40 protein-coding genes are annotated in these 40,664 nt (G+C 61.9%); 24 read left to right on the top strand and 16 right to left on the bottom strand.

Translation table 11 applies throughout. The features are described 5' to 3' along the window. Window positions 1-314 (top strand): YkvA family protein (locus AAHB17_RS19740; protein ID WP_342132563.1); only part of this gene is annotated, 314 nt, incomplete at its 5' end. Window positions 315-558: 244 nt separating this feature from the next. Here the strand turns inward: AAHB17_RS19740 and AAHB17_RS19735 are convergent. Continuing rightward, window positions 559-2,280: an amidohydrolase gene (locus AAHB17_RS19735; RefSeq protein ID WP_342132562.1), complete on the bottom strand. Its 1,722-nt coding sequence runs from the start codon at window positions 2,278-2,280 to the stop codon at window positions 559-561. A gap of 671 nt (window positions 2,281-2,951) precedes the next feature. On the opposite strand from AAHB17_RS19735, the gene AAHB17_RS19730 reads away from it, so the two are divergent. Further along, window positions 2,952-3,272, top strand: a complete 321-nt coding sequence (locus AAHB17_RS19730) for a hypothetical protein (RefSeq protein WP_342132560.1) — start codon at window positions 2,952-2,954, stop codon at window positions 3,270-3,272. 202 nt (window positions 3,273-3,474) lie between these two features. Here the strand turns inward: AAHB17_RS19730 and AAHB17_RS19725 are convergent, their stop codons facing one another. Further along, window positions 3,475-4,611 carry an ABC transporter substrate-binding protein gene (locus AAHB17_RS19725; RefSeq protein ID WP_342132559.1) on the bottom strand — a complete coding sequence of 379 codons (1,137 nt, stop codon included), beginning with the start codon at window positions 4,609-4,611 and terminating at the stop codon, window positions 3,475-3,477. 267 nt (window positions 4,612-4,878) lie between these two features. On the opposite strand from AAHB17_RS19725, the gene AAHB17_RS19720 reads away from it, so the two are divergent. Further along, window positions 4,879-5,667, top strand: coding sequence for an enoyl-CoA hydratase-related protein (locus AAHB17_RS19720; protein ID WP_342132558.1), 789 nt, complete (start codon window positions 4,879-4,881; stop codon window positions 5,665-5,667). A gap of 34 nt (window positions 5,668-5,701) precedes the next feature. On the opposite strand, the gene AAHB17_RS19715 is transcribed toward AAHB17_RS19720, so the two are convergent. Next, window positions 5,702-6,607 (bottom strand): LysR family transcriptional regulator, encoded by a 906-nt coding sequence (locus AAHB17_RS19715; RefSeq protein WP_342132556.1) that lies wholly within the window; start codon window positions 6,605-6,607, stop codon window positions 5,702-5,704. A gap of 137 nt (window positions 6,608-6,744) precedes the next feature. Between AAHB17_RS19715 and AAHB17_RS19710 the strand changes: the two genes are divergently transcribed. The 5 genes from AAHB17_RS19710 to aroE are packed head-to-tail and all read left to right on the top strand — an operon-like array spanning window position 6,745 to window position 10,622. Further along, window positions 6,745-7,668: a ketopantoate reductase family protein gene (locus AAHB17_RS19710; RefSeq protein WP_342132555.1), complete on the top strand. Its 924-nt coding sequence runs from the start codon at window positions 6,745-6,747 to the stop codon at window positions 7,666-7,668. Next, a complete protein-coding gene (locus AAHB17_RS19705; protein ID WP_342132554.1) occupies window positions 7,665-8,075 on the top strand; it encodes a VOC family protein in 411 nt (136 codons plus the stop codon). Before AAHB17_RS19710 ends, AAHB17_RS19705 begins: the two co-directional genes overlap by 4 nt. Before the next feature lie 12 nt (window positions 8,076-8,087). Then, window positions 8,088-8,573 carry a MaoC family dehydratase gene (locus AAHB17_RS19700; protein WP_342132553.1) on the top strand — a complete coding sequence of 162 codons (486 nt, stop codon included), beginning with the start codon at window positions 8,088-8,090 and terminating at the stop codon, window positions 8,571-8,573. Next, window positions 8,573-9,790, top strand: a complete 1,218-nt coding sequence (locus AAHB17_RS19695) for a CaiB/BaiF CoA transferase family protein (RefSeq protein WP_342132552.1) — start codon at window positions 8,573-8,575, stop codon at window positions 9,788-9,790. The genes AAHB17_RS19700 and AAHB17_RS19695 overlap by 1 nt, the downstream gene beginning before the upstream one ends. Before the next feature lie 10 nt (window positions 9,791-9,800). After that, window positions 9,801-10,622, top strand: a complete 822-nt coding sequence (aroE, locus tag AAHB17_RS19690) for a shikimate dehydrogenase (RefSeq protein WP_342132551.1) — start codon at window positions 9,801-9,803, stop codon at window positions 10,620-10,622. A gap of 73 nt (window positions 10,623-10,695) precedes the next feature. Here the strand turns inward: aroE and AAHB17_RS19685 are convergent, their stop codons facing one another. Beyond that, window positions 10,696-11,283 (bottom strand): flavin reductase family protein, encoded by a 588-nt coding sequence (locus AAHB17_RS19685; RefSeq protein WP_342132550.1) that lies wholly within the window; start codon window positions 11,281-11,283, stop codon window positions 10,696-10,698. Window positions 11,284-11,602: 319 nt separating this feature from the next. Here AAHB17_RS19685 and AAHB17_RS19680 point away from each other — a divergent pair, with 319 nt between their 5' ends. From AAHB17_RS19680 to AAHB17_RS19635, 10 genes are read left to right on the top strand one after another with little or no spacing between them, the layout of a single operon-like run. Then, window positions 11,603-11,857, top strand: coding sequence for a hypothetical protein (locus tag AAHB17_RS19680; protein ID WP_342132549.1), 255 nt, complete (start codon window positions 11,603-11,605; stop codon window positions 11,855-11,857). After that, window positions 11,781-13,103: an aromatic ring-hydroxylating oxygenase subunit alpha gene (locus AAHB17_RS19675; protein ID WP_342132548.1), complete on the top strand. Its 1,323-nt coding sequence runs from the start codon at window positions 11,781-11,783 to the stop codon at window positions 13,101-13,103. Before AAHB17_RS19680 ends, AAHB17_RS19675 begins: the two co-directional genes overlap by 77 nt. Window position 13,104: 1 nt before the next feature. Beyond that, the gene (locus AAHB17_RS19670) at window positions 13,105-13,587 is read left to right on the top strand and encodes an aromatic-ring-hydroxylating dioxygenase subunit beta (RefSeq protein ID WP_342132547.1); all 483 of its coding nucleotides are present in this window, start codon (window positions 13,105-13,107) and stop codon (window positions 13,585-13,587) included. Next, window positions 13,584-14,111, top strand: a complete 528-nt coding sequence (locus AAHB17_RS19665; RefSeq protein WP_342132546.1) for a 4-vinyl reductase — start codon at window positions 13,584-13,586, stop codon at window positions 14,109-14,111. The genes AAHB17_RS19670 and AAHB17_RS19665 overlap by 4 nt, the downstream gene beginning before the upstream one ends. A 15-nt stretch (window positions 14,112-14,126) precedes the next feature. Further along, the gene (locus AAHB17_RS19660; protein WP_342132544.1) at window positions 14,127-15,746 is read left to right on the top strand and encodes an AMP-binding protein; all 1,620 of its coding nucleotides are present in this window, start codon (window positions 14,127-14,129) and stop codon (window positions 15,744-15,746) included. 2 nt (window positions 15,747-15,748) lie between these two features. After that, entirely contained in the window at window positions 15,749-16,915 is a 1,167-nt protein-coding gene (locus AAHB17_RS19655; protein WP_342132543.1) for a thiolase family protein, read from the top strand. After that, window positions 16,912-18,180 carry an SDR family NAD(P)-dependent oxidoreductase gene (locus AAHB17_RS19650; RefSeq protein WP_342132542.1) on the top strand — a complete coding sequence of 423 codons (1,269 nt, stop codon included), beginning with the start codon at window positions 16,912-16,914 and terminating at the stop codon, window positions 18,178-18,180. Before AAHB17_RS19655 ends, AAHB17_RS19650 begins: the two co-directional genes overlap by 4 nt. A 1-nt stretch (window position 18,181) precedes the next feature. Continuing rightward, window positions 18,182-18,964 carry a cyclase family protein gene (locus AAHB17_RS19645; protein ID WP_342132541.1) on the top strand — a complete coding sequence of 261 codons (783 nt, stop codon included), beginning with the start codon at window positions 18,182-18,184 and terminating at the stop codon, window positions 18,962-18,964. A gap of 46 nt (window positions 18,965-19,010) precedes the next feature. Then, window positions 19,011-19,826 (top strand): cyclase family protein, encoded by an 816-nt coding sequence (locus AAHB17_RS19640; protein WP_342132540.1) that lies wholly within the window; start codon window positions 19,011-19,013, stop codon window positions 19,824-19,826. A gap of 2 nt (window positions 19,827-19,828) precedes the next feature. Continuing rightward, window positions 19,829-20,521, top strand: coding sequence for a GntR family transcriptional regulator (locus AAHB17_RS19635; protein WP_342132539.1), 693 nt, complete (start codon window positions 19,829-19,831; stop codon window positions 20,519-20,521). Window positions 20,522-20,576: 55 nt separating this feature from the next. Here AAHB17_RS19635 and AAHB17_RS19630 read toward each other — a convergent pair whose 3' ends face one another. The 5 genes from AAHB17_RS19630 to AAHB17_RS19610 all read right to left on the bottom strand — a co-directional run bounded on the left by AAHB17_RS19630 (window position 20,577) and on the right by AAHB17_RS19610 (window position 26,893). Further along, a complete protein-coding gene (locus AAHB17_RS19630; RefSeq protein ID WP_342132537.1) occupies window positions 20,577-21,563 on the bottom strand; it encodes a PDR/VanB family oxidoreductase in 987 nt (328 codons plus the stop codon). 32 nt (window positions 21,564-21,595) lie between these two features. Further along, window positions 21,596-22,603 carry a Bug family tripartite tricarboxylate transporter substrate binding protein gene (locus tag AAHB17_RS19625; protein ID WP_342132535.1) on the bottom strand — a complete coding sequence of 336 codons (1,008 nt, stop codon included), beginning with the start codon at window positions 22,601-22,603 and terminating at the stop codon, window positions 21,596-21,598. 81 nt (window positions 22,604-22,684) lie between these two features. Beyond that, window positions 22,685-23,170, bottom strand: coding sequence for an acyl-CoA thioesterase (locus AAHB17_RS19620; protein ID WP_342132534.1), 486 nt, complete (start codon window positions 23,168-23,170; stop codon window positions 22,685-22,687). Then, window positions 23,167-24,708 (bottom strand): indolepyruvate oxidoreductase subunit beta family protein, encoded by a 1,542-nt coding sequence (locus AAHB17_RS19615; RefSeq protein WP_342132533.1) that lies wholly within the window; start codon window positions 24,706-24,708, stop codon window positions 23,167-23,169. Before AAHB17_RS19615 ends, AAHB17_RS19620 begins: the two co-directional genes overlap by 4 nt. Next, a complete protein-coding gene (locus tag AAHB17_RS19610) occupies window positions 24,698-26,893 on the bottom strand; it encodes an indolepyruvate ferredoxin oxidoreductase subunit alpha (protein ID WP_342132532.1) in 2,196 nt (731 codons plus the stop codon). The genes AAHB17_RS19615 and AAHB17_RS19610 overlap by 11 nt, the downstream gene beginning before the upstream one ends. Before the next feature lie 98 nt (window positions 26,894-26,991). Between AAHB17_RS19610 and AAHB17_RS19605 the strand changes: the two genes are divergently transcribed. The 3 genes from AAHB17_RS19605 to AAHB17_RS19595 all read left to right on the top strand — a co-directional run bounded on the left by AAHB17_RS19605 (window position 26,992) and on the right by AAHB17_RS19595 (window position 30,355). Then, entirely contained in the window at window positions 26,992-27,975 is a 984-nt protein-coding gene (locus AAHB17_RS19605) for a LysR family transcriptional regulator (RefSeq protein ID WP_342132530.1), read from the top strand. Window positions 27,976-28,250: 275 nt separating this feature from the next. Next, window positions 28,251-29,309, top strand: a complete 1,059-nt coding sequence (locus AAHB17_RS19600; RefSeq protein WP_342132564.1) for a 3-keto-5-aminohexanoate cleavage protein — start codon at window positions 28,251-28,253, stop codon at window positions 29,307-29,309. A 101-nt stretch (window positions 29,310-29,410) separates the two neighbouring features. Next, on the top strand, window positions 29,411-30,355 hold the full coding sequence (locus AAHB17_RS19595; protein WP_342132529.1) for a Bug family tripartite tricarboxylate transporter substrate binding protein: 945 nt from the start codon (window positions 29,411-29,413) through the stop codon (window positions 30,353-30,355). Between the two features lie 117 nt (window positions 30,356-30,472). Here AAHB17_RS19595 and AAHB17_RS19590 read toward each other — a convergent pair whose 3' ends face one another. The 5 genes from AAHB17_RS19590 to AAHB17_RS19570 are packed head-to-tail and all read right to left on the bottom strand — an operon-like array spanning window position 30,473 to window position 35,866. Continuing rightward, on the bottom strand, window positions 30,473-31,636 hold the full coding sequence (locus AAHB17_RS19590) for an acyl-CoA dehydrogenase family protein (protein ID WP_342132528.1): 1,164 nt from the start codon (window positions 31,634-31,636) through the stop codon (window positions 30,473-30,475). Between the two features lie 31 nt (window positions 31,637-31,667). After that, window positions 31,668-32,867, bottom strand: coding sequence for a CaiB/BaiF CoA transferase family protein (locus AAHB17_RS19585; RefSeq protein ID WP_446719626.1), 1,200 nt, complete (start codon window positions 32,865-32,867; stop codon window positions 31,668-31,670). A gap of 8 nt (window positions 32,868-32,875) precedes the next feature. Continuing rightward, window positions 32,876-33,934 (bottom strand): 3-keto-5-aminohexanoate cleavage protein, encoded by a 1,059-nt coding sequence (locus tag AAHB17_RS19580; RefSeq protein WP_342132525.1) that lies wholly within the window; start codon window positions 33,932-33,934, stop codon window positions 32,876-32,878. Between the two features lie 46 nt (window positions 33,935-33,980). Further along, window positions 33,981-34,823 carry a TauD/TfdA dioxygenase family protein gene (locus AAHB17_RS19575; protein WP_342132524.1) on the bottom strand — a complete coding sequence of 281 codons (843 nt, stop codon included), beginning with the start codon at window positions 34,821-34,823 and terminating at the stop codon, window positions 33,981-33,983. 32 nt (window positions 34,824-34,855) lie between these two features. Next, entirely contained in the window at window positions 34,856-35,866 is a 1,011-nt protein-coding gene (locus AAHB17_RS19570) for a quinone oxidoreductase family protein (protein ID WP_446719625.1), read from the bottom strand. 138 nt (window positions 35,867-36,004) lie between these two features. Here AAHB17_RS19570 and AAHB17_RS19565 point away from each other — a divergent pair, with 138 nt between their 5' ends. Together AAHB17_RS19565 and AAHB17_RS19560 are read left to right on the top strand one after the other, a co-directional pair. Then, window positions 36,005-37,018 (top strand): AraC family transcriptional regulator, encoded by a 1,014-nt coding sequence (locus tag AAHB17_RS19565; RefSeq protein ID WP_342132522.1) that lies wholly within the window; start codon window positions 36,005-36,007, stop codon window positions 37,016-37,018. A 36-nt stretch (window positions 37,019-37,054) separates the two neighbouring features. Further along, a complete protein-coding gene (locus AAHB17_RS19560) occupies window positions 37,055-38,188 on the top strand; it encodes a YeiH family protein (protein WP_342132521.1) in 1,134 nt (377 codons plus the stop codon). Window positions 38,189-38,491: 303 nt separating this feature from the next. On the opposite strand, the gene AAHB17_RS19555 is transcribed toward AAHB17_RS19560, so the two are convergent. Together AAHB17_RS19555 and AAHB17_RS19550 are read right to left on the bottom strand one after the other, a co-directional pair. Then, window positions 38,492-39,049 (bottom strand): DedA family protein, encoded by a 558-nt coding sequence (locus tag AAHB17_RS19555; protein ID WP_342132519.1) that lies wholly within the window; start codon window positions 39,047-39,049, stop codon window positions 38,492-38,494. Between the two features lie 9 nt (window positions 39,050-39,058). Further along, window positions 39,059-40,114 carry a zinc-binding dehydrogenase gene (locus AAHB17_RS19550; protein ID WP_342132518.1) on the bottom strand — a complete coding sequence of 352 codons (1,056 nt, stop codon included), beginning with the start codon at window positions 40,112-40,114 and terminating at the stop codon, window positions 39,059-39,061. 36 nt (window positions 40,115-40,150) lie between these two features. On the opposite strand from AAHB17_RS19550, the gene AAHB17_RS19545 reads away from it, so the two are divergent. Next, the coding region (locus AAHB17_RS19545; protein WP_342132516.1) for a MarR family winged helix-turn-helix transcriptional regulator at window positions 40,151-40,664 on the top strand (514 nt) is incomplete at its 3' end.

The following is a 40,664-nucleotide window of genomic DNA, read 5'->3' as shown; positions in this document are numbered from 1 at the left end:
AGGTGGCCGTATCCATCGCGGCCGTCAAGGCCTTGTGCGCCTTTGTCGTGGCCTACGCCCTGAGCCCCATCGACCTCATTCCAGATTTCATCCCGGTGCTGGGCTACGTCGATGACGCGCTGCTGTTGCCCGCGTTGATCTGGCTGGCCGTGAAACTGCTGCCGCCCGTGGTGATCGAGGACAGCCGAGAGAAAGCGGACGACTGGATGTTGTCCCATGGGCGCAAGCCCGTCAGCAAGCTTGGCGTCGTGCTCATCGTCGCCTTGTGGATTGCAGCGCTGATCGGCGCCTGGGTGTGGTGGACGCGGCGCTGACGCTCAGGCCATGCCCAGCAGTTGCCTCTGCTCGTCCCAGTCCATCGGCAGCGGCACCATCCGGCTGAGCCTGGTGGCGGACAGTTCCACCGGACAGTCAGCCGAAGGGCTTCTTCCGATTCCTCGACCGGGGTCACGTAGTGCCGCTCCCCCAGTCGAGAATCATCCAAGCGCGCAGATCAGTTGGGCGCCCGAGGCGCGCCCATGATGCACGTGCAAACGGGGCGACGCAGCCTGCATGTCATCACTGCATTGGAACTGACGAGGCCATGTCCCGGTACACCTGTCGGCCGCCCACGTATGTGGCCTCGGCGCGCAGGTCTTCAATGGCTGTTTCAGGCACCGTGAGGTAATCGCCCGAAATCACAACAAAATCCGCCAGCTTGCCGACCTCGATAGATCCCTTTGTATTTGCTTCGGCATTCAGCTCGGCATTGTTGATGGTGAACATACGCAACACTTCCTGGCGCGTCGCGCGTTCGCTTGCACCGTAGACACCGTCGCTTATGGTGTCGCGTGTGATGAAGTGGTACATCGCCCAGAACGGGTTGACGGGCATGTTGCCTGAATCTGTTCCTCCTGCAAGCTTGAATCCCTTGTTCAGGAATGTCCGTACTGGAGTCACATGTTCGGCTCGGTCATGCCCCCAGTAGTTCGACAGTACAGGCGCTGCCACATACAAGTGCGCTTGCACCGACAGCGAAACGCCCAGCGCCTTGATGCGGTCGAGTTGCTCCGCACGGACAACGAACGCATGTTCGATGGTCCACCCGTTCACAGCGCCCGGCTTTTCCGCATCCATCTTCTCCCATACATTGAGCACCTGGTCGAGCGCTGCATCGCCTACGACGTGCACCGCAACGCGGTAGCCGTTTTTGGCCCACTCGCGAGATACCGCCTCATATGCCTGTGCAGAGACTAGGGGAAGACCAAAGAAAGTGCCGTCTTTTCCGTATGGCTCGTTGTATGGCTGGGACATGTAGCCGCCTTCAAAACCGCCATCTACCGAGGTTTTCACGCCCCAAATTCGGACCCACTCATCCCCAGTGCCTTGAGCAAGCTTGGCGTTGGTCAAGATGCCCTGCACTTGTTCGACCGTACTCACTGGTGCCATGGAATTGAGCAGCATTTGGTAGCGCACCGTCAACTTGCCTTGCCGCTGAAGTTCACGGATCAGCGGATAGGCGGCGGGCACGGTGGTCCCTGTAAACATGCCTGGTATCCGTACGGAAGTGATACCAAGCGAGTTCAGCATGCTTTGCATTTGCAGCAAGGCCTCGGAGCCAAACGTAGCTGGCGGAGGCAGTGTCATCAATGATCGGGCATTGTTGATCAGAAGGCCGTTAAGCTGGCCTGCTGCGTCTTTGCCGATCAATCCCCCGGGGGGCGAAACGGTGCTCGCAGTGATGTTCCACTTTGCCAACGCAGCGGTATTGAGCATGGCAGTCAATCCTCCACGATGCAGTACGAGCGGGTTGTTTGGAGCGACAGAGTCCAGTTCGGCAATGGTTGGCATCCGCACTTCTTTGAGCTGTGCCTCATGCCAATCGGAATTGCTTTGGAGGACGTCTCCCGGCGAGGCCCTGCTTACTGCTGCCGAAATTTGGACCAATACCTCTGCGATTGTCCTTGTCTTCGAGAGATTGATGCCTGGCCCGCCTCCTACGCCGTGCAAGTGCCCATCGTTTAAGCCGGGAATAACGGTACGACCACCCAGGTCAACCGTCTTTGTGTCCGCGGTAACCCGCTTTTCTATTTCGGCGCGTGTACCCACCGCAAGAAACTTTCCGTCTTTCACGGCAAAGGCTTCTGCAACAGAATCCTTTGCGTTCACGGTAAGCACCTTGGCGTTGACATAAATCGTGTCTGCGGTAGGCTCTGAAGAGCCCCCACAGGCGATCATTCCGACCGCTAGCGCGGCCGATACGCCCAGTATCAGGGCATGCTTTCTTTGAGCTTTTTGCATTTGTTCCTCTGCTTTTTCCACGAGTGAAGTGGCGGCGCTGATGGCGGCCCACCTCGGGAGACGGATGTGCAGCTGCTGGCACGAACGACCACAGTTTGTTCTTGCACAAACGGCCAATGAAATACTCGGCGCAGCGTGATGCGGCGCGCCATTCGCTCACCTTGAGAGTGAGCGTCACAACCAGAACAGTGCGCCGCTGATTTGATTTGGTCGCGATTCTGTGCAGTGCTATTTACTTTAGGTGTTAACGAACTATGCGTCAAACATTTATGCATGCACTAACATGGGACTTTCCCGTATTGACTGGTTGTGGCACCTCTTCCATCCGCTGTCCAGGTGATCACCGAGATCCAAACGCTGAGGTCGAGCACCGCCTGAGTGCTGGGGACCTCCAAGACGCCGATTGAACTGATCTGACGCCGTACGCCACAGCGTCACGCTCACCGACCACGTTGTTCGGGGTTCTTTACCCTTTGAATGGCGCCCAAGCGCCTCCCCTTCCCTGCGCATGGCCAAGGTTGCTGGCGAGGATTGCGCCATGGCCGACGACCAGGATCACGCCGAACTGGCGTCACGCCTGTACCGTCCGGCGGTGCCACGGGTGAGCCTCCAACTGGCCCCCGACTTTCGACCCGACCCACCAGGAACTCAAGCGCCCCGGCGTCACGCTGATGCCGCCCTGGGAATCGCACGCCAGCTCTTGCGTCACACACAGCGAGTTCGCCAAGACCCAGGCACGCTCGATGCGGCAGGTCCACATCGCCTGGGAGAACCTGTTCGTCGACTACGACGGCTCCACCGTTCCCATCATCGATGCAAGCACGGGCGAAATCACGCAGGCCCAGATCTTCGTGGCCACACTGGGTGCGTCGAACTGCACCTGCACCACACCGTGCCAGACCACCGCCGACTGGATCGGTGCCCAGGTCCAGGCACCCCAATCCTTCGGCGGGGTTCCAGACCGATGGAGCCTGACCAGACCCGTGCGCTGATCAGGCGTCCCGACCGCTACGAACCCGAGAATCGCAGCCACGAGGAGTTCGCAAAGCACCACAGCTGCGCCAGCCCGGGCGCTTGGCCCCCGCATCCGCGTGACAAACCCCAGGCCGAGGGCCCGGTGCTGCTGGTGCAGCGCTGGATCCTGGCGCTGCTGTCTGAACAATCTGCCGACACATACCTGGCCCGCGCTGATGTTTACTTGACCGGTTTGAGCGTGTCGATCACTTGCGTTTTCCCGTTCACAACCTTGACGAAAAAGCTCTCGCGGTCGAGATCCCCTTTGTCGTCGTAGGTCACATCAAACAAGACTCCCGGGTATTTGGACGCAGCGATGCTGAGGCCAGGCATCGCTTTGGCAAAGGCTTTTGAGTCGATTTTTCCCACCTTGTCAAAGCCTGCACGCGCCACGTGCATGCCGATGTAGCCTTTCATCGCGTTGTGGTCGGCCTTGTACTTGTACTCGGCCATGTAGCGTTGAGCAAAAGCCTGCACCGTGGAGTTTGGCGCATCGGCAGTGAGGCCTACGTGAGCAATCACGCCATTGGCAGCGTCTCCAGCGAGTTCAATGACCTTGTCGTTGGCCAAGGTGGTTTCTCCCACGACCGGTTTGTCGAAACCCTGCTTGCGCAAGTCCTTCAGCAGGCGGGCGGACTCTTCTTCGTTGGTGTAAACGAACAATGCGTCTGCGTTGGCTTGCTTGGCCTTCAGAATGGCACTGGAGAAATCGACCTGTCCTTGATCAGTGGAGATGTCCACGGCGATCTTGATGCCCCGGGCCTCGGCAGCTTTCGTGATCATGTCGCGACCACCCTTGCCAAAGTCGTTGTTCACGTAGATGACGGCCAAGGACTTGACTTTCATGTTGTCGCTCAGATACCGGGCGACCTTGGGCATCGCAGCCGCCTGCGTGAAAGAGGCACGGTACACGTACGGGTTGCCTTGCTGCGTGATCGCGGCGGCCTCTCCCCCAATGATGTTGGGAATCTCCGCCCGACGCGTTTCGCCCATCGAGACCAGAATCGACCCGGAGAACACCGGGCCGATCACCAGCGGCGCGCCCTGGTCAATCGCCTTGGCTGCCAGCGCCTTGGCCACACCGGGCTGGGTTTGCGTGTCCCACGATGTGTAGTCCACTTTGCGACCCAGAATGCCGCCACTGGCGTTGATTTCCTTCACCGCCAACTTCACACCGTTGTCGAAATTCACGCCTGCGGTGGTGCCTGGACCTGAGAGCTCCACCAGCCCAAAAATAGGCACGGATTGAGCTTGCGCGACGACCGACAAGCCGGCGATGGTCGTGATCGTGGCGGTTTTTTTGAGCAATTGTTTCATGGTGTCTCCAATGGAATGTGTGACTCTTGACAAGCCGGCGCCGACTCTATGTGTCGCCATAAAATTTGAAAATAAAACAAAAACCATACATAACATTGGAAATTTCAATAAATCCAGCAAATGACCGCACTTTGGCGTGCCGCTGGCTGCCGAGCATGGCTCTAGCCAAAGGGGGGGGGTATTCGCCCACACCCATGACCGACCGGCACCCGCTCGTCCTAACATGCGACCCGCAGGCCCCGCTGTACGGGGTCAACGCCATCCACTATGTCAACAGCCCCCTACCGCTACTGCAGCTACGACATCGAGGGCCCCTTGTTGGTCCTCACCTTGAACCGGCCAGAGGTGCTCAATGCGCTTCACCCGGCAGCGCACCAAGAGCTGGCCGACGCCTTTGATCGTTATGCGGCCGATCCATCGTTGCGGGTTGCTATCGTCACCGGCGCAGGCGAGCGGGCGTTCTGCGTCGGCACGGACCTGAAAACGCTGGCCGCCGACGGAGACCACAGCAAACCGACGACGGGCTTTGCCGGCATCACCCACAGGTTCGACTTGTGGAAACCGCTGATTGCGGCGGTCAATGGGCTCTGTCTCGGCGGCGGCGTCGAAATTCTGGCGGCCTGTGACATCGCCGTTGCGGCAGATCACGCAGAGTTTGGCTTGCCCGAACCCCGCGTGGGGCTGGCCGCCCTGGGCGGCGGCCTGCTGCAGCGCCTGCCTCGGCAGATTGGCATGAAAGACGCCATGCGACTCGTGCTCACAGGCAGCCGGATATCCGCGGCGGAGGCGCAGCGTATTGGACTGCTCAATGAAGTGGTGCCCAAAGCGGAGGTGATGAAACGCGCACGCGAGCTGGCGGCCGACATCCTGGCCTGCGCTCCATTGGCCGTTCAGGCGTCAAAACAAGTGATGCTTCAAAGTCTGGCGGACGCCGATCTGTCCAACACGATGCATTCCAATTACCCATTGGCGCGACAGATGCTGGCCAGCCTCGATGCCATTGAAGGACCTCGGGCATTCGCCGAAAAACGCCAGCCCAACTGGCTGGGCACATAACACAGACCCTGTGGCTGCAACCGAGGGATTCAGGCTATCGATTGGAGCGCAGGAACAACTCGGCGCACACACTGCGCAGCCAGCGGTTGGCCGGATCGTGGTGGTAGCGCCCGTGCCAGTGCTGCTTCACGGTGAAGGACGGAATCTCAAAAGGGCATGGCAACACCCGCAGACCTGCAGCGCGGGCCAGTGTTTCGCCTATGTGTTGTGGCAGCGTGGCCACCAGATCGGTGCTCAGCAAAATGGCCGACAAGCCAAGAAAACCGGGCAGTTTCAAAGCCACCTTGCGCTCGACGCCCAGCTCTTTGAGCGTGGCCTCCAGCAAGGTCTGACCCGTTCCCGCCACGATACCCACATGGTTGGCGTTGACGTAGTCCGCCAATGAAATGGCGCTCTTGAGGCGAGGGTGCCTCGGGTTGGTCAGACATATCCATGTTTGATCAAACAGCACCTGTTGATAGAAACCCGCGTCCAGCCCCGGAATCAAGCCCAGTGCGAGGTCACCCTCGCCCGACTGCAACTCGGCCACCATCTGTGGTCCGATGGAAGCCGCCTCCAATTTCACGTTGGGCGCCAGCGCCCTGACGTGGGTGAACAACTTGGGCAACAAGGTGACGTGGCTTGCGTCGGTCATGAAGATCCTGAACGTGCGATCCGATTGTTTGGGGTCGAAGACCTGTTCCGCTTCGGACAGGCGCCGCATCCCGTCCAGCACCTCGCGCACGGTGGCGATCAACGCGTCCGCCCTGGGTGTGGGCTGCATGGATTGCGCCGTACGAACGAACAGGGGGTCATTGAATTCCCGACGCAGTCGCCCCAAGCCAATGCTCACGGTCGGCTGGCTGTACCCCAGCGCCTCAGCGGTGCGGGTCACGCTACCGGTCGTGTAAAGCAACTCAAATAAACGCAGGTTCTTGATGTCGAGATTGCTGGCATCCATCGCACGGGCAGGTTGTGGTGACAACCGGTTGTGTTGTCATGAAAATTAAAAAACACAATGCTTATTATTCTATTGATTGCATAGACTGAATACCACTGCGACATCAGAATCCGCCCTCATCGAACGAGGAGACGGTTTTGAGAATTGCAGTTCTCGGCGCGGGCGCACTGGGTTGTGCCATCGGCGGCACGCTGGCGAAGGCTGGCAACGAGGTGGTGCTGATCAACCGCAACCGCGCCCACGTAGAGGCGATCAATCGTCACGGTCTCGTCATGCGCACGCCCGAGGGCGAACACGTGGTGCGAACGGCGGCCGCGACCACCGCCCAGGGTTTGGCCGCAGTGGACCTGGTGATCGTGCTGGTCAAGTCGTTTCACACCCATGAGGCGGTTTCGAACGCCGTGGCTCTGGTGGGGCCGGACACCATGGTCTTGTCGCTCCAGAATGGTCTGGGCCACGAAGACATCCTGGCTGAACTGGTGGGACGTGAACATGTGCTCGCGGGCAAGACCTACGTGGGCGGGGTGCTGCTGGCGCCGGGCCGGATCATCAGCGGCGTGAAGGGCAAAGAGACCCTGATCGGCGAGCTGGATGGTCACGTCAGCGAACGTGCACGTCGCATCGCCACCACCTTCAACCGTGCGGGCCTGGTCACCACGGTGAGCGACAACATCATGGGCACCATGTGGGACAAGCTGCTCATCAACGTCTCCACCGGCGCGCTCAGCGGCATCACGCGCCTGCCCTATGGTCCGCTCTACCGCATTCCCGAAATCGCCACCACGGCCATCGCCGCGGTGCAGGAAGCCATGGACGTGGCCGCTGCCTCTGGCGTGAGACTCAGCTACAGCGACCCGCGCGATGCCTGGCTCAAGGCCAGCGCCGGCCTGCCCGACGACTTCAAGACCTCCATGCTGCAGAGTCTGGAGAAAGGCTCCATCACCGAGATCGACTTCATCAACGGGGCCGTGGTTCGCTGGGGTCAGCGCTGCGGCGTACCCACCCCCGTCAACCAGACCCTGGTCGCCTGCATCAAAGGCATTGAAAGGACTTTGGCATGAACACCACCTTCACGCCGCCCACCCGGGCCTACGTTGAACACGTGGCGGTGCGCGTCAGCGACATCCACTGGCACATCCGGTTTTTCCATGAAGTGCTGGGTATGGACGTGCGCGAGATCGACGGCCCGACCGACGACCCACGCCAATACTGGACCGTCGGGGGCATGCAGTTGATGGCCACGCCCGGGTTTTCAGCGGCACCGAGCGTCGAGGCCGGCTGGCTGGCCCACCTGGGAGTGATGGTCGATGACCTGGAGGCGGCCATCGCAGCGGCACAGCCCTTCGGCGTGAAAGCGCTCCCACAAGGCCGCAACTGGCTGCAGTTGCCCGACGGCCTGGCCGTCGAACTCATCCAGGCCGCGCCCGGCAGCGTCGCGCAGGCCCTGGCCGTGAAACCCCGCGCTTGAAGCACACCGACCATGAAAATCACCCCCCCCGTCATTCAATTCAAAACGCCCGAGAAATATTGGGACGATGCCACCGAAGGTGATGTCTGCATCAGCCCCACCTACGAGGTGACCGAGGACCGCATCAATGCCTACGCGGTGCTCACGGGCGACCACACACCCGTGCACATCGATGAAGACTACGCCAGAACGACGCCCTTCGGCACCCGCGTGGCGCACGGCCTGTTCGGCCTGTCTATCGCTGACGGCCTGAAGACACAGAGCGAGTACCGCTTCCTGCCCGGCATGTCGCTGGGCTGGACATGGGACTTTCTGCTGCCCATCAAGATCAACGACACGCTGCACGTGAAGTTCAGCGTCACCGGCCTGCGCGCCAGCAAGAGCCGTCCCGGCTGGGGCATCGTGATCCTGCCTTCCGAACTCATCAACCAGCACGGCGACGTGGTGCACAAGGGCGAACACCGCCTCATGATTCCGCGCCGCCCGGGAGCCTTCTGATGCAAGCCCTCCCCCTCCAAGGCATCCGTGTCATCGACTACAGCCACTTTCTGGCCGGCCCCTATGTGGGCCGCTGCCTGGCCGCGCTGGGCGCCGAAGTCATCAAGGTCGAGCGCCCTGGCACCGGTGACGCGGGTCGCCAGCACGCCCACGTCATCGATGAGCAACAAAGCGGCTACTTCCTACAACTCAACATGGGCAAACAGGGCGTCAGCGTCGACATGAAGGACCCGCGCGGCAAAGACTTCATGTTGAAACTCTGCGACAGCGCTGACGTGTTCATCGAGAACTATCGCCCCGGTGCGCTGGACAAGCTGGGCTTGGGCTATGCCGAGTTGTCCAAGCGAAACCCCAGACTGGTGTATTGCTCCATCTCTGCCTACGGCCACACCGGACCGGACGCCCACCGCGCCGGCTTTGGCCTGATCGCCGAGGCCAAGAGCGGCATCATGCAGATGGTGGGCAATCCAGGCGAAGCGCCTCCCCTGCTGCGCATTTCGCTGGGTGACATGTACACCGGCATCCATGCGGTGGCCGCCATCAACGCGGCCTTGCTCGGCCGCGTCAACAGCGGCAAGGGCCAGCACATCGACATGGCGCTGTACGACACGCTGGTGTCCATGCACGAGTACGCGGTGCAGTGCTACACCTTGTCGGGTGGCACCGTGCTGCCGCAGCAGACCGGCCACGACATGCCGACGTCGACCCTGTACGGCGTGTTCCGCGCCAACGACGGTGACCTCGTGATCGCCGCTCAGGTGGACGACGCTTGGAAGCGTTTCGCCACGTTGCTGGAACAGCATGGTGGTCCCGCCGGGTTCGGCGCCGACACACGCTTTCACAGCCTCAATGGCCGCAATGCACACCGCGTGGAAATCCTGACTGCCGTCAAAGCCTGGGTCGCTGCCCGTTCTGTGGCCACGGTGCTGGACCTGCTCGACGGCATCGACGTACCGGCCGCCAAGGTCCAACGCATCGACGAGGTCATCCAGGACCCGCAGATTCAAGCGCGGGGCATGGTGATGGAACAGGAGCACCCGCGCTACGGCAAACTGCGCCTGCCCAACCTGCCTTTCCGCTTCTCCGACTGCGACACCACCATCCGTCAGGTGGCACCCGATCTGGGCCAGCACAACGCCGAGGTGGCGGCCACACTGGGCTTCAGCCCAGCCGAGATCACGGCGATGGTGGCCGATGGCGTCTTGTTTTCGAAGTGAGGACCACCCCATGAGCGACCACTACGCCGTGATCGGCAACCCCATAGGCCACACCAAATCGCCCCTCATCCACGGCATGTTTGCCGAAATGACCCGGCAAAACCTCGTCTACACCGCCATCGAAGGCAGCTTGGGAGGGTTCGCCACCGATGTCGACCGCTTCCGCCAGGCAGGTGGACGCGGCATGAACGTGACGGCACCATTCAAACTGGACGCCTTCGCATACGCCACCGAACACTCGGATCGGGCTCGCCTGGCCGGCGCGGTGAATGCTCTCAAGTTCGATGGTGATCGGGTGTTGGCTGAGAACTTCGATGGTATCGGTCTGACCCGCGACGTGGTGCACAACCTCGGCTGTCCGCTCAAGGACAAACGGGTGCTGCTGCTGGGCGCGGGCGGCGCGGCGCGTGGGGCCTTGTTGCCCTTCCTGGCGCAAGGCCCGACCGTGCTCGACATCGCCAACCGCACCCTGGAGGAAGCACAGGCGCTTGCCCAGGAAGTGGCCGACCTCGGCACGGTGCGTGCACTTCGTTATGCCCATTTGGAAACGGAACAATACGACCTGGTGTTCAACGCCACCTCGGCCAGCCTGCGCGGGGAACTGCCACCGGTGCCTGCCACCGTGTTTGCGCCCGGCGCGTTGGCCTACGAACTGGCCTACGGCAAAGGGCTCACGCCTTTTCTGCGCTTGGCACAAGGGGCCGGCGTTCAGCAACTGGCTGACGGGGTGGGCATGCTGGTGGAACAGGCCGCCGAGGCCTTCGCGTGGTGGCGCGGCGTGCGCCCGCAGACGCAGGATGTGATCGATCAGCTCAAGATCCCGCTCGTTTGACAGGAGCGATCTTCTCAAGCGTTGGAGTCTCCTCAAAATCCGGGGCGGTTCACGGCAGCGGGATTTGCGTCTCCTACGTGATCGTCACGACTTTGCCGAGCGTCGCGTAGTTGGGGCCTCCCAATCGCGAGATCGGGTCGAGATCTGCTGCCGTGATCTTGTTGTCGATGGCGAGGCCATCACGAACGTGAAAACGCAGCACCTCCCCCACGATCAAACGGCTTGGCTCTCGGCCCAACTCCAGGCATTGATGCAATCGACATTCCAGTGCGGCCGGTGCCTGCGCGATGCGCGGCGTCTGAATGTGATGACTGGGATGGACTGCGAGACCCAGCGCGTCGACTTCACTCACGTCGGGCGGGTATTCGAAGGAGCTCTGATGTACAGCGCCAAGCAATGCGTGATTGGCCACGTTCACCACGAACTCCTTGCGTGCGAGGATGTTGCGCGCCGTGTCCTTGAGGTCGCCGTTGCGCATGCCTACGCTGATCGCGATCATCGGGGGAGCGTGTGAGACGAAGGTAAAGGCCGAGAAGGGCGCGAGGTTGATTTTTCCCTCCGCGTTGAGCGTGCTCACCCACGCAATGGGGCGCGGCACCACAACACCCGTCATGAGTTTGTACGCCTGCTGCAACGTCAGGTCGGATGCATCGAAATCCATAACAGCTCCTGTGTGTATCTATCAAACCAGACACCCTCTTGGACATGGTCCGAGGGGCTCTGAAATCTCGGATGACTGCCCCGCGGGCGAGCCCATCAAGGCACCCGGCACCACGAAGGACAGTCCGGTCTGCTGACCTCCAAAAGCCTCCGCCGCCCTTGAACCCAAGGCATCAAGACGAAGCCGAAGATCCACACGGCGCTGAAAACCGGTGCACTCACACCGCGACCCCCAGCCCAGCAGCGCCTCCACGCCGCGCGTGGTCAGTCCCCACTCGGACTGAGTGCTTAGCCAAACAACCCCTATGAAGCTTCCACCCATGATTCAGTATACCTTTGAATATAATTTTTATCTCATTTTTACCACTGTTATCCATATAACCAAATTTATCGAAGTGAATTTCGAAATTTGCCCGCGTAAATCGCTCGGATTTTCAATGAAAACCGGTGCTCGTTCTTATTTTGGTATACTTTTAACACCGCATTATGGAATAGAAGATGAGACACAGCAAAAAACTGGGACACATGCAGCATCTGGTGAAAGAGGACTGCGTTCATCGGGACGTGTACCTTGACGAGGCACTGTTTGCTCAGGAGCAGCAAGAGCTGTTCGCCAACGCATGGACCTACCTGGGCCACGACAGCCAAATTCCGGCAACCGGCGACTTCTTTACCTTGGACGTCGCGGGGCAACCCTTCGTGGCGCTGCGAGACCAAGAAGGTCAGGTTCGGGTGTTTCACAACCGCTGCCCCCACCGTGGCGCCAAACTGTTTGCGGCTGAATCGGGCCGCCTGGACGGTCGCTTCATCCGCTGCGCCTACCACTCATGGTCATTTCGTCTGAACGGTGCGCCGATTTCGATGCCCCTGAAGGAGGGATACGAGGGAACGAACATGGCGTGCAGTCCGGCCGGCGAAGGGATGAAGCCCATAGGGGCGCTTCAGGTCTACCGTGGCTTCATCTTCGGTCGGGTCAACCCGCAGGGGATGGATTTCCGAGACTACTTTGGTGACGTGTTGTCCTCGATCGACCTCATGGTGGATCGATCGCCCAAAGGTGAGCTCCAGATTGAGGGGGGGGTGCTTCGCAACACGATTGCCTGCAACTGGAAGCTGTACCTGGAAAACATCAATGATTCAGTGCACCCCGTATCCACACACGAGTCAGCGGTGCGCGCGGCCCAGTCGGTGGCGGACGACTGGAATCTGGGCACCAACGTACCCATGGCGTTTGAGCAGATCCTGCCCTTTGGACAGCGCTACGACTTTTTCAAAGAGATGGGCGGGCAAGTGTTCCCGCACGGCCACAGCATCTCGGGCACCAAATTCAGTATCCACTCCGGCTACGGCGTCATGCCGGAGTACGTCTCCGCATTGCAAGCCGCTCATGGCGAGGCGCGCACCAAGGAAATACTGGAGCGCTCACCACAAAATACCGTGCTGTACCCCAGTCTGGCACTCAAGGGATCCCCACAGACGATCCGCGTGATTCGCCCTGTCGCTGTCAACCGCACCGTGATCGAATCGTGGAATTTCCGAACGGTGGATGGCCCCGAGCTGCTGCTCGATCGCGCCCTGACCTACAGCCGACTGGTCTATTCCCCCATGTCGGTGGTCGCACACGATGACGTGCACTTGTTTGAAATGCAACAACAAGGGTTGCGCTCGAACGCCAACGAATGGATCAGCTTGCACCGCGAATACGAGGCAAGCGAAACGGCGGAACCGACCCGCATGTGCAGCGGCACCAGCGAGTTGCTGCTGCGGAACTTCCACCGTGCCTGGGTGACATTCATGACGTCAGAAAGCCAGGAGGCGTGACATGACCATCAACCATCAAGCCCTGATCGATCTGATCTACCTCGACGCGCTGCTGCTGGACGAGGAACGCTACGACGAATGGCTGGCGCTCTTCGCTGAGGACGGCCGCTACTGGGTGCCCCTCAAAGGACGGCTGCAGACAGAAAACGAAAAATACAACGCCATCGCCGACGAAGACCGGCTGTTGCTCGCGTTGCGCATCGAACGTCTGAAAACTGGCCGGGCGCACTCGCAGCAACCCAACAGCACTGGGCAACATGTGCTGCAGAAGCCGATGCTGATGGAAAGCGATGAAAACGCCGGTGTCTTTGTGATGCGTACCCCTTTCAGCTATGCCGAAAGCCGGGGAGAAGACCTGGTGACGCTGCATGGCCACTATATCCACCGCATCGTCCATGTCGACGGGCAGCTTCGCATCGCGCTCAAGCGGGTGAACCTGGTCAACGCAAATGCGCGTCTGCCCATGATCCAGCTGTTCCCATGAGCGGCAGCGCCACCCTGCAGGATCGTCTGCTGTTTGACACCGAGCGTGGTCAAGTGCTGGATCAGGACCGGCGCTACATTCTCATGCGCGCCGACGTGCTCATGGGCATGTTCTCCGAACTGCCCGAACACAGCCGCGCCGATGTGCTGCAAGCCTTTGCACGATCCGTATTCCGTCACGGCGGAAAGAGCGTAAGCGCCTACGCGCTGGGCGTGGGCAACGCACCCGAGGCGCTGTTCAACACAGCAGGCGCCGGTGCCGCCTCCCTGGGCTGGGGCGTATGGACCTTTGAACACCGGCCCCGCGAATGCATCCTGCGGGTGAAGAACAGTCCTTTTGCCCGTGCGGCCGGTCCGAGCCAGCGCCCCGTGTGCGCACCCATTCTGGGGATGTTCCAGGCCGTTTGCAGCCACGCCTGGCAACGACCCGTCGCGGTCCTGGAGACCCGATGCTGCGCTTGCGCTAACGACCACCCACCCCACACTGGCGAGGAATGCACTTTCCACGCGTCCCTTCAACTCTGATCGACACCCCCCGCGATGAACACCGTTTACGAGCGATTCCACCAAAGCGCACAGCGTTGGGCCGACACCGAATTCCTCCATGTCGAGGCGGTCACGGCCAAGACCTATGGCATCGAAGCCCGTTCCTACACATGGACGCAGGCATCGAATGAAGTCGAGCGGCTGCGTGCCGCCTACATCGAGGCAGGGTACGGACACGGCCACCGCGTGGGCTTGATGCTGGAAAACCGCCCCATCTACTTTTTCCACTGGCTGGCCCTGAACGGCCTGGGCGTGAGCGTGGTACCGCTGAGCGCCGAGATGCGTTCTGCCGAACTGGAATACCTCATCGGCCACAGCGAAATCGCCCTGGCCGTCGTCTTGCCCGATCGCACGGCCTTGATCACGTCGGCAGCCGAAACCGCCGGCATCCCGACCCGCGTGGCCGACGCGCAGGCCACCGTGTTTCCAGCGCCTGCCATCCCCGCGACACAGGCACATGCACCGGACCGATCCACGGAATGCGCGCTGCTCTACACCTCCGGCACCACCGGCCGCCCCAAAGGCTGCCGGCTGACCAACGACTACTTCCTGTACACCGGCGACTGGTACACCTCATTGGGCGGTCACTGCCCGGTTCGACCGGGCGTGGAGCGCATCATGACGCCACTGCCGCTGAACCACGTCAACGCCATGTGCTTCTCCGCCATGGCCGTGATCACCGCCGGAGGCTGCATCATCCAGCTGGATCGCTTCCACCCCAAGTCATGGTGGGAATCGGTGCGTGCCGCAGGTGCGACCATCGTTCACTACCTGGGCGTCATGCCCGCCATGCTCCTGTCGGCCCCGCCCGCCGAATCGGACATCCGGCATTCGGTGCGCTGGGGTTTTGGCGCGGGGGTGGGTGCAGCCGATCACTCGGTGTTCGAGCAACGTTTTGGCTTCCCTCTGGTGGAAGGCTGGGCCATGACCGAAACCGGTGCCGGCGCCGCCATCCACGCCCACCAGGGTGAACGCCACATCGGAACCCACTACATCGGTCAACCTTCCTCTCAAGTGCAGGTGCGCGTGGTGGCGGAGGATGGCGGCGAGGCGCCGGCAGGCCAGACGGGTGAATTGCTCGTGCGCGCCAGCGGGACCGATCCTCGCCGTCACTTCTTCGCCGGTTACCTGAAGGATGAAGCGGCCACGGCGGAGGCATGGGCCGGTGGCTGGTTCCACACCGGCGACGTGGTGCGCCGTGACGAGAGCGGTGGGCTCTATTTCGTGGACCGCAAAAAGAACGTGATCCGACGCAGCGGTGAGAACATCTCCGCGGTGGAAGTCGAGTCCGTGCTGAACAAGCACCCGGCGGTGAAAACCGCGGCCGTGGCGGCGACGCCCGATCCGGTGCGCGGCGACGAAGTGTTGGCTTGTGTGATCGCGCGGGACACCGTGCCGGAGGAACAACGCCAGGAGATTGCCGCCAGCATCGTGCGGTGGTCGCTGGACCGCCTCGCGTACTACAAGGCGCCTGGCTATGTCGCATTCGTGGATGCACTGCCCGTGACCAGCTCGCAAAAAATCCAGCGCGGGGAACTGAAAACGCTCGCAGCCCAGCTTCCAGGACAGGGGCGTTGCATCGACACCCGCCATCTGAAAAACAGGCAGTCCTGAGCATGTCAAGACTCAGCTACAGCGGCATCGCGCTCGCGGTGCCCGTCACCGTCCCCTACGCCAGGTACAGCATCCAGGGATCTCACTGGTTCGCGGCCCAGGCGCTGAGCGCCCTGCTCGCCCAATCGAAGCTTGAGAAAGCCCAGGTCGATGGCCTCAGTGTCGGCAGCTTCATGCTCACGCCCGACACCACAGTGGGTCTGACTCAGCAACTGGGCCTGGTGCCCCGCTGGATGGACCACATGCCCACCGGGGGCGCCTCGGGCGTGATGGCGCTGCGCCGCGCCGCGCGCGCCGTGCAATGTGGCGACGCCGACATCGTCGCCTGCATCGGCGCCGACACCAACCACGTGAGCTCTTTCAGGCACAGCCTGTCCAACTTCAGCCACTTCTCGCGGGACGCCACCTACCCTTACGGCGGCGGGGGACCGAACGCCATGTTCGCGCTCATCACCGCGAACTACATGAAACGTTTTGGCGCGACCCGAGAAGACTTCGGAAAGATCGCCGTCAGTCAACGCCACAACGCGGCGCGCAATCCCAACGCCTTGCTCAAGAAGCCAATCACCCTCGACGACTATCTCCGCGCCCGGGTCATCGCCGACCCGATTCACCTGCTCGATTGCGTCATGCCCTGCGCAGGGGCCGAGGCTTTCCTGGTCATGCGCGAGGAGAAAGCCCGGGCCTTGGGTCTGGACCACGTGCTGATGCGCGGCGCGATCGAACGGCACAACGCCTACACCGAAGACCCCGTCATGGTGCGCGGTGGCTGGTTGATGGACCAGAAGGACCTGTATGCGCAGGCCGGCATACAGCCACAAGACATCGACGTGCTTCAAACCTACGACGACTACCCGGTCATCTCGATGATGCAATTGGAAGGTCTGGGTTTTTGTGAACCCGGGGGGGCGCCCGAATACGTCCGCGCCAACACCTTCACCTTCGACGGGAGCATGCCCCACAACACCACGGGTGGCCAGCTGTCCGCTGGACAACCTGGCGCGGCCGGCGGCTTCCTGGGCCTGACGGAGACGATGCGCCAGCTCACGGGCACCGCCGGGGACCGCCAGGTCCACCAGGCCCGATGGGGCTTGTCGGCGGGCTTTGGCATGGTCAATTACGACCGCTGCGTCTGCACCGGCGCCGTCATCATGGAGGCCTCGGCATGACGCCATCCGCCCACTCGGACATCCCACGGGCGCAGCGCAAGAACCCCTTGCTGCGAACGCCGCAAATGAACCTGCCGCCACAAGGCCGCAGCCGCATCGCACATGGCCTCACGGAAGCCGCGGCATTGGGCGTGGGCATGCGCTTGCAATGCTGCGCTGACTGCGGGTCCGCCCAGTACCCGCCGCAGACCACCTGCGTCAAATGCCTTTCCGCCAACGTCCGCTGGACCCAGCAGTCGGGCCACGGCGAGCTGCTGACGTCCACCACCCTGCACCACAGCAATCACCTGTACTTCAAGGAACGGCTGCCTTGGCGCATCGGCTCCGTGCGCTTGGACAACGGCCCCTGCGTGATCGCGTTCCTCACGGACAGTGTGACCGAAACATCCTCCCGTGTGCGGCTGTCGCTTCGACTGGACCGCGCGGGACAGGCGGTCGTGATCGCCCAACCCGAAACGGAGCAAGACATGCATCCGCAAGAAAAACTGCAACAAGAAACGGGGTGCGCACCCCACAACCGCAAAGTGTTGGTCACCGACGGCAAGTCGGTGGTCGGTCAGGCCCTGGTCCGCGCCCTGCTGAAGGCCGGTGCCGACACGGTGTGGGTGGGCCATGCCGAGCCATGGAAGCTCATTCCAGGCGTCGCCGAACTCGCCACGTTGCCCGGGGTCGAGATGGTCCCACTGGATGTCACAGACGCGATGTCCGTGACCCGTCTGGGCGCTGAAATTGGCCACAAGGTGGACATCCTGATCAACAACGCGGAAGTGCACCGCACGCACGGCATCTCATCGCGTCGTGGGACCGACATCGCTCGCGCCGAGATGGAAATCAACTACCTTGGACTGCTGCGCCTCGCCCAGGCATTTGGTCCGGCACTGCAGGGTCGAGCGGCCGACGGCAGTGCACACGCCGTCGCCTGGGTCAACATGCTGTCGGTCTTTGCACTGAGCAATTTCCCGGCGCAAGGCACCTATTCCGCGTCCAAGGCGGCCGCGCTGTCATTGGCCCAGTGCCTGCGCTCGGACATGCTGTCGCATGGCATCCGCGTGATCAATGTGTTTCCGGGCCCCATCGACGACGAATGGAACCAGAACCTGCCGCCACCCAAGCTGGCACCCGCTTCGCTGGCCGAGGCGACGGTCAAGGCACTGATCAATGGCGTGGAAGACCTGTTTCCTGGCGACATGGCCCAGGAATGGTTTGCCCGCTGGCGCGACAACCCCAAGGCACTCGAGCGCGAGCTCGCACAGGGAGATCTCTGACATGGCACTTTCCGTTCTCTCCCAACTGGCCACAGCGCTCGCCACCGAGCAGGTGCGGGTGATCGACCTGACACAGACGCTCAGCCCAGAATTTCCGACGATAGCGCTGCCCCCCGAACTGGGCCAATGCTGGCCCTTCCGGCTGGAGGAGATTTCCCGCTACGACGACCGTGGACCGGCTTCGTACTGGAACAACTTCTCCTGCGGCGAGCACGCGGGAACACACTTCGACGCCCCCATCCACTGGATTTCGGGCCGGTATCTGCCCAACAACTCGGTGGACACCGTCAAGGTGCAGAACATGTTCGCGCCAGCTTGCGTCGTCGATTGCACCGAAAAGGCCTCGGCCGATCCGGACTACCTGCTCACCGCCGAAGACTTGGCCCATTTCGAAGCGGCGCATGGTCGCATCCCTGCCGGTGCGTGGGTGCTGATGCGCACAGACTGGAGCAAGCGCGAGGACCCGGCGAGCTACGTCAACGCCAACCACACCGGCCAGCACACGCCAGGCCCGTCCACGGACGCGATCCGCTTCCTGGTGGAGGAGCGCGATGTGCTGGGTTTTGGCACCGAGGCCATTGGCACCGATGCCGGCCAGGCGGATCACCTCAAGCCACCCTACCCCTGCCACTCCCTGATGCATGGCGCTGGCAAGTGGGGGCTGCAGTGCCTCACCAACCTGGACAAGCTTCCAGTCACGGGGGCGATTCTGGTGACCCCCCCACTGAAGATTCTCAATGGCTCCGGCAGCCCGCTGCGCGTGCTGGCTCTGGTTGACGCCTGAGATGCTTTCCCACAGCAACCGCTACCAACCCCAAGCAGAGATCCCCATGAACCTACTTGCCCAAGTCGCCCAAGGTGTGCGGTCCGGCACCTTGCGCACCATCGACCTCACCCAGGTGCTGAGCGAAGACTTTCCCGCGCTTCGGTTGCCCAGCCCATTCGGCCAAACTCAAGGCTTCAGTCGCCAGCGCATATCCCGTTACGACGAGGCCGGCCCACACTGGTACTGGAACAACTTCACTTGTGGCGAGCACACCGGCACGCACTTCGATGCACCCGCGCACTGGATCACGGGCAGCGAACTGCTGGCAAACACGGTCGACACCATCGGCCCTGAAAACTTCATCGCGCCCGCCGTCGTCGTCGACGCGAGCGCTCATGTGGCGGACAACCCGGATTGGCTGTTGACGCCCGAGTACCTGATGGCTTGGGAAGCCCAACACGGACTTATTCCCGCCGGCGCGTGGCTGATGTTTCGTACCGATTGGTCCAAGCGACTCCAAAATCCCGCCGCTTTCGTGAACATGAAGGAAGACGGTCCGCATACCCCAGGCCCTACCCAAGAGGCTGTCGAATGGCTGATCCGGGAGCGCGATGTACTGGGCTTTGCGGTAGAGACCATCAACACCGATGCCGGGCAATCCTTCGGCTGGCCCACGCCCTACCCCTGCCACACTTTGATGCACGGCGCGGGCAAGTACGGGTTGCAGTGCCTGACCAATCTGGACCTGCTCCCTCCCACCGGCACACTCATCCTGGCCGCGCCGCTGAAGATCCTGGAAGGCTCAGGCAGCCCGTTGCGCGTGCTCGCACTGATTGAGCCGCATGGACGGCCGCGGCCCATCGATGGCGATAGACTCTGACCATGCCATCCACGGACAACCCGGAAGCTTCTCTCGAGCACGCACCCGCCGAATCCCAGCAAAACCTCGGCATGGAGGCCTATCGGTACTTGCTGCATCGGCTGCGCAATGGCTCCATTCGACCTGGCGAGCGGCTGGTCGAAGCCGATATCGCAAGTCACCTGGGTGTGTCGCGTGTCCCTGTGCGCCAGGCGCTTTTGCGCCTGGTTGTCGAGGGCTATCTGATGAGCACGCCGCGCGGCTACAGAATACCTCAACTCGAGCCACGGGACATCCGTGAGGTGTTCGAGCTGCGCCGCCTTCTTGAGCCAAGAGCCGCGGCCATGGCCGCCCGCGACATCACGCCGCAACAAATTGATGAACTCAACCAAGCGATTGCAGAAGCCAAAGCAGGTCACGCCGACAACGATATCGATCGCATCTTTGGGGCGGCGCAGAAGTGGAGGGACACCTGGCTGAGCGCGGTGGGCAATTCAAGGCTGGTGGCCACCCTCACACGCTATGCAGATCAAGTGTTCGTGGTACGCCAAGCAACCCTGTCCGACAAGCGGGTTCAGCGCAGCATGATCGCGGGATACGAGGAGCTTGTTGCGGCGTTCACGCGGCACGACAGCGTCGCGGCGGCGGACGCCGTACAGCGGTTCGTCATGGCATCCGAACGCGAGTACGCCACCCTCGTCGCCCACGATCAGTAGCGCATCAGCGTCCATTTTTTCTGGATGCAGATGCAACCGCGCGACCGATGCCACCTCAAAGGTCCAGCACCAGCCGCGGTCCCTTTGCACGCGACACACAAATCTGGATCAACTTTCCAGCATCCCGCTCAGCTGTGCTCAGGACATGATCCCGATGATCGACGTCACCGTCCAGAACGGGCACCACGCAGACGCCACACTCGCCTCGCCGGCAGTCGGCCAACACATCACAGCCCGCGGCCTCCAGGCACTCCAGAATGCTTTGATCAACGCCAACTCGCAGGGTTTGACGACTTCCTACAAGCACCACATCGAAGGGCTGATCGCCAAGCTGCATCTGCGGCGCAGAGAAAAGTTCGAACCGAATTCGCTCAGGCGGCCAACCGCGTTGCCGTGCCCCGCTGAGCAGCGCATCAAGCAATGGTTGAGGACCACACACATAAAGCACCTCGTCTGGAGAGCAAGTGTCCAGCACCGATGCAACATCAACAGGCCGTGCCGCTTCTTCATCCGCATGCAACGACAGGTCATCACCCAGCAGCAGGCGCAGCTCATCGACAAACAACATCTGGTCGCGGCTGCGACTGGCGTACAGCATGCGCACCGGTCGCCCGCGACGCCGGCATTCGGTGACCATGGACACCAGGGGCGTGACGCCAATCCCACCGGCCACCACCAACGCGGGGGCGTTCCCATCACCGAAAGGAAAATCGTTGCGTGGAGATCGGGCGGTCACCGTATCGCCCACCACCAACCCGTGCATGAACCTGGAACCGCCCCGCCCTGCGGGCTCCAGCCGGACGCCCAGCAGGTAGTGATCGGGTCGGGAACGCGCCGCCTCCGATGCATCGAAATTGACCAACGAATAGTGCCGCCAATCGACCTTCCCGTCCGGCAAATGAACCGCGACCTGGAGGTGCGCCCCCGGATCGTAAGGCGGAAGGGAAGCGCCATCGAAAGCCCGCAAGACAAGCCGACAGAGCAGGGGGTGTGGCCTGTCGATGGCGGCGACCCGAAGTTGCAGGGTGGATGAATTTGTCATCGAGAGCATTGACCAAAGAAACCGGACATCCATCAATCAATGACAACCCCGGTCTCAACGATCACGGGCTTGATTCTTTCAGTCTCTGAACGGATGGATGATTCGAACTCGGTGGGGGTCGTGGCGACACGGATATAGCCCGAGTCGCTGAACCGTTTGAGATTCTCCGGGCTGGCAACAGACCGCTGCAAGGCATCACTCAGCTTGTTGACGATCGCCGCAGGTGTTCCTTTCTTGACAACAGCCCCAATCCAAAAATCCATCACCAGTGCGGGAAAGCCAATTTCGGCGGTTGTCGGGACATCCGGAAGATGGCTGTTGCGCTGGGTTCCTGCAACCGCAAGCGGAACGACTTTTCCCGCCTTCATCATGTTCAAGGTACCAGGGACAGCATCAAACAGAAGATCCACTTCCTGGCTCATCAGAGCCTGCATGGCCGGCGGAAATCCTTTGTAGGGCACATGGGTGAATTTCGCCCCCGACGCTTGCTTCGAAAGGATATGGCCGAGAAGGTGTGGTGCGGTTCCGGGCCCGAACGAACCATAAGTCACCAGTCCACCAGGGCTTGCCATGGTTTCCTTCAAGGACTTGACACTGTTGATCTTCCCACCGGCATTGGCCAACATGACTTGCGGCGCGCGCACCAGCATGGTGACCGGTTCGAAGTCCCGCGCGGGAATGTAGTTGATGTTTTTGTACAGCAGCGGATTGACGGTGAAGTCGCCGATCTGCCCCACAAAAATCGTGTGGCCGTCGGCCGGCGACAACAGGACATCCGATGCCGCGATCTGCGAGCCGCCGCCGGGTTTGTTGAACACCACGATGGTCTGGCCGAGTTGCCGCTCCAACTCGGGACCGATCGTTCGCACAAACGAGTCGATGGCCCCACCCGCCGGGAACGGGACCACCACCCGGATGGGCTTGTTCGGGAAAGCTGGACCAGGCGACTGGGCGTGGACGGATGTCCCCGCCGCCAGAGCAGCCACACAAAGGGCAATCAACCCAAAAATACGAACCCGATCGCATACAGTGAATTTCATGATGTTTACCTTGTGGAAAAAATGGGTCTGCAGCGCTCGCTCATCCCAAGCGGGCCGAATGTATAAAAACGCAAGAGACTTTCATGGGTGACCAGCAAAAACACCCGTTCGGCTGGAGGGCATGGCCTGCGCTCCGGGACCGACAAAATACGCCCCGATCGCTTCTCGGAGATCGGAAGGAATGGCGATGGGGCGCTTCTCCTCCATGCCCACAAACACGACCGTCAGCTTGGCTGAAAGCCTGATTCGCTCCTCGGTGGAGGGGCGATTCCCCAACATGTCGATTCGCAAGTGCAAGGAAGACTTCCCGACGTGTTGCACGGTCAATCGGCAAAGCAAGGTGTCACCGAGCACGCTCGGCTCTTTGAAGTTCACCTCCAGCTTGGCAACAGGCACGGCAATACCGCGCGGACCATGCAGGGTCATAAAATCGCAGCCCAATCCATGTCGGAACCAATGCTCCACGACGTCGTTGAGCATCTCGACGTAGCGGGGATAAAACACGATCCCGGCCGGGTCGCAATGCTTGAAGCCGATGTCCAGCTGGACGCGATGCGAGGTGGTCATGCGCTCACCTCGGCGACGTTGGCCGAGGCTTGCGCCTCCAGGGCGCGGGCCAGCTTCTGGCCGGACTCGTCGGCCAGCGCCGCGTCGCGCAATTCACGCACTTGCTCCGCCGTTGCCCATGTCCGCCCCTCCAGCATCGACATGATGGTTTCGTAGTTCGACATGCCCCTCGCATGCGTGTCGCCGTAGCCCTTGATCAGACGCTGGCACTCCACGATCTCGCAGGCCAGCGCGTAGTCGGTCGGCGCGGTCCTGGCGGCGCGAGCGATCCAGATACGCATTGCCTGACTTTCCCTGGCATACCGCAAAGACCCGCGACGAAAGCCACGGCAACCCGCCACGAGGTAGAGCATCAAGAATCCCGTCAGCGACGTGGTGCGAATCACACGCCCCCCCTGGGTGAACCGCTCTACCAGCGCACGGGGTATGCCGCTGGACATGAGCCAGCGCCCCACACCCTCCGGAAGCATGTCGGCGATCTCTTGCAAGCGCGGATGAAAGTACTCGTTGATGTGCATCAGTTGCTGTTGACCCACTTGCACTTCGCGCCCCACGCGTTGGAAACGCGAGGCTCGCAGTTTCAGTTCGGCCACGCGCGAGGTGTCTTCGAACGTCATCCACAACGCCAAGTACCGCGCCGTCTCCCGGGCCAGGCGCCAACCTGGCACACCCAGTTGCTTGTCCAGTTCCACCATGGGGGCCAGGCGGTCCAGGTATTCGGCGGCGTAGGCAAGGTCCTGATAGTCCGCCGCACGCTTGACGCCATGCGCGACCACGTCTGCGATATCGGCCGGGAAATGGCGCCGCACCCGGTGCAGGAGATCCTGGAGACGAGGGTCCTCCAGCGCGCGAGGTCGTTCAGCCGGTGGCGGGTCCTGGGCCACGTCGTCGCGGTAGGCGTCAAACCCTGCGGCAAAGGCCTTGAAGCTTGCCGCGACGCCCACGCCACCCCGTTCGATGGCAGACTCGCATTCCTTGCGGCCCCAAGGCAACACATCCGCCGCTGCGAGCGCACCAAATAGCACAGCGCTGATCACGCTGCCATTGCGTTCCGCCAATCGGGAAAATTCACGCACCACATATTTCCGCGCAGCCTTGCGCCCCGCTTCAAGCAACTGCTCGGTGGACACCCGTCCGTCGCCCATGGCCATCTTCTCGGGCATCGCGTAGACACGGTGAGAAGAGGTGATGAGGGTGGTCTTGTCTGGCGTGACCAGACCACGCTGCACCGCGCGCGCCGACTCCATCAGCTCGGAGGCGATCACGACATCCACGTCCCCCGGTGTCGGCATCAGGCTGAAGACGGGCGACCGCTGCACCTCGCGCGCAATCGGCAGGACTTCCACGTAGTAGATCGTCGCTCCCGTGCGTTGGGCCACACCTGGCACCGACGTGGAAAGGGCGTGGTAGCCCTGCGTCTCGGCGGCATCGACGATCCAGTCGGCGAGCACACCACCACCTTCCCCTCCCATCGCCAGAATCGCGATCTTGATGGGCTTGCTGTGCGACGCTGCGTTGCTCGGTACCTCACGCGACATGGACGAACTCCCGGGCGGACAAACGGCGTTGAAGCCAAGCGGTGATGGCACCGGTGATGCGTGCCCAAAGGCGTTCACCCCGGCCGGGATTGCTCACCAACTCCGTACGGTAGAAAGACGGACACAACACCGCGGCATGCGAAACCTCACCGCACAATCCGCATCCCACGCAGCTGGACTGCACCACCGCAATCGGGTCTTTCCGCAGTGGGTCTGGATTCGGCCGGATACTCAACGACGGACACCCAGACAATCGGATACAGGAGTGGTCACCGGTACAGGTGTCCGCGTCGATTCCGAAGCGCTCGGTCACGACACGCTCGCCCTGAGCGATTTTCTTGCGCATCAGCGGTTTGACCCGACGTTGCTTGTTCAGCATGCACTCCGATTGGGCGATCAACACCTTGGGCCCAAGGTCGTTGGTGGTCAGCGCCTCCCGCACGGCGGTCATCATCTTCTTGAGGTTATAGGTATGTGAGACGGTGCGTATCCAGTTCACCCCCGTGCCACGTACCGCCCCTTCGATGGACATCTTCGTGGTGCGCTTCTCGTTCTTTGCTCTGGAGGACAGAATATCCTGGCCGCCAGTAGCCGCGGAATACCCGTTGTCCACCACCACGATCAGGTTGTCGCTCTTGTTGAACACGGCATTGCCAACACCCGAGGTGAGTCCGTTGTGCCAAAACCCGCCATCCCCCATCACGCTGATGGTCCGGCGGCCGGCACCCTCCACGTTCAAAGCCGCAGCGCCTGCAGCGCCCAGGCCGTATCCCATGGAAGTCGCGCCAAAGTCGAACGGGGCCAACGCCGCGAACTGGTGGCACCCGATGTCCGCACTGACGTAATGCTTGCCAATCTCGCGTTCAACCAACTTGATGGCGGTGAACAACGGCCTCTCCGGACACCCGGTGCAAAACGATGGTGGCCGGGGCAACACACCCGGGACATCCTGCAGGGCAACACCAGGCATCGAGGGGATCAGGGGAATCACCTTGGGTGCCAGCATGGCCGCGACACCAGCATCCACCGGCACAATCTTCAGTAGCGTCGGCGCGTACCTCTGCAGGAACTTGCGAATCCCCTTCATCATCACGAGCGTGGTGTACTCGCCCGCGCGCGGTAGCAGGTCCTTGCCGTGTATCCGCGTTGCAACGTCCGCGCGGTTCATGACGGTCTGCAGCGTCTGCTCGATGAACTCGGGTTGACCCTCCTCCAGCATCAGAACGGCCTGGTACTTCTCGCAGAATTCGACCACCTCCTCGTCAACCACTGGGTAGACGACGTTCATGACGTAGATGGGCAACCGGGCCGTACCCCAAATGTCCGCAAGCCCCATCAGCTCCAGGGCACGAATCAGCGTGTTGTACAAACCGCCCTGGACCATGAGGCCGACGCTGCACCCGATCGCTTCAAAGCTCTCAAACACCTCGTTGAGACCATGCTCACGGATGAATCGAGTCGCGGCTGGCCATCGCTCATGAACCTTCTCGTGTTCGTGCTGAAACGTCGCTGGCGCAAGCGCCATGCGCTCCACTCCACGACGAGGGTTTTCGATGGCCTCTTTCAATGTGAACGAAGGGCGCACGTTGTCTTGTGCAAGAAAGCGGCCGTGCGCATGGCAGGTGCGCACGCGCATGGTCAGCATGACTGGCGTGCGGCTGGCTTCCGACAACTCGAAACCCTTCTGCACCGCATCCACCAAGGCGCTGTGGCTGGGTCTGGGGTCCAGCAGCCACATCTGGGATTTCATCGCGAACGCGTGCGAACGCTCCTGGATGATCGAAGAGCCCTCCCCGTAGTCCTCCCCCAGAATCACCAGGCAGCCACCTGTGACACCACCCGAGGCCAGGTTGGACAAGGCGTCGGAAGCCACGTTCGTGCCAACGGTGGACTTGAACGTGATCGCGCCCCGCAGCGGATAGTGAACGGAGGCGCCAAACATGGCTGCCGCGGTGGCCTCGCTGGCCGAGCTTTCGAAATGCACACCGAGTTCATCAAGGATTTCACTTGCATCTGCAAGCACATCCATCAGATGAGACACCGGCGAGCCTTGGTAACCGCCGACGTACGCAACACCAGACTGAAGCAAGGCCTTGGTGACAGCCAGGATACCTTCGCCCTGGAACTCCGCACCCGCGCCTGCGCGCAACTTTTGCACTTCGTGCTTGAATGATCTTTCTGCCATGGGTGCAGAATGTAGGACGCGTGACGCAATCGTCCTATTAGATTTCGACCGCCCCCACATGACTCAAATTCATCGTCGACCTTGAGACCGACCGCCCCATGGACATCCGGCAATTGAGAGCCTTGCAGGCCATCGCCGACAGCGGAAACTTTGGTGAGGCCGCTGCAACACTGGGCCTGACGCAATCGGCCTTGAGCCACCAGATACGACAGCTGGAAGAGGAGCTTGGGGAAACCTTGCTGATTCGAGCGCGGCCCCAGTCCTACCCCTCGACGGCAGGGCGTGTGGTCCTCGAGTCCTTTGCCCGCATTTCAGCGGAGTTCACTGCCTTAGAAAGGCGTTTTGCGAATGCGAAGCGTGGCCCGCAGGCAGGAATCTTGCGCGTGGCTGCAACACCCATGTCCTTCACATACCTTCTGGGGGACCTATGCGAAGTGTTTCGTCAGAATTTTCCTGCCATTGAGTTGGTTTTCACCGCCACGGAGAGCGCGGACCTTGCTGTCCGCCGCGTGCTCACTGGTGCATCCGATGTTGCATTCGGTCCGCTCACTGGACAGTATGAGTCGCTGAGCGAAGTTCGACTCGCCCGCGCCGAACACGCATTTATCGTCCGATCGAAACACCCGCTGGCATCGATCAACCGGGTCACTCCGGATCAGCTGCGCCAGTACCCCATTGCCTTGTTTCAGGCCAAGAGTGGTACCCGATCACTGACCGATGCGATCTTTGAGGGGAAGGGTTACCCGCCGATTCTTACCGAATCAAACGATGCGCAGTTTCTCAAGCGAATGGTGTCCATCAGCGATGCGAGCGCGCTCATGGTGGCCTATGCCCTGGATACTGGCAGCGTCCATCGTTCACCTTTCAGTTGTCTGCGCCTTGATGGTCCACCTGTGATGGTAGACGTCGGTCTGATCCATAAAAGCAATCTGCACATGAATGCCTTGGAGGTGTTCAAGGGCCTCTGTCTGGACCTGCGCGGCCCCAAGCCTTTGGAGCTTTTGCTGGGTGATCAGCACGGATCGCCATTCCTTAAATCGGCCACTCATCTCTCTGACGCACAGGACTCAGAGCGACCATGACCCGCTGGGTGATCTCCAGGCCGTGTTTCAAATCGCGGGTGATTGGGGCGGCGACATCGAAAACCTGGTCGTCATCAACAGCTCAATCCCCCCTCGGGCTTTGGCACCTGGCCCCGCGCTGAAGGACCTCCCCTCGCCTCCCGGCACAGGGCGCTGGTTTGATGTGTCGTAAAAAGTCAATTTGTTGTCGCCAAAAGTGAAGTAACGGCAGAGGGGATGGTCGATCATTGATGCCACCCAACCGCCAGTCACTTTCATTTACCAGGAACTTCAGCATGAACTTTCTAGACGGCCACCTCTACCCCGAGAACCAGCAGCCTTTGATCATCACCGCGGCGCCGTATGCACCGGGCTGGATTCCATCAGACTTCCCGGAAGACATTCCCATCACGATGGAGGAACAGATCCAGAAGGCGGTGGATTGTTATGAGGCCGGCGCCACCGTGCTGCATCTTCACGTGCGGGAACCCGACGGCAAGGGCAGCAAGCGCCTGTCCATGTTCAACGAGCTGATTGCCGGCGTGCGCAAGGCCGTGCCCGAGATGATCATTCAGGTGGGTGGATCGATCAGCTTTGCGCCCGAAGGACCGGATGGGGATGCCAAGTGGCTTTCCGACGACACCCGCCACATGCTGGCCGAACTCGACCCCAAGCCCGACCAGGTGACGGTCACCGTCAACACCACGCAGATGAACGTGACGGAACATGCAGGCGAGGACGATTTTCGCGGTGTATCGCGCGGTTTCCCGCACCTGTACAAGACCTACAAGGACATGATCGTCCCCTCGAACCCCAGCTTTGTGGAAGAGCACATCCGCCGCCTGTCCGATGCGGGCATCCAGAGCGAGTTTCAGGTCTACAACATCAACAGTTTCGAAACCATCGAGCGGATGATCCGGCGCGGCGTCTACAAAGGCCCACTGGTCATGAACTGGGTCGCCATCAGCGGTGGCATGGATCAGGCCAACATCTACAACCTGGCCAACCTGCTGCGAGCGGTACCGGACGGTGCGGTCGTCACCGTGGAAAGCTCGGTGTTGAACGTCTTGCCCATCAACCTGATTGGCATGGCTTTGGGCCTGCATGTGCGTTGTGGCATCGAGGACGTGCTCTGGAAGCAAGACCGCTCGGGAAAAATGAGCACGGTGGAACAGATCAGGCAACTGGTGCGCATCGCCGGTGAACTCGGCCGTCCGATCGCCACGGCCCAACAGGCGCGCGACATCTGCAAGATTGGCGTGTCTTATGAAACGGCGGAAGAAACACTGCGCGAAAACGGTTTTGCCCCCAACCGCAAGGGTGGCAACCAAGGCTTTTTGCGCAAACCGGACTGAGCCCATCCGACACGTTGCAACACCGACCAAAGACCACATTGCAGGAGACGAATCGCATGAACAAACACCTTGTCAAACGACGCCTGGTACTGGCCACCGCCGTGGCCGCGCTGGCGCCTTGGGGCGCCCATGGACAGACCAGCGACGCATGGCCGAACCGGGCAATCACCCTGGTCGTCGCGTCGGGCGCCGGTTCGGGCGTGGACCTCGCGGCCCGAGACATGGCGCAAAAGCTCAGCGCCGTGTTCAAGCAACCCGTGGTGGTGGACAACAAGCCGGGCGGCAGCGGCATGCTGGCCGGCAGCACCGTTGCCCGGGCCAAGGCCGACGGCTACACCTTGCTCTACAGCAACGCCTCCTTCGTGGCCGTCACCCCGGCCGTGGTCAAAAACATGTCGTATGACCCGGTCAAGGACCTGACCCCGATTGCCCAGACCGCCGCCGGAGGCATCCTCCTGCTGGTGAACAAGGATGTGCCGGCCAACAACCTGAAGGAATTGGTGGCTTTGGTCAAGGCCAACCCGGAGCGTTACAGCTACGGCACCTGGGGGAATGGGTCGTCGGGCCACCTGACCACCGAGTGGCTGAAAAAGAGGGCTGGCATCAAGATGGAGCACATTCCGTACAAGACCACGCCGCAGATCGTGAACGACCTCGCCTCGGGAGTGCTGCAGATCGGCTGGAGCGATCCAGGCACGCCGGTGCCCATGATTGAAGCCGCCAAGATCAAGGGCATCGCGGTCAGTGGCAACAACCGGGTTCCGCGCACGCAGAACGTGCCCACCATGGGAGAACAAGGGTATCCGTTTGATTCCGTGGGTTGGTTTGGTGTCTTTGGGCCCGCCAATCTGCCCAAGCCCATCACCGACCGCTTGAATGCCGAAATCAACAAAATTCAAGCCTCTGCGGAAACGCAGAAGCGCATGGAGAACATGAATTTTGAACCCCCACCGGTCAAGAGTGCCGATGAGTTCAAGGCCATCATCGCGGCGGACGTGAAGATGTGGAACTCGATCGCGAGGGAATCCAACATCACGGGGGAATAGCGCAAGATTGCGTCATGGCCTCGGCGCAAGCCAAACAAAAGGCGGTCCTCGGGCCGCCTTTTCGTTTGTGTTCCTCGACCCGGGCCCCCGTCTGGCTTGGCCTGGGCGTTCGGTCCGTCAGGCGGCCTGCCGCAACAACTCACGGCCAATGATCAGTTGCTGCACCTGTGACGTGCCTTCATACAAGCGCAGCAGGCGCGCATCGCGGTAGAAGCGTTCCACCGGGTATTCATTGATATAGCCCGCGCCGCCGTGGATCTGCACTCCCCGGTCGGCCACACGGCCCAGCATCTCGGTGGCAAACAGTTTGGCGCAGGACACGCGCATCGAAACGTCCGGGTCGGACAGATGAGGGGATTTCCGATCGAACCGTGCCGCCACCTCGCGCACCAAAGCCCACGCGGCCAGCCATTCGGCCTGGCTGTCCGCCAGCATGGCCTGTATCAGCTGAAAGTCACCGATGGATTTGCCAAACTGCTTGCGATCCCGAGCATAGGTGGTGGATTCGTCCAGGATGCGCGAGGCCATGCCACACGACACGGCTGAGATGTTCAACCGGCCCCGATCCAGCACCTTCATTGCTGTCTTGAACCCTTGCCCTGGAACACCACCAATGATGTTGGCCGCAGGCACACGCACGTTCTCCAGCATCACGTCACAGGTTTGCGTGCCACGTTGCCCCATCTTCTTGTCGGGTTTGCCCAACTGGATGCCGGGAAGATCGGCAGGCACGATGAAGGCGGACACACCTGCGGCACCCGGTCCACCCGTGCGGGCCATCAAGGTGAAAGCACCGGCGCGGGGCGCATTGGTGATGTAGCGCTTGGTGCCGTTGAGAATGAAGTGGTCACCATCTGCTTCGGCTCGGGTTTTCAGGGACGCCGCGTCGGTGCCCGCGTCGGGTTCCGTCAATGCAAAGGACATGATCAGTTCGCCACTGGCCACCTTGGGCAGGTATTGAGCTTGCTGCTCTGGGGTGCCGTCCATCAGGATGCCTTGGGAACCGATGCCGATGTTGGTGCCGAACACAGAGCGGAATGCCGTGGCGGTGCGGCCCAGCTCAAAGTTCACCAACACCTCCTGGCTCACGGACAAGCCGATCCCGCCAAAGGCTTCAGGAACGGTCAACCCGAAAAAGCCCATGGCTTTCATGTCCTCCACGAGATCGGCCGGCACCGCATCGTGTTCTTCCAGGTGATTTTCGGCGGGGATCAAACGCTCGCGCACAAAGCGCTGGATGGTGGTCAACAGAATGTCGAACGATTCGGTATCGAGAGCCATGAGATGGAATCAAAAAATGGGGATGCGGGATTCAGACGGCGCCTGCGCGCCGCAGGTTCTGGATGGCGGTGTCGTCCAGGTTGAGCCGCTCGCGCAACACCACCGACGTGTCCCCGCCCAGGATGGGTGGGGGACAGCGCACGGGAAGGCGTTCACCGTCGAAGCGGTATGGCGGGGCCAAAACGCGGGCAGGACCGGCGACCGGATGTGTGTAGTGGTGCAGCAGTTGTCCGACCCCGGTTCGTTCCGAGGTCAGGGCATCGTGGAGTCCTCGCACTTCGCCGCACGGAATCCCGGCATCGGCGAGTCGCTGCAGCAGCCATTGGCGGGGATACCGCCGCAGTTCGGGTTCGATGGCGGCCAGCAGATGATCGCGGTGCGCGCTGCGTCCCACATTGGTCTTGAAACGCGTGTCGTCGGCCAGATCAGGGCGTTCGATCACCTCGCGCGCAAAACGCTCGAACTGCAGATTGTTGCCCACGGTGATCACCAATGGACCGTCGGCGCTGTCAAACACCCCGTACGGCACGATCGAGGGATGCCCATTGCCGTAGCGTGGCGGGTCTTGCTGAAGCTGCAGGGCCTCCAGTCCGTAATAGGCGCTGATCGCCACGCCGCAATCGTACAAGGCCATCTCGATGTGTCGGCCCCGGCCTGTGCGTTGGCGTTCGTACAAGGCGGCCAACACCGCCTGGGCCGAGTACATGCCGGTGAACATGTCCACCGCGGCCACGCCGAATTTCAATGGCGACTGATGGGGCTCGCCGTTGATGGACATCAGCCCCGCCTCGCCCTGGATCACCAGGTCATAGCCTGGCCGCCCGGCTTCCGGTCCGCTGCAGTCGTAGCCGGAAATGGAGCAGTAGATCAGCTCGGGCTTGAGGACCTTGAGCTGCTCATAACCCAGGCCCAGCTTGTCCAGGCCTCCGGCCTTGAAGTTCTGCACCAGCACATCCGACTGCTTGACCAGTTCGCGCACGATGTGCTGGCCCTCAGGTGTCTGGAGATTGGCCGTGACCGAGCGCTTGTTGCGGTTGACACTGTTGAAGTAGGCGGTTTCCGTGTCGCCGACGCGCGCGCCCCAGTCCCGGGTGTCGTCGCCTCGGCTGGGGTGTTCGATCTTGATGACTTCGGCGCCGAAGTCGCCCAGCACCATGGCACACCAGGGACCCGCCAGCACACGCGACAGATCCAGCACGCGAACGCCTTGCAGGGGCAAGTGCATGCTCATCTCCCCGATCAACGGGACTTGTGGAGATAGCCCTGGTTGCCGCCCTTGCGGTTGGGGGCGAAGCCATTGGCGGCCAGGGCTTCATCGGCGCTGTCGTAGAACACGCCGATCTTGCAGATCTCACGCGCTTGGGCGGCGGTGGCGATGTCGCGGCCAAACTCTTCCGAGATGCGCACCAGCTGCTCAATCTGCTTGACCGTGCTTTGCTTGGCCGTGCGGCGCTGGTTCCACAACACATCCTCGGTGCCGCAACGCACGTGCAAGCCCATGGCGATGCCCATCATGTTGACCGGCAGGACATTCCGCACATTGCTCTCCACCGTCACCACCGCCCCGTCGGGAACGCCCCGCATGAAGTTGCCCAGGCTGTAGACGTTGGGCGTGTCCATGCCACCACCGATGGCCACCCAGTTCATCACCAGCGGGCCCTTGTAGAAGCCGCGCCGAATCAGGCGTTCGACCGATTCGAAGCTGTTGGTGTTGTAGCACTGGAAGGCGCTTTGTATACCCTTGGCGCTGAGCCGGCGCACATGCTCCTCCACCCAGAGGGGCGAGGCCGGAACGACCATGTCCTTGTAGGTGTCGAACAGCCTGGGATTCTCGCGCGAGGTCCCGATGACGTCACCGTCCTCCATGTGGTCGGTCACGTTCATTTGTGAGGTGTTGACGGTCACCGTGACCTGATCGGGCGTCGGCTCGAGCTCGGCCAGCATGTGGCGCGTGTCGTCCGACAGCCATTTCGCCGCTTCTCCATCACTTTCGGGGGCGAAGGAAATGGAGCCCCCCACCTGGATGATCATCTCGGGCACGGCCTTTCGCACACCCGCGACCAGTTCGTTGAACTTGGACAGGCGCTTGCTGCCCTTGCCATCGAGTTCACGCACATGGAGGTGCAGCACGGTGGCGCCGGCGTTGTAGCAGTCCACCGCCTTCTGGATCTGTTCGGCCATGGTGACGGGAATGTCCTCGGGAAAATCCGAAGGCAACCAGCCTGGCGCATAGGGCGCGGCCGTGATGATCAGGGGTTGTTGGTTTTCGGGGAAAAGGTGACCGTCGAGGAAATTCATGGCGTGTCTCTCATCAAGCGAATGGGATCTGCGGCGGGGGCAGGTTTCAGTAGGGCACGTCGCCGACGATCGCGGCGCGCTCCATCTTGCGAGGGGCCGGCCAGTAATCCATCACCGCGTAGTGCTGTGTGCTCCGGTTGTCCCAGATGGCCACGCTGTTGGGCCGCCAGTTGAAGCGGACCTGGTATTCCGGGATGGACGCCTGGCTCAGCAGGTAGTTGAGCAGCTGGCTGGCGCCGGGGGATTTGTCGAGTCCGAAGCGAACGTTCTCGGGTGTGTGGTAATTGACAAAGTGGGTGGTGAAGCTGCAGACGTTGAGCACCTTCTCGCCGGTTTCGGGGTGGGTGCGGACCACCGGATGTTCGGCCGGCGGATTTTCAGCGGCCAGCTTGCGGCGTGCCTCGGGGCTCATCACCGCGCCAAAGGAATGTTCGATGCTGTTGCGCGTGCGCAGGCCATCGATTTTTTTCTTGATCTCATCCGGCAGGTTCTTGTAGGCCTCCACCATGTTGACCCAGATCGTGTCCCCCCCAACAGGCGGGCATTCGATGCAGCGCAGCACGCAGCCCATGGCCGGGTTCTGTCGCCACAGGCCATCCGAGTGGTAGTTGTTCTCGTAGTTCTCCCGCTTGTCATTGCGGTAGATCTGCACCAGCCCAGGGTGGTCTGGGTCGCTGCCGGCCACAGGGTGGTCTTCCAGCTCGCCGAAACGGCGCGCAAACGCCACGTGTTCGGCGCGTGTGATGTCCTGGTCCCGCAGAAAGACCACACGATGCTGAAGCAACGCGGCCTTGATTTGAGCGAACAGATCGGTGTCCCGGCTGGCATCACCGAGGTTGACACCGCTGATCTCGGCACCAATGGCCGGCGTCAATGGACGAATGTGCATGAAGGTCTCCTGAGCGTTCGAGAGGGAGGGCGTCAAATGACGAAGATGGACGAGCCGGTGGTCTTGCGTGCTTCCAGGTCGCGGTGGGCCTGCACGGCGTCTCCCAGCGCATAACGCTGGTTGATCTCGATCTGGATCCGGCCGGCGGCGATGTGGCCGAAGATTTCCCCCGCCAACTCGGCCTTTTCTGCCGGGTCGGCGATGTAGTCGGCCAAAGCCGGCCGGGTCAGGAAGAGGGACCCCTTGCGCGCCAGCATGTGCGGATTGAAGGGCGGGACCGGGCCACTGGCCGTGCCCACGCACACCATCAGGCCCCGGCGCTTGAGTGAATCGAGAGAAGCTTCGAAGGTGGTCTTTCCCACACTGTCGAAGACCACGTTCACCCCCACGCCGTCGGTGAGTTCACGCACCCGCTTGGCAACGTCCTCGTGGCTGTAGTTGATGGTGTGGTGACAGCCATGTGCCCTGGCCAGCGCGGCTTTTTCTTCCGTTGAAACGGTGCCGATCACCGTCAGGCCCAACAATTGGGCCCATTGCGACACGATCAACCCCACACCGCCCGCCGCCGCGTGCAGCAGCAAGGTGTCGCCGGCTTTGAACGGGTAGATGCGGCGCAGCAAATACGCCGATGTCAGTCCCCGCATCGTCATCGCCGCAGCGGTCTCAAGGGCGATTCCATCGGGCAGCCTGATCAACGCAGCGGCGTCGATCAAACGCTCGGTGCTGTATGCGCCCAGGGTGTTGGTGAAGCCGGTGTAGGTCACCCGGTCGCCGACGGCAAACTGGCTCACGCCTTCGCCCAACGCCTCCACGATGCCCGCGGCCTCGACACCCATGCCGCTGGGCATCGGGACCGGATAGGTGCCATTGCGAAAGTAGGTGTCGGCGTAGTTCAGGCCGACGGCGGCATGGCGCAGGCGAACCTGCCCTGGTCCGGGACGTCCGACCTCCACGGTGGTGCTGTACAGGACTTCGGGTCCACCGATTCGATCGAACTTGATGGCTTGGGTCACAGGATTTCCTTGTTGGGATGGAAGTGGCATGGGGTGCCCAGAATTTATGCCTCCAGCTCCAACATCGACTTGCCATTCGGCGACAGTCGTTTATCATTTGGCGTCTTCACAGGACCGGCAAAACCATCCTTCTCCAGGCCTTTCCTGTATCTGAACGAAAGTGGCGATATGCGCATCAAGGCCTTGCAACGAAGCACCTCACTCAAACGCGCGGCGGTCTTGTCCCACTACGACGAGGTGGCGCAAAAACTGGGTTTGAATCCTCAACCCCTGTTGCGAAAAGTGGGACTCACGCGCCAGATGCTCTCGGTGCCGACCAACATGATTCCGATGGACAGCACCGTGGCTCTGCTGGACCTGACGGCACAGGCCAGTGGCTGCGACACCGTGGGACTGATGATGGCCGAGGCGCGCACGCTGGCGGACTTTGGCCCCATCAGTCTGCTGCTGGTGCAGCAACCCTCCATGCGCGCCGCGCTGGAGACGATTTCGCAGTACCGCCATGTGCTCAACGAAGCCCTGGGCCTGTACATAGAAGACGCGGGCAAACACACGATCATTCGGGAAGAAATCGTGACCGACTACCTCGGCAACGCCTGCCAGTCCAGCGACATGGCGGTGGGTGTGTTGATGGTGTTGTTTCGCGCCATTCTGGGACCCCAATGGCGCCCCCAGTCGGCGCACTTCACCCGGGTGGCACCGCCAGACGTGCACATCTACAAACGCCTTTTCAAGTGCCCGCTGCAATTTGAAAGCGAGTTCAACGGCGTGGTTTGCCTGACATCGGACCTGGACAAGCCCAACATCCAGGCCGATGCGGCAATGGCCAGCTACGCCCAGTCCTTCATGGATGCCATGCCCAAACCGGGCGCTCAGTCGGTGGTCCAGGACGTTCGGCGGGCGGTCTATCTGCTGTTGCCGATGGGACGGGCCAGCCTGGAACAGGTGGCGTCTGGCTTCGGCATCAACGAACGCACGCTGCAGCGCCAGCTCGACAAGGCTCAGGTGAGCTTCTCCGCCATCCTGAACGAGGTCCGCCGCGAGCTGGCGCAGCGCTACGTCGAGAACACCAGCTACTCCATGGGCCGCGTGGCCGAGTTGCTGGGTTATTCGAACCTGAGTTCGTTCACCCGGTGGTACACGGTGCAATTCCAGCACGCGCCCTCACGCAAGCGGGTCTGAGGCGGGCTGACGGAACGGTCCCGGCGGCCATCCCAGATGGCACGTGAAGTCAAATTTTTGTCGTTTGAAGTCAAGTCATCCGACACGTCTTCCCAAACAATCGCGCCACATGTTCAAGCGCAACGAAGCTCAGGAGCAGCGATGAAAGTTGGGAAGACACGGCTGAGTCTGTTATGGCCCGGCATGATGGTGGTTGCCTTGGTGGCCACGGCCGCGATGTTTTTGGCCCACCACTATGGCGCGCCCGTGATGTTGTTCGCGTTGATGCTGGGCATGGCCGTCAATTTCTTGTCGGAAGAAGGCCGCTGCGTGGTGGGGATCGATTTCAGCGCCAAACAGGTGCTGCGCTGGGGCGTGGCCTTGCTGGGACTGAAGATCACGGCGACGCAGGCACTGGCCATGGGGTGGCAGCCCGTCGCCATCGTGGTGCTGGCGGTGTCCGTCACCATTGCCTTTGGCATCGTTGTGGCGAAGTTGATGGGTTTCAAGCCCTTTTTCGGCCTGTTGTCGGGTGGTTCGGTGGGCATTTGTGGCGCTTCAGCGGCCATGGCGATTTCTGCGGCATTTCCCGCCCATCCACAACGGGACAGGGCGACCCTGTTCACGGTCGTCGGCGTCAGCACGCTGTCCACGGTGGCGATGGTGTTGTATCCACTGGTGGTTCGCCTGCTTGGATTGGACGCCTTGCACGCCGGTTTTTTCCTCGGTGGAACCATCCACGACGTGGCCCAGGTGGTCGGGGCCGGCTACAGCATGGGGCATGAGACCGGCGATGCAGCCACCGTGGTCAAGCTGATGCGCGTGGCGATGTTGGTGCCCGTGCTGGTGTTGGCCACCTGGATGACGCACCACATCCATGCCAAGTCGCAGCAGGATGCCACAGCGGTCGATCAACCCCGGCCACCACGGCCTCCCTTGTTGCCGGGCTTTGCAGTGGCGTTCGTCGTGTTGATGAGCGTGAATGGCTGGGGCCTGTTGCCCAAATGGGCGGTGGACAGCGGCAATGAGTTGTCGCGGGTGTTCCTGGTGGGCGCCATGGCCGCGATCGGAATGAAAACCCACATCAAGGACATTCTTCGTGTCGGCTGGAAGCCGGTGGTTCTGGTCATTCTGGAAACCACGTTTTTGGCAGCGCTCTTTTATGGGCTGATGCGCGTCTTTGAGGTGTAGACACCAGAGACCCGAGCAGCCAAGGCTTGGGGCTACGCGGAACAAGCCATCGTCAATCCCGTGCGCCAAAACACCCGCCACATTGTGGGTCGCCAAACGCGGGCGTCAGCGACTGTCGGCCGATGATGCGCAAGGCGGGGGGCATGCCCATCTTCGGCCGCAAACTGGAGAAAGGGGTCGGCCTCCCCGTGGACGGCGGAAACCTGGTCGGGTCGACCTGGGCCCGCTCGCCCCGTGGACCTGGCACAAGCAGCGAGTCCGGCAAGATCGGAGCACCTGCCCCGCTCTCCCGAGTGGCTTGCCTCATTGCCCGGAGCGCCTGCGCCGCCGCACCCACCAGGCCACCCCGACGGCCAGCACCGCCCCGAGCAGCAGCCAGCCTTCGATGCGCTGGAGCTTCCCCAGCAAGGACTCGGCGGCCTGCCCGAAGACCCAGCCGATGCCGCCCACCAGCACCGCCCACAACACGGCGCCGATGAGATTGAAAGTGGCGAACCGGAGCGCGCCGATCGGGCCGGCCCCCATCAGCACCGGGCCGGCGATGCGCAGGCCGTAGGCGAAACGCACACCAATGATCACGGCCTCATGGAATCGCGCCACCAGGCCGTTCAGGCGCTCGGCCTGGGCGGCGATGCGGGGCCAACGGCGCAGCACCACCGTGGCGTGCCGGCGGCCCAGCCAGAAATAGCACTGGTCCCCCAGGATACCGGCGGCTGACGCCACCGCCACCACCCAGAACGGATCGAGGTAGCCACGGTGCGCGGCGTAACCGGCCAGGATGAGGACCGTCTCGCCTTCGAGCAGGCAACCCACGGCCAGTATCCAGTAGCCGTGGGACACGATGAGGCTGTCCAACGCCATGGCAGGCGATCACGGCGCAAGGGCCGCGCTGTCGATCGACAAGGCCACCTTGCCAAACTGCGCGCCCGACTCCAGCCGGTCCAGCGCGGCATGCACCTGCTCCAGCGGGTATGTGCTGTCGATCACCGGCTTGAGGCCGGTGCGCTCCACAAAACCCAGCAGATCGCGGAACTCGTGGAAATCGCCCAGGGTGGAGCCCAGGATCTGCAGCTGGCGGATGAAGATGCGGCGCAGGTCGGCGGGCGGCTGGTCGCCGCTGGTGGCGCCGCAGGTGACGAGCCGGCCGCCACGCACCAGCGACTTCATGGCCGAGGACCACACCGCCGCGCCTACGTTCTCGAACACCACGTCCACCCCCCGGCCGCCGGTGGCGGCCATGACCGCCTTGGCCACATCGGTGGTCGCGCCGTTGATGGCGTGGTCCGCACCCATGGACAGCGAGCGTTCCAGCTTGGTGTCATCGCGCGAGGTCACGATCACCCGCGCCCCGGCGAGCTTGGCCAGTTGCAGCGCCGCCAGCGACACGCCTCCACCGATGCCGAACACCAGCACGCTTTCCCAGGGCTTGAGCCGGGCCTGGGCGAACAGCATGCGCCAGGCGGTCAGGTGGTTGACACCCAGCGCGGCGGCCTCGGTGAAGGACAGGCCGGACGGCATCGGAAACACGTTGCCGGCCGGCACGCTTACGTACTCGGCGAAGGTGCCGTCGCGGTGCTCGCCAAGCAAGCTCATGCGCACACACAGCACCCCTTCGCCGCGTTGGCAGAACTCGCAGCGCCCACAGCCTATGCCGGGGTGCAGCACGACGGGCTGACCGGGCCGCAGCAGGCTTTCATCGGCATCCACCGCCTCGACCGTGCCCGCGCCGTCCAGCCCCATGATCTGCGGCAGCTGGTGCGTGATGCCCGCGCCGCTGTCGCGCATGTAGAGGTCCACCCGGTTGACGGTGGCCGCCCTCACGCGCACCAGCACATGCCCAGGCGGGCGGCCTGGCACAGGACGTGTCCCGACCGCCACCACCTCGTTGCCACCATGGCCGTGTAGGAATGCCGCCTTCATGTCCATATGATCGCTCCTTCAAACTGGCCACGCCCGTCACCCATGAACCCCACCCAGACACCCGAACACATCGCCCGCATGGAGCTCGCCAACCGGCTATTCTTCCGGTTGTACCAGTGTGCCAATCTGCTGCACAAGACCGGGTCCCGCGCGGTGGAAAGCGAAGGGCTGACGACGCAGCAGTGGGCGGTGCTGGGCGCCCTCTCCCGCGAAGAGGCGCAACAGGGCATGAGTGTGAACGAATTGGCCCGCTACCTGATGGTCAGCCGGCAGAACCTGGCGGGTGTCATCGGCCGCATGGAACGCGACGGCCACATCGGCATGGAGACCGATGCCAAGGACCGCCGCTCGCGGCTCATCAAGATGACCGCGTCAGGGCGCGTGGTGTGGCAGCTCAAGGCCCAGCCCAAGATCCACGCCTACTACGAACAGGCCCTGGACGAATTCTCCATGGGCGACATCACCCACACCCTGCACTACCTGCTCAAACTGCTGGACAACATGCAGCGCCTGGACCTCGGCGGCGAAGCCGAGGACAGCCCGCTCACCCCAGTGC

It is taken from the genome of Hydrogenophaga sp. OTU3427 (genome assembly GCF_038440225.1).
GTDB lineage: Bacteria > Pseudomonadota > Gammaproteobacteria > Burkholderiales > Burkholderiaceae_C > Hydrogenophaga.
The sequence above is the reverse complement of the archived record's forward strand: the minus strand, read 5'-3'. Positions and strand labels throughout refer to the sequence as shown.

What these genes read in the sequence shown, in the direction of transcription:
- AAHB17_RS19735 (WP_342132562.1), bottom strand. Translation starts at nt 2,280, where the DNA reads ATGCAAAAAGCTCAAAGAAAGCATGCCCTGATACTGGGCGTATCGGCC.
- AAHB17_RS19730 (WP_342132560.1), top strand. Translation starts at nt 2,952, where the DNA reads ATGCCGCCCTGGGAATCGCACGCCAGCTCTTGCGTCACACACAGCGAG.
- AAHB17_RS19725 (WP_342132559.1), bottom strand. Translation starts at nt 4,611, where the DNA reads ATGAAACAATTGCTCAAAAAAACCGCCACGATCACGACCATCGCCGGC.
- AAHB17_RS19720 (WP_342132558.1), top strand. Translation starts at nt 4,879, where the DNA reads ATGTCAACAGCCCCCTACCGCTACTGCAGCTACGACATCGAGGGCCCC.
- AAHB17_RS19715 (WP_342132556.1), bottom strand. Translation starts at nt 6,607, where the DNA reads ATGGATGCCAGCAATCTCGACATCAAGAACCTGCGTTTATTTGAGTTG.
- AAHB17_RS19705 (WP_342132554.1), top strand. Translation starts at nt 7,665, where the DNA reads ATGAACACCACCTTCACGCCGCCCACCCGGGCCTACGTTGAACACGTG.
- AAHB17_RS19700 (WP_342132553.1), top strand. Translation starts at nt 8,088, where the DNA reads ATGAAAATCACCCCCCCCGTCATTCAATTCAAAACGCCCGAGAAATAT.
- AAHB17_RS19695 (WP_342132552.1), top strand. Translation starts at nt 8,573, where the DNA reads ATGCAAGCCCTCCCCCTCCAAGGCATCCGTGTCATCGACTACAGCCAC.
- aroE (WP_342132551.1), top strand. Translation starts at nt 9,801, where the DNA reads ATGAGCGACCACTACGCCGTGATCGGCAACCCCATAGGCCACACCAAA.
- AAHB17_RS19685 (WP_342132550.1), bottom strand. Translation starts at nt 11,283, where the DNA reads ATGGATTTCGATGCATCCGACCTGACGTTGCAGCAGGCGTACAAACTC.
- AAHB17_RS19680 (WP_342132549.1), top strand. Translation starts at nt 11,603, where the DNA reads ATGATTCAGTATACCTTTGAATATAATTTTTATCTCATTTTTACCACT.
- AAHB17_RS19675 (WP_342132548.1), top strand. Translation starts at nt 11,781, where the DNA reads ATGAGACACAGCAAAAAACTGGGACACATGCAGCATCTGGTGAAAGAG.
- AAHB17_RS19670 (WP_342132547.1), top strand. Translation starts at nt 13,105, where the DNA reads ATGACCATCAACCATCAAGCCCTGATCGATCTGATCTACCTCGACGCG.
- AAHB17_RS19665 (WP_342132546.1), top strand. Translation starts at nt 13,584, where the DNA reads ATGAGCGGCAGCGCCACCCTGCAGGATCGTCTGCTGTTTGACACCGAG.
- AAHB17_RS19660 (WP_342132544.1), top strand. Translation starts at nt 14,127, where the DNA reads ATGAACACCGTTTACGAGCGATTCCACCAAAGCGCACAGCGTTGGGCC.
- AAHB17_RS19655 (WP_342132543.1), top strand. Translation starts at nt 15,749, where the DNA reads ATGTCAAGACTCAGCTACAGCGGCATCGCGCTCGCGGTGCCCGTCACC.
- AAHB17_RS19650 (WP_342132542.1), top strand. Translation starts at nt 16,912, where the DNA reads ATGACGCCATCCGCCCACTCGGACATCCCACGGGCGCAGCGCAAGAAC.
- AAHB17_RS19645 (WP_342132541.1), top strand. Translation starts at nt 18,182, where the DNA reads ATGGCACTTTCCGTTCTCTCCCAACTGGCCACAGCGCTCGCCACCGAG.
- AAHB17_RS19640 (WP_342132540.1), top strand. Translation starts at nt 19,011, where the DNA reads ATGAACCTACTTGCCCAAGTCGCCCAAGGTGTGCGGTCCGGCACCTTG.
- AAHB17_RS19635 (WP_342132539.1), top strand. Translation starts at nt 19,829, where the DNA reads ATGCCATCCACGGACAACCCGGAAGCTTCTCTCGAGCACGCACCCGCC.
- AAHB17_RS19630 (WP_342132537.1), bottom strand. Translation starts at nt 21,563, where the DNA reads ATGACAAATTCATCCACCCTGCAACTTCGGGTCGCCGCCATCGACAGG.
- AAHB17_RS19625 (WP_342132535.1), bottom strand. Translation starts at nt 22,603, where the DNA reads ATGAAATTCACTGTATGCGATCGGGTTCGTATTTTTGGGTTGATTGCC.
- AAHB17_RS19620 (WP_342132534.1), bottom strand. Translation starts at nt 23,170, where the DNA reads ATGACCACCTCGCATCGCGTCCAGCTGGACATCGGCTTCAAGCATTGC.
- AAHB17_RS19615 (WP_342132533.1), bottom strand. Translation starts at nt 24,708, where the DNA reads ATGTCGCGTGAGGTACCGAGCAACGCAGCGTCGCACAGCAAGCCCATC.
- AAHB17_RS19610 (WP_342132532.1), bottom strand. Translation starts at nt 26,893, where the DNA reads ATGGCAGAAAGATCATTCAAGCACGAAGTGCAAAAGTTGCGCGCAGGC.
- AAHB17_RS19605 (WP_342132530.1), top strand. Translation starts at nt 26,992, where the DNA reads ATGGACATCCGGCAATTGAGAGCCTTGCAGGCCATCGCCGACAGCGGA.
- AAHB17_RS19600 (WP_342132564.1), top strand. Translation starts at nt 28,251, where the DNA reads ATGAACTTTCTAGACGGCCACCTCTACCCCGAGAACCAGCAGCCTTTG.
- AAHB17_RS19590 (WP_342132528.1), bottom strand. Translation starts at nt 31,636, where the DNA reads ATGGCTCTCGATACCGAATCGTTCGACATTCTGTTGACCACCATCCAG.
- AAHB17_RS19585 (WP_446719626.1), bottom strand. Translation starts at nt 32,867, where the DNA reads ATGAGCATGCACTTGCCCCTGCAAGGCGTTCGCGTGCTGGATCTGTCG.
- AAHB17_RS19580 (WP_342132525.1), bottom strand. Translation starts at nt 33,934, where the DNA reads ATGAATTTCCTCGACGGTCACCTTTTCCCCGAAAACCAACAACCCCTG.
- AAHB17_RS19575 (WP_342132524.1), bottom strand. Translation starts at nt 34,823, where the DNA reads ATGCACATTCGTCCATTGACGCCGGCCATTGGTGCCGAGATCAGCGGT.
- AAHB17_RS19570 (WP_446719625.1), bottom strand. Translation starts at nt 35,866, where the DNA reads ATGCCACTTCCATCCCAACAAGGAAATCCTGTGACCCAAGCCATCAAG.
- AAHB17_RS19565 (WP_342132522.1), top strand. Translation starts at nt 36,005, where the DNA reads ATGCGCATCAAGGCCTTGCAACGAAGCACCTCACTCAAACGCGCGGCG.
- AAHB17_RS19560 (WP_342132521.1), top strand. Translation starts at nt 37,055, where the DNA reads ATGGCACGTGAAGTCAAATTTTTGTCGTTTGAAGTCAAGTCATCCGAC.
- AAHB17_RS19555 (WP_342132519.1), bottom strand. Translation starts at nt 39,049, where the DNA reads ATGGCGTTGGACAGCCTCATCGTGTCCCACGGCTACTGGATACTGGCC.
- AAHB17_RS19550 (WP_342132518.1), bottom strand. Translation starts at nt 40,114, where the DNA reads ATGGACATGAAGGCGGCATTCCTACACGGCCATGGTGGCAACGAGGTG.